The organism is Mesorhizobium sp. B2-8-1 (assembly GCF_006440955.1).
Lineage (GTDB): Bacteria > Pseudomonadota > Alphaproteobacteria > Rhizobiales > Rhizobiaceae > Mesorhizobium.
Genome location: NZ_VFTX01000014.1, coordinates 56801 through 114471 on the forward strand (window position 1 = coordinate 56801; position 57671 = coordinate 114471).

A 57671-nucleotide genomic window follows, 5' to 3' on the forward strand; every position below is an offset into this window, starting at 1 on the left:
CGGCACGCCTCCCGGCGAGGATGGCTCGGCCGATCTCAAATATGTGCTGGCGGTCGCCGAGACGATCGGCCGGGAAATGGATGCGCCCAAGATCGTCGTCGGCAAGTCGACCGTGCCGGTCGGCACCTGCGAGAAGATCAAGGCCAGGATCGCCGAAACGCTGAAGAAAAGAGGCCGCGAGGACCTGACCTTCGACGTCGCTTCCAATCCGGAATTCCTCAAGGAAGGGTCCGCCGTCGCCGATTGCATGAAGCCGGACCGGATTATCGTCGGCACATCGAGCGAGGGCACAGAGGCGGTGATGCGCGAGCTCTACGCGCCCTTCAACCGCAACCACGAGAAGATGATCGTGATGGACGTGCGCAGCGCCGAATTCACCAAATACGCGGCCAATTGCATGCTCGCCACCAAGATCAGCTTCATGAACGAAATGGCGAACCTGGCCGAACAGCTCGGCGCCGACATCGAGGAGGTGCGCAAGGGCATCGGCAGCGATCCGCGCATCGGCTACCACTTCATCTATCCGGGGCTCGGCTATGGCGGCTCCTGCTTTCCCAAGGACGTGCGCGCTCTCATCAAAACCGCCGAAGGCGTCAAGTTCGACGCCAAGCTGCTGCGCGCCGTCGAGGAGCGCAACAACGAGCAGAAATCCGTGCTGTTCGACAAGGTGAACCGCTATTTCAAGGGCAACCTCAAGGGCAAGACCTTCGCGCTCTGGGGCTTGGCTTTCAAACCCAACACGGACGACATGCGCGAGGCGCCTGCGCGTGTGCTGATGGAGGCGCTCTGGAACGCCGGCGCGACCGTGCAGGCCTATGATCCCGAGGCGATGCAGGAATGCCAGGCCATCTACGGGCTGCGCGACGATTTGCTTCTGTGCGGCACCAAGGAAGCGGCGCTGCGTGGCGCCGATGCGCTGCTGATCGCCACCGAGTGGAAGAGTTTTCGCGCGCCGTCCTTCGACGCGCTGAAAGACGCGCTGACCACGCCGATCATCTTCGACGGCCGCAACCTCTATGATCCCAAGGTCATCGCCCGCCACGGCATCGAATATCACTCGATCGGCAGGATGGCGGCATGAGACCGGGTTTGGGCAATCCAATGTGGGATCGCCGCGACCGGCCGGTTTGCTTGCGATGACGAACGCACAAGACCCGGAAAGGAGTTGCGGCTGATGGTGCTGGACGTAAAGCCGGAGCAGATCACCAGGGACCACTTTGACGTTGTCGCGATCGGTTCCGGTTTCGGTTCGGCCTTCTTCCTGCACGAATTCACGAAGCGGCGTAAGGCGCGCATCCTGCTCCTGGAATGGGGCCGGCACAACACGCATGAATGGCAGCTCAAGCAGAACGTCAACACCGACATCGAGGACGAGTCGACCTACAAGACCAATTCCGACAAGCCCTGGAACTACACGATCGGGCTGGGCGGCGGCACCAATTGCTGGTTCGCGCAGACGCCGAGATTCCATCCCAACGACTTCAGGCTGAAAAGCACTTACGGCATCGGCAATGACTGGCCGATCAGCTATGACGACGTCGAGCCGTTCTATTGCGACGCCGAAGACATCATGTCGATCTCGGGCGATCCCGACATGGCGGCGATGCTGCCGCGCTCGAAGCCCTTTCCGCAGCCGCCGCACCGCATGTCGACGCCCGACCGGATGATGAAGGCGGCGCAGCCAGGCCAGCATTTCGTTATGCCCACCGCGCGCGCCCGCGTGCCGACCGCGCAGCGCACCTCGTGCTGTGCCAACCTCAGATGCTGGCTATGCCCGGTCGACGCCAAGTTCACCGCCAACAATGGCCTGATGCATGTCTTCGAGCATCCCGACGTGTCGGTCTGCCTCGGTTCGGAAGTGCGCAGGCTCGATCATGTCGGCGGGACGGTCCGCTCGGTCACCTTCGTCCATGGCGGCAAGGAATATCAGGTCAGCGGCGACCTCTTCATTCTCGGCGCCAATGCCATCCAGAGCGCGGCGATCATGCTGCGGTCCGGCCTGGGAGGCGAATTCGTCGGCCGCGGCCTGCATGAATCCTATGGCTGGAATTTCGAGGTCTATCTCGACGGTGTCGACAATTTCGACGGCAGCACCATCACCACCGGCTTGAATTTCGGTCTCTATGACGGTCCGCACCGGTCCGAGCACGCCGCGGCGCTGGTCTATTTCGAGAACCGCTGGCAACACGGCATGCGCGCCGAGAAGGGGCGGTTGCGCCAGGCGCTGCCGCTCGTCGTGGTGACCGAGAACCTGCTCGACCATGAGAATTTCGTCACGCTCGACGAGGACGACAACGCCTTCGTCAGCTTCAAGGCGCCGTCGGACTACGCGGTCAAGGGCATGGCGCGGGCGCTGGAGAAACTGCCTGGGCTGCTCGCCCCGCTGCCGGTCGAACAGCTTTTCGATCGCGGCATCCGGCCAACCGAATCGCATGTCCAGGGTACGCTCCGGATGGGAACGGGCCCGGCCGATTCGGTGGTCGACAGCGGCATGATTCATCACCAGCTCAGGAACCTGGTCGTGGTCGGCACCAGCACATATCCGAGCTGTTCATGCGCCAATCCGAGCCTGACCGCGGCAGCGCTGTCCCTGCGGGCGGCGAGCCGGATGGCGTGAGAGGAGCAAACCAGATGATAGAGATCTCGCGACGCTCCGCACTGGCCGTCATGGCGGGCGGGGTGGTATCGACCGGCATTGCCTACGCGGCAGTGTCCTCGTTTTCGGATGAGGATCTGGTGCGCGTCACGCTCGAGAAATATTTCGGCAAGCTCAACATGCGCATCGAGCATTTGCAGCAGTTCGTCCTGGCGTTCCGCGACAGGAACCCATGGATATTCCCGAGCAAGAAACTCAGCGACGCCGTCACCTTGCTCGAGGAGACAAGGCTGGGCAAAGCCCGCGCTCTGCTGCCGGAGCAGAAGAAGCAGGACCTCCTGCATTTCGACCGCTGGCTGATCGCCGAATTCCACATGCTGACCGACTACGCCTGGCGCAGTTCGCCGGGCGATCCGATCCGGTTCACCGGATGGCAGCCATGCACCAATCCGTTCGCCAATCTCGAGCAACAGAGTGCCTGAGGCGGTGTCGGAGCAAGCTCTCGGGCCACATTGAACGAAACGCGAAAGAACCAGGAGCCAGGAACCATGAAAGTTCTTTTTGCAGGCGGCAACGGATACACGCCCGAATTCAGCGGCGGCGTCCAGTCGAGCACCCATCATCTGGCGGAACAGTTGATCGAGCACGGCCATGAGGCGGCCGTACTGGCCGCCCTGTTCGGCGACGGTGTCTTCGGCTTCAAGGCGCGCGCCAAGATGAAGCTGCTGCGTCAGCCGGCGGTCATCGACAGTTTTCCCGGTTATCCGGTGGTGCGGGCCTGGTTTCCCTGGAAGGCGGCCGATTTTGCCGTCCGCAGATTGAAGCCGGATGTGGCCGTCGTCCAATGCCACAAGTCGGTTCCGGTGGGCAAGGCGCTGCAGGCCGAAGGCGTGCCGCTGGTCGTCTATCTCAGGAACGTCGAGTTCCATGAGCTGGGCGGCGATCTGCGCGAGTTGCATTCGGCGCTCTACATCGCCAATTCGCAATTCACCGCGCGCGCCTATAAACAGAAGTTCGGCATCGATGCGGCGGTGCTGCCGCCGACCATCAATGCCGCCCTCTACAGCACGCCGACCACGGGCCAGTTCGTCACCTTGATCAATCCGTACGAGGAGAAAGGCTTCGAGCTCGCCGTGCGCATCGCCGGCGCCTGCCCCGAGATTCCGTTCCTGTTCGTGGAGAGCTGGAAGCTTGCCGACGATCATCGCGCCCGCATCGAGAAAACCATCGCCCCGTTCTCCAACATCAGGCTGGAGAACCGCACCGGCGACATGAAGACCGTCTATGGCCGCACCAGGATCCTGCTGGCGCCCAGCAAATGGGAAGAGGCCTGGGGCCGTGTGGCCTCGGAAGCCCATTGCAGCGGCATTCCCGTCATCGGCTCGCGGCGCGGCGGGCTGCCCGAAGCGATCGGCCCGGGCGGCGTGGTGCTGGATTACGATGCGCCGCTCGCCGACTGGATCGCGGCTGTCAGGCTGCTGTGGAACGACCGCCAGGAATATGACCGGCTCTCGGCCACGGCGCGCAGCTTCTCCGAGCGTCCGGAGCTCGATCCGGACCGCCAGTTCCTCACCTTCTTTTCCATACTGGACAAGGCCACACAGCAGCGTTCGCGACAGGCGGCGTAGCCAGGGCTCAGGCTGGCACCGGACCTGGCAGCCCTGTAATAGGAATTTTTTCTTGACAGGGTGAAGGCAGCTATGGTAGATTTTTGGTCATGGTGCTGAGTTGCGCCGGAAACCCGCCGCACAGGCGGGTTTTTCGTTTGATGCTTCTCGACCGGCACGCCGGCGAAACACTCCGAAGGAACCCGTTAATCTGGATTCGCAGCCTTGGCGGATCAGGCCAGGCGCTTGACCCGGCTTTTCAGCGTCTCGTAGCCGCGGGCGCCAAGCAGCGCGCGGGCAAGGGCCTTGGCGGCGCCCTTGCGGCCTTCCTGTGATTTGGCCTGTCGCAACCTGGCCGGCAGGTTGCGCGCCGCCTGGCCGAGCGCCGGGAGCGACAGCGCGTTGGGAAAGCTGACCATGTGCGTTTCGACGCACAGCACCGGTTTGCCCGACAGCTCGGTGATCCTCAGCGCCTGCTCGTGCTCGCTCTCGATGAACAGGATGGCATCGGATTTGCGGTAGAATTCGGCCTTGAAACTGCCATGCGCGCCAAGCCGCTGACGCTCCGCCTTGCTCGGCAGGTCGAGCATGATCAGATGATCGTACTTGATCTCGTGCTTGGCCAGCCATGCCTCGGTCAGCGCGCGGTATTTCTCCAGCCGGCTGGTCACCAGCCAGCCGATCTTGCGGGTCGCAGTGTGGAGCGGCCGCGCTTCGCTAAGGAATTTCTCGTAGGCCGGACCATCGTCGTTTTCCGCCTCGGTCGGATCGAGGCACAGCACCCCGTCTATGTCGACGCAGCATTGCGCCAGGAATTTATGATGCATGAAGTTCCACTGGAACATGCGCGGGTGCGGCACGACCTCGAAGACGACATCGGTCTCGGCATGCTGCGGCTCAAGCCCGAACACGGCGGCAAAGGTGTAGTCTGCCTCGATGCCGGCACCCTCTATGCGGGCGCGGGCGTCGCGCATGGCGTTGCCGCCGGAGACGCTGTCGTCGATCACCAGCACCTTGCGCATTTCCGCGACCTTGCGGTCGAGCACCGCACGGCGCTTGGTGATGCCCGATGTGTAGACGCGACCCTCGAGGAAGGAGTCCAGGTCGGTCATCGGTATGTTCGCCGCGAGACTGACCAGCGTCGCTGCCAGCACCCCGCTTCTGGGGACGCCGACCACCAGGTCGATGTCGCGCGGCAACCGGTGAAGGTTGCTCACGATCGCGTCGTTCATGTCTGAGATCGATCGGTAATGCATGGATCAGGCCTGATGCTCGGGTGAACGGTAAGGGTCGAAAGCGCCAAAATTATTGCGCCTCGCGCGGTGCTGCCGCCGGCGGCCTTGCCGGCAGCATTTTCAAGGCCTCGCGCAAGGCTTCACGGCCGGCTGCGAAGGCCAGCGCGATGACGATGGTGATGAGATAGGCAAGGATCGCGCCGCTGGCCAAGGCAATGACATGCTGCTGCGGCAGCAGCGGCTTGACCAACCAGACCACCGCCAGCGCCACATGCGCGCCGAGCACGAACGGCGTCGCCGCGCGAAGCACGTGGCTTGCCCGCAGCGGCCCGCTCCTGCCGACATAGAGCCACAGGAAAGGCGTGCGCAGATATTCGCTGACGGCATAGGCGATCGCCACGCCGAGCGCGCCATAAGGCAGGCCCAGCACGAAAGCGAGCACCGACGTCACCGCCGTGATGATGCCCCAGCGCATGAAGTCGCCGGAGCGGCCCTGGCTGACGAACAGCCATCCGGCCGGATTGTTGAGCGGCTGCAGCAGCCCGGCGAAGCCCAGCGCCAGGAAAATCGAGGCGCTTGCGCGCCATTGCTCACCGAGCACGAAGGGGATGAGTATGTCGGACATGGCGGTGGCGAAAGCGACGCCGGGAAGCGCCACCAGCAGGATCAGCGGCATGACGCGAAGATAGGCGCTGCGGTAGCGGTCGGGCTCGTCCTTCAGCCTGGAAAGAGCCGGCACCATCACCTTCGACAGCGGGTTCGTGATCTGGCTCAGCGGGAACAGGAGCAGCTTGTAGGCACGGTCATAGAGGCCGAGCTGCGCCTCGCCCCAGTATTTTCCGATCAGCACGTTGTCGAGATTGCGGGCGAAGAAATTGGCGAAGTTGAAGCCGGTTATGCCGGCGCCGAAATTGATCAGCTCGCTGATCCCGGCGACCTTGCGCGGCAGGCTGGGCCGCCAGCGCGAACTGGCCCAGTAGCACAGCGTCGGCAGCACGGCTCCGGTCAAGGTGCCGGCGAAAAGTGCCCAGTAGGAGCGGTCGATGAAGGTCCAGGCGATCGACACGGCAAGACCAGCCACGGCGCCTGCGACATCGATGATGGCCAGGCGGCCGAACTGCATGCGGCGGGTCAGGAGCGCCAGATGCTGCGCACCGAGGCCGTAGGCCATGATCTGCAGGCCCAGCGCCGCCACCAGGCCAGCCACACGCGGTTCGCCGTAGAAGGCGGCGACCAGCGGTGCCGCGCCGGCAAGCACGCAGGCCAGGATGGCGCTGACGGCGACATTGATCCAGAACAGGTAGTTCACCTCGTCGTGCCGTATGCCCGATTTCTGGATGGTCGCCTGGGTGAGGCCGAAATCCTGGAACAGCGCGATGAAGGCCAGCACCGGCGCGCACATCGCCACGACGCCGAAATCCTGCGGCAACAGGAGACGCGACAGCACGATGACGGAAATGATCTGCGTGGCGACCCGCACGGACTGCGACAAGGCCGTCACGACCGCGCCGCGCCCGACGGATTTGCGCAGCGAGCCTTCTGGCGGATCGAATGGATTGGCTTCCAAATTCAGGATTCCTGATTCTTGTGCAGGTTCCGACCAGGAACCCTGCAACCGCCGCCGCGGCCAAATTACGGCATTTATTTTGCAGTGCAACAAAAAACGTGGATTTTGCTACGCTGCACCAAAAATGTTGCGATGCAGCAAGACCTGTACTAGGTTCGCCGTGGGTGGGCCAACAGCGGTCGAGTTTTCATGCTGAATGTCTTGTACCTTGTGCATGACGTTTCCGACCCGGCAGTGCGCCGGCGGATTACAATGCTCAGGGCAGGTGGCGCCCAGGTCACGCTCGCAGGCTTCCGCCGCACGGCAAATCGCATTGCCGACGTCGAGGGTTTGCGGCCGCTGGATCTCGGCGCGACGCGTGACGGGCGATTCGCCCAGCGCCTGACGGCAGTCGCCAAGGCGGCGGTTTCGATCGGCACCAGGCTCCGCGGCATGCCGAGGCCCGATCTCATCATCGCGCGCAACCTGGAAATGCTGGCGCTCGCCCGCCGCGCCAACACGGCATTCGGCGCCGCGGTGCCGATCGTCTATGAATGCCTCGACATCCATCGCCTGATGCTTCGCAGCGATGCGGTCGGCAAGGCGCTGCGTGCCACGGAACGTTACCTTGCCAGGGACGTAAGGCTGCTGGTGACCAGCTCGCCCGCATTCACCGCCAATTATTTCGAGCCGTACGGCCAGGTGACGGCGCCGGTCGAACTGGTCGAAAACAAATATTTCGAGGCAGCGGCGATCCTGCCGGCCGAGCATGAGATGGCCGAGGCGCCTGTCGCGCCACCCTGGCGCATCGGCTGGTTCGGGGCATTGCGCTGCCGCCGCTCGCTCGAACTCCTGGCCGATTTCTCGCGCCGCGCCGACGGCCGGTTCGAGATCGTGCTGCGCGGCCGCCCGGCGTTGACCGAATTCCCGGATTTCCACGCCTTCGTCGAGGCGGAGCCCTGGCTTTCGTTTCGCGGACCCTACCGCAACCCGGAGGACATGGCGGCGATCTACCGGGACGTGCATTTCTCCTGGGCGATCGATTTCTTCGAGGCGGGCCAGAATTCCGAATGGCTGCTGCCCAATCGCCTCTATGAAGGCTGCCGATTCGGCGCGGTGCCGATCTCGATGGCCAACACGGAAACTGGGCGGTTCCTCGGCCGGCAAGGCATCGGCATTCTGTTGCCCGAAGCCTCACCCAACGCGCTCGAAGCCGCCATCGGCAAGATGGAGGAGCGCCGCTTCAGCACGTTGAAGGAGCGCGTTCTGTCGCGCAACCCCAGGATATGGAGCTATGATCGCAGCGATTGCCAGGCGCTGGTCGACAAGCTTCGCAGCCTGGCCGCCATGCGCCAACCCTTCGCGGCCGAGGCTTTGGCCTAGGATGGAGATCGCCCGATGATGCAAGCGCTCCCCTCCAGCCTGATCGTGATTCCCTGCCTCAACGAGGCAGCCCATATCGGTGTGCTGCTCGACCAGCTCAGCCCCGCGGCCGCGAGGCTCGGCGCCAGGATCGTCGTTGCCGATGGCGGCAGCACCGATGGTACCCCGGCCATTGTCGGCGAGCGTGCGAAGGAAGATCCCCGCATCATCCTGCTCCACAATGAAAAGCGCATCCAGAGCGCGGCGATCAATCTTGCCGTCGCCAGATTCGGCGATGGTGCCGAATATCTGATCCGCATCGATGCCCATGGCGGCTATCCCGCCGACTATTGCGACCGGCTGGTCGAGGAAGCGCTGGCCACGGGCGCCGATTCTGTCGTGGTCTCGATGCTGACCAGCGGCAGCGGCACCGTGCAGAAGGCGGCCGCGGCGGCACAGAATTCAAAGCTCGGCACCGGCGGTTCCAAGCACAGGCATCTGTCCGCCGGAGAATGGGTCGATCACGGCCATCACGCGCTGATGCGGATTTCTGCCTTCCGGGCCGTCGGCGGCTATGACGAGACGTTCAGCCATAATGAGGACGCCGAGCTCGACTACCGGCTGAGACAGGCCGGCTACAGGATCTGGATGAGCGGCAGGACGCAGATGGTCTACTATCCGCGCGCGTCGCTCAGCGGCCTCTATTTCCAGTATCTCGGCTACGGCCGCGGACGCGCCAAGAATGTCCTGAAGCACCGCGTCATCCCGAAGGTCCGGCAGATGGTGCCGCTGCTGGTGTTCCCGGTGGTGGTGCTCGCGGCCTTTTCCTTCGTGCACTGGCTGGCGGCGGTGCCGCTTTTGATCTGGGCATCCGTATGCCTCGGCTATGGCCTGTGGACGGCGGTAAGCCAGCGCAATGCCGACATCGCGCTTGCCGGCGTCTCGGCGATGGTCATGCATTTCGGCTGGTCCGTCGGTTTCTGGCTGCAGCTTCTCGGCCTTGGCAAACAGCGCGGGGTCGCGTGATGGCGGTTCCAGGCAAGAACCGCAGCATCGATATCGGCGTGTGCACGTTCCGCCGGCCGGAATTGGCCCACACGCTGCGCTCGCTCGACGCCATGGACAGGCTGGCCGGTTTCGATGTCCGTGTCATCGTCGCCGACAATGACGACACGCCGAGCGCCAGGGATCTGGTGACGACGCTGGCGCGCGAACTGACGCTGCCGATCAGCTATCACCACTGCCCGGCGCGCAACATCTCGATCGCCCGCAATGCCTGTCTTGACGCCAGCACGTCGGATTTCGTCGCCTTCATCGATGACGACGAGACGGCTTCGCCGCGTTGGCTTGCCGAGCTCGTCGCAACAGCCCAGGCAAGTCGCGCCGCCGCCGTGCTGGGCCCGGTCAAGGCGCGCTATGGGGCCGATGCGCCGGACTGGATGCGGCGTGGCGACTTCCATTCGACCTTGCCGGTCTGGGTGCGCGGCGAGATCCGCACCGGCTACACCTGCAACGTGCTGCTCGACATGGGGTCGGACAGCCTGCGCGGGCGCCGCTTCAGCCTGGCGCGTGGCCAGACCGGCGGCGAGGACACCGAATTCTTCGACCAGATGCACAAGACAGGCGGCACGATCGCGTTTTCTCCGGAGGCTTGGGTGGACGAGGTCGTGCCACGGACCAGGGCCGCGTTCGACTGGCTTGGCCGCCGCCGCTTCCGCGTCGGGCAGACGCATGGCCATCTCCTGGGGCGCAATGCGAGCGGCATTGGCCTGCTCAAACAGGTCGCCATTGCCTCGGCAAAGGCAGCCTATTGCTTCGCCGCGGCGTTTCCCTTCCTTGCCAGCCCCGTGCGGCGGAACCGCAGCGTGCTGCGCGGCATTATGCATGTCGGCGTCGTCAGCGGCCTTGTCGGCATCCGCGAGATTCGTCTCTACGGCCAGCCCTCGCCACAGGAAGGAGGCAAGCGTGCAGCCTGACGTCAGCTTCGTCCCGGACGTTTCCTTCGTCATTGCAGCCTACAACGCCGAGGCGACCCTCGACCGGGCGATCGCCAGCGCCATCGCGCAGAAGGGTGTCAGCGTCGAGGTCGTCGTCGTCGACGACAAGTCGCGCGACGCCACGCTCGACGTGGCAAGGGCCTATCCGCAGGACATCGTGCGCGTCGTGGCGCTCGCGCAGAACAGGGGCCCCGGCGGCGCCAGGAACGCCGGCCTCGAGGCTGCCCGCGGCCGCTGGGTCGCGGTCCTCGATTCCGACGATGCGGTCTATCCCGGCCGCATCGCCGCCATGATCGCGCGGGCCGGAAGGGCGGGCGCGCAAATCGCCGTCGACAACCTCCAGGTCGTCCGCGAGGACGGCGTGATCGAGGATGCGATGTTCCCGACGCGCTATCTGGAGGAATTGGGCGAGATCTCGCTGGCCAGCTATATCGCCGGCAACGTCGTCTTCGAATCGAAGTTCAATCTCGGCTATCTCAAGCCGATCTTCGAGCGCCGCTTCCTGGAAGAAAACGGACTTCGCTACGACGAGGACCTGATCATCGGCGAGGATTACATATTCCTGGCCAACGCCCTGGCCAAGGGCGGCAGGTGCGTGGTCGAGCCTGACATCGGCTATGCCTATCACATCCGCAGCGGCTCCATTTCGCGCGTGCTCGAGCCTCATCATGTCGAGGCGATGCGCAAGGCCGATGCAATTTTCGCTCAAAGCCATCAGATGGACGCGGCCGCGCAAGCGGCCTTCGCCCGGCGCAGCCGCAGCCTGCGCAAGGCAGCCTCGTTCCTGTCGATGGTCCAGCACATCAAGGCGCGGTCCCCGCTCAAGGCGATCCGGACGGCGCTCAGCGACCCGGCGGCGGTCAGGCATATGGGCATGCCGATCGCCGTGCGGTTGCGACGAGTAGCGGCACAATTTGCCGTGGGGGCGGGGAGGTGAAGATGCAGGCACATGGAGGGATTTTTCCTGGCCTGCGAATGGACTGAAGTCGATCTTCTCAGAAGGAATTTGCGATGAAGAAAATCAGGAAGGCCGTGATACCGGTGGCGGGGCTTGGAACGCGGTTCCTGCCGGCGACCAAGTCGATGCCGAAGGAAATGCTTCCCGTCGTCGACCGGCCGGTCGTGCAATACGCCGTCGATGAGGCCTTCGAGGCCGGCATCGAGCACATCGTGTTCGTGACCGGCCGCAACAAGGCGGTCATCGAGGATTATTTCGACCTGCATCCGGAATTGATCGGAACACTGGAGCAGAGCGGCAAGAAGGCGCAATTGCAGTCGTTGGAAAGCCTGCTGCCGGTGGCCGGCGCCACCAGCTTCATCCGCCAGCAATCCCCGCAAGGCCTTGGCCACGCCGTCTGGTGCGCGCGCGAGGTCATCGGCAACGAGCCCTTCGCCCTGCTTTTGCCTGATATGGTTTCGTTCGGCGGCCGCGGCTGCCTGGCCGAGGTCGCCGACCTCTATGCCGAGACCGGCGGCAACGTCATTGCGGTCGAGCGCTGTGACCCGACCGAGACCAACAAATACGGCATTGTCGGCCGCGGCGCCGACATTGGCGGCGGTTTCGAGGTGACGGCGATGGTCGAAAAGCCGGCGCCGGCCAATGCGCCGTCGAACTTCTACATCAACGGCCGCTATATCCTGCAGCCCGAGATCTTCGCCCTGCTCGGCAACCAGCAGCGCGGCGCGGGCAACGAGATCCAGCTGACCGACGCCATGGTCCGCCTGGCGCAGGAGCAGTCCTTCTTTGCCCAGCCTTTCAAGGGCCGCATGTTCGACTGCGGCTCGAAGGAGGGCTTCATCCAGGCCAACATCGCCTTCGCCTTGGCGCGCGACGACATGAAGGGTCCGGTTTTCGAGATGCTCCAGGAGTTCGTCCGGTCGCATGAACGACAGGAAGAAGCCGCATAATGCCCATGTTTCGGGAGCATTGTCGGACGGCTGACGGTGCGATGCGCGCAACGCCCTGTGGCGTCCGGCATGGAACTTGCGTCGCTTTTTGGCAATGCTCCCGATCTTCGACGTGCCTGGGGAGCCAAGGCATGATCCCGGAAAGCGCAAGGCGGTTTTCGGAAAAGATCATGTTCAAACAGTGAGATAGAGCCCATCCCGCTGATTGGGATGGACGGGCTCTGGAATTGGACCGAAGATGAACTATGCCAACTTTCCTCTCGACAAGAGGATGCCATTGCCGAATTCGGAAGCAGGAGACGGCGAAGACTTCATCGATGTCGAGCGGCTGCTTGGCATGGCAGCGCGGCAGGCCAAGGTGGTTGTCCTGGGCGCGGTCATTGGTCTTGTCCTGGGCCTGCTCTATCTGCAGACCACGCCGCCCAAATACCAATCGGTCTCGAGCGTGCTGATCGATGAGGGGCTGAACAAGATCGTCGACGACATTTCGGCGGCGTCGACGACCATGCAGACCGATTCGGCCATCCTGAGCCAGATCGAAATCCTGACCTCGACGCGGCTTGCCGCCGTGGTCGTCGACAAGCTGAAGCTCGACCGCAACGACGCGTTCATGAACCCGCCCCAGTCGGCGCTCGCCCAAGGCATCGGCCTGATCCGTGGCCTGATCCAGTATGTTCGCCCCAGTCCTCCCATGCCGGGCGTCGGCGACGTCACCAAGCTCGACCCCGCCACCCGCGATGCGCTGATCGCGACCTCACGTCGCGACTACGCGATCCTCAAATTGCAGAACGAGGTGCAGGCGGAGCGCGTCGGGCGAAGCTATGTCATCGCGCTCGGCTACCAGGCGACGGACCCGGCACTGGCGACCGCGATCACCAAGGCCTATGCCGATGCTTATCTCGCCGACCAGCTCGACGCCTCCTTCGATGCCACCGAGCGCGCAGCGGTCTGGCTGCAGGGCCGGCTGACGGAACTGCGCGAAAGCTCGCAGGCGGCATCGCTCGCGGTCGAGAAATTCAGGGCCGAGCACGGCCTGTCCGCCAACAGCGACGGCCAGCTGATGAGCGCCAAGCAGCTAGCCGACCTCAACGCCCAGCTTATCGTGGCGCAGGCCGATACGGCCCGGGCCAGCGCCCGCTACCAGCAATACAAGTCCATCGTTGAAAGCGGTTCGGAGAACGCCTTCAAGGATGCCGCCATATCGAGCGACCAGCCGAGCAGCTCGGTAATCGCGGCGCTCAAGACGCGCTATCTCGCCGTCGCCAAGCGGCAGCAGGATGTCGAGGCCAATTTTGGGCCGCAGCATCCGCAGGCGGTGGCGCTCGCCAAGGAGAAGGCCGACATATCGGCGCAGATATTCGGCGAGCTGAAGCAGCTGACCGAAAGCTATCGCAATGAATATGAAGTGGCGCTGGCGCGCGAGACCGCGCTCAGGGCCAATGTCGCCGCGGCGCAAGGCAAGAGCGCCATCGACAACCAGTCGCAGGTCAAGCTGCGTGAACTCGACCAGAAGGCGACGGCGCTCTCCACGCTCTACCAGACATTCCTCGGCCGCTACGAGGAAGCCGCCCAGCAGCAATCCTTCCCGGTCGGCAAGATCCGCATCATCTCGGATGCATCGACGCCGCTCAGCGCCTCCAGCCCGCGCACGGTGGTTGTGCTGGCGCTCTCGCTTGTGCTGGGCACGTTGATGGGTGCCGGGCTCGGCGGCCTGAACGAATTCAACGAGCGTTTCTTCAGGACCGGCGAGGATGTCCGCGACCGCGTCGGCCTCAAATTCCTCGGTTATCTGCCTGTCATCGGCGGCAAGACCGCCAGGGAGGAAAAGCCGGCCGACCCGGATCTCAAAACCGCCAAATCGCCGGCCGCCGCCGAAAAGCGCGCGCGCATGCGCGTCAGCGTCGATGCTCCGGCGTCGATGTTCTCCGAGACGCTGCGCAGCGCAAAGATCGCCTTCGACGTCGTCATGGAAGGGCAAGGCAGCCGCGTCATCGGCGTCATCTCGGTCCTTCCCGGCGAAGGCAAGTCGACGGTCGCGGCCAATCTGGCCGGACTGCTCGCCGCCAACGGCGCCAGGACGCTGCTGATCGACGGCGACCTGCGCAATCCGGGCTTGAGCCGCAGCCTCGGCATGGAGGCCGAGCAGGGACTGATGGAAGCGGTGGTGAGCGGCCAGACCTGGCAGTCGGTCGGCAAGATCGACCGGCAGACCAAGCTGGCGATCATTCCGGCCGTGCTGCGCGGCAATTTCTCGCATACCAGCGAGCTTCTCTCCTCGGCCGGCATGCGGCGCTTCATCGACAACGCCAAGGAGACCTTCGAATACATCGTCGTCGATCTGCCGCCGCTGGGGCCGGTGGTCGACGCCAAGGCCTTCGCGCCGCTTGTCGACGGCTTCGTGCTGGTCACCGAATGGGGCCGCACGCCGCGCGCGATGGTGAGATCGATGCTCGAATCCGAACCCTATGTCGCCAACAAGATCGTCGGCGCGGTGCTGAACAAGGTCGATCTCAAGAAGCTCGCCAAATACGGCTCGTTCGGAGCGTCCGAAAAATTCTTCGGCCAGTACTCGAGCTATTATCTCGACAAGACCGAAGTGCGCAGCAAGACAACGGTCTGAGTTCAACCGTGGCGATTTCCGTGCCTGAGTGACGAGGCAGGTCATCGCCTATGTGGCCGCGGCGGGCTACAATGGGAGTCTAAACCCGGGCATCATCCGGCAGGCAATGTCAGCTTACGCGGCCAATAGCGGCTCGCCACCAAAAGACTGAGATGGACGACAACTATTCCGAGGATGCCTGCCAAAGCCTTCAGTGAGCCGTCCGAAAGGCGCGCATGCCGACCGGGTTCGAGGAGCTGCATCAGCTCCAGCACAGTGGCTACGACGACAACTATAGTGACAGTTCCAGCCAAGCGGTTTGGAAAGCCGAGCCCCATTGCCACGCCGAACAGAACGTAGGCGAGGGCGCGTTCGAAATCTGGATCACCCAGGTGGGGCCGCATCTGGATTGGCGACAGCGTCGCGAACACAATGACGGCGAGCAAAGCAAGAGCGGCAATGCGAGAGATAAGGGTCATTGCCGTTCGTAAAGCGAACAAGCCGGCGAAACAAGTACGGGCATCTTCAAGGGTCGAATTTATAACAAGGTAGCTTCCGAACTGCTTGGCGATTCAAGCAGCCCCGCCCGATCCAAAGACGCCATGCTAGCCCGTGACGCCCGGTTTCTTGGCTGATTGGCGATGTCTATGAAATGACATCCGGAGCAATATCGGATTGTGCGGAATCGACGCGCTTTGAGGTTGGCGACATGGATTGGAAGCAGGTCGGCCCCAGAGCAGATCAGTCTATTTCGCTTGCCAGCGATTTCGACGGCAGGTCGGTCGTCCGCTCTGGATGGACGGCGGTGTCGATCCAAGCCCTGGTCAGTTTGAGTTCTGACCGGGTTTCGCAGACAGCGCGATCGGGTCGGTTTCGATAAGCCGAAGCGACCGCACCATGCTCGCCGTTTGCGTCTTGTACTTGAGAAAATGCGGTGTGGTCAGATGGGCTTCGTACGCCGTCTGATCGGCGTAGCATTCGATCACGCGCACCTTTTCAGGCGCACCTTTTTCCGACACGGCATGAAGGAAAAGCACGCCCGGCTCGATTCGCACGGAGGCCTCGATCTCTTCGGCAATCAGGGCCTTGTAGCTGTCGATCTGGTCAGGATCGATTTCCAGTTCGGCTATCCTGACGATCCGCATCGATTGGTCCCTAACTTTGTACAGGGCCGCGACTCCCTATCCAGGCCTCGGAACCCTGCGGCTGGACAGTGCGCTCCTGCGAGGAAGGCACCGAGGTGCCCCTTGGTCAATCCTCATTGGTCAACAAGATCGCGACTACGCGGCCCTGAGCCGGTAGCGGAACACCGTGTGGTCGAGCAGCAGCCGGATGCGCGGTTCGGCTTCGGTCGCCACCAGCCAGCTTGCCGCGATCATGGTCGCTCCGACCGTTGCCATGGACAACAGATAAGGCAGCCCGGCGCGGACCATCGCGCCGAGCACCGCCGCGCCGATGACGTCGTGGATCAGATAGAGCGGGTAGGTCATCAAGCCGATCCGGCGCCAGCCGCTCCAGCTGAGGTCGAGCCGCAGCGACCATGCCATCAGGGCGATGGCGACCAGGAAGACAAGGATCGGCGGCGCATAGGGCATCGCGGCACCGACCTTAATGCTGTGGACGTCGACCGAGCTGGCGATTTGCAGCACGCCCCCGCCCAGGAACAGCAGGCAGAAGGCTAGGCGCGAGGCCGTCACCGCCTTGAACCGCATCAGCCAGATGAGCACGCCGACGGCGAAAAAAGAGCCATGGTGCACCAGGACGAGCTGCAGCCAGCGTGTCTCGGCGAGGTCGGACCAGCCGAGCGGATAATAGAGGCACCAGAACAGCGTGCTGACGAGGCCGATCACGACTGCCACCGTCTCCATCAGGTGGAAGCGGCCAAGCCGCAACAGGATCCAGACGACAGCGTAGAAGGCGATCTCGATGCCGAGCGTCCAGTAGACGCTGTCCACCCAAGGGCCGTAGGGCGCGAAAAGGCCGGTGCGAACGAGCCTGATCACGGCATCGGTTGGCCAGCTCAGACCGGTGAGCAGCAGCACCGCCGCGGTCACCGGCGCGCAGATCCAGACCGCCGGCGCCAGCCTTTTCACCCTTGCCTCGAAAAACCGCAGCGGCGTCGAATTCTCGGCGCTGAAGGCGATGACGAAACCGCTGATGACGAAGAATATCTGCACGCCGACCCAGCCGGAGCCGACCAAGGCCATTTCGGGATGGGGCGGGATGCCGCCGGTCGCGCGCGCCGAAACCCCGTCAGGGAATGCCCATACCCAGAAGCCATAGTGATAGAACATCACCATGACGGCGGCCAGGAAACGCAATATGTCGACGCCGCCGAATGTCGCCTTGTGCTGAGCCATGCCGTGCCTTTGGAATGGCCCCCCAAGCCAAACCCTAGGGTCTGTTGTTGCATTGCACAACAAAAGATTGGCCAGATGTGACAGTTGGCGCCGACCTTCACCCGCGAACGACGGGGAGTGGGGGAAGTCGGCACTGGAGTACGTCGCTACCGTCCTTCATGGGGAGAAGGTGCGGGCAGGCGGATGGGGGGGCGGCGCCGACCGCTCAATAAACGGAAGGATCGTGTCTGCTGCGCCCGATCATCTAGACCCCGATGCCGCGCTCCTTCAGCACGGCCGTGATCTCGTCGAGGATGACCGGGTCGTCGATCGTCGCCGGCATGGTCCAGTCTTCCTTGTCGGCGATCTTCTGCATGGTCCCGCGCAGGATCTTTCCCGACCGCGTTTTCGGCAGCCGCTTGATCGTCACCACCGTCCTGAAGGCGGCGACCGGGCCGATGCGCTCGCGCACCAGCCCCACCACTTCGCTCTCGATGAGGCCGATCTCGCGCGAGACACCAGCGTTGAGCACGACGAAGCCGAGCGGAACCTGGCCCTTCATCGAATCGGCGATGCCGACGACGGCGCATTCCGCGACATCGGGATGCGTTGCCAGCACCTCTTCCATGGCGCCGGTCGACAGCCGGTGGCCGGCGACATTGATGATGTCGTCGGTGCGGGCCATCACGTAGAGGTAGCCGTCCTCGTCGATCATGCCGGCATCGGCCGTCTTGTAGAAGCCGGGGAACTCGTCGAGATAGGCCTGGCGGAAACGGGCGTCGGCGTTCCACAGCGTCGGCAGGCAGCCCGCCGGCAGCGGCAGCTTGACCACGACATTGCCGAGCGTGCCGCGCGGCACCTCGTGGCCGGCATCGTCGAGCACGCGGATGTCGTAGCCGGGCATCGGCACGCCGGGTGAGCCGTATTTTACCGGCAGCAGGCCAAGGCCTGCGGGGTTGATGGTCATTGGCGAGCCGGTCTCGGTCTGCCACCAATGGTCGATGACCGGCACGTTCAGTTTTTGCTCCGCCCATTTGATGGTTTCGGGATCGGCGCGCTCGCCGGCGAGGAACAGCGTTCGGAATTTCGACAGGTCGTATCTGGCGACGAATTCGCCCCTGGGATCCTGCCCCTTGATGGCGCGGAACGCCGTCGGCGCGGTGAACAGGGCGACCACGCCATGCTGCGCGATCACCCGCCAGTAGGTGCCGGCATCGGGCGTGCCGACCGGCTTGCCTTCGAACAGGATGCTGGTGCAGCCATGCAGCAGCGGCCCGTAGACGATGTAGGAATGGCCGACCACCCAGCCGACGTCGGACGCCGCCCAGAACACTTCGCCGGGCTTGACGCCGAACTCGTTTTCCATCGTCCATTCGAGCGCCACCATGTGGCCGCCATTGTCGCGAACGATGCCCTTGGGCTGGCCGGTCGTGCCTGACGTGTAGATGATATAGAGCGGGTCGGTGGCAAGCACTGGAACGCAGTCGACATTGGCGCCGGCCGCCCGCTCGCGCGCGACCGCGTCCGCATAGTCGATGTCGTAATTGTCCCTGAGCTCGCAGCGCAGCTGGTCGCGCTGCAGGATCAGGCAGGCGTCCGGCTTGTGGCGGGATATCTCGATCGCCTTGTCGAGCAGCGGCTTGTAGGCGACGACGCGGCCGGGCTCCAGGCCGCAGGAGGCCGAAATGATCACCTTCGGCCTGGCGTCGTCGATGCGGGTGGCGAGCTCATGCGAGGCAAAACCGCCGAAGACGACCGAATGCACGGCGCCGATGCGGGCGCAGGCAAGCATGGCGATGGCCGCTTCCGCCACCATCGGCATGTAGATGATGACGCGATCACCCTTGCCGACGCCGCGGTTCTTCAGCACCGAGGTCAGCGCCACCACTTCGCGTTTGAGCTCGGCATAGGTGAATGTCTTCACGGTGCCGGTGATGGCGCTGTCATGGATCAGCGCGATCTGGTCGGCACGCCCGCCGGCGACATGCCGGTCGAGGGCATTGTAGCAGGTGTTGCAGGTGGCGCCGGTAAACCAGCGGCCATAAACGCCGGCTTCCGCATCGAACACCTTGTCGTAAGGCGTGTACCAATCGATGGCGTTCGCCGCATCCGCCCAGAACTTTTCCGGGTCGCGTTTCCAGCTGTCATAGACCTCGTGATAGCGTGAAGCCATCCGTTTCCTCCCCAGGAAGATTTGCCGTCTTGGCAATAGCCTATGCTGTTTTTTCCGGCGATGTCTTCCCTCAATTCGTCTGATCCGGTCCGGTCCTGGTCGCAAAGGTGCGACATCGTGGCCCTCCGGGAAGAAAAGCAACGGTCCGGCCCGGGCGTTCCCATGTGGCCGTGTGCACCGGCGCGTCGGCCGGTGGTCTCGTCGTCGGGCATGGTCACCGCGATCGAGCAGCCGTCTTCCGGGTCAGTCGATCCTTTTTGTGCTCACCATCACCGGCCGGATCGGCGGCGCCGGCGGCAGCAGGTCGCGAATGTCGGCGAAGGGAAACATCGGCTCGAAGCGGAAGGCTTCGGCCTGCGATCCCGGCGCGCCGTTGCACTGGCCGGCGCGAAAAAAATTCTGCGTCCGGGCGATGTCGACGAAGCGCTCCGGATCCTGCGACTGGTGCAGGCGGATCGCCTTGGCCTTGATCTCGGCCTGGGCTGATATCTCGACATAGTGGGTCGGGGAGAATCCGGTGCCGCCCATCGTGTCGGCATGCAGCACCGGTACGGCGAACGACGCCGCGATGCGCACGGCGTCCGACAGCGCGCGGTGGTCGGCGTGATAGTCGTTTGGCGCATGGGTAATCACCAGATCCGGTCCGGTTTCGCCAATCAGCGTCTTCAGCGCGCCGATCAACGCGTTATCCGCCACCAGCCTGCCGTCGGGAAAGTCGAGGAAGCGCGGCGCCGCCCCGAGCAGCGCGGCCGCGGCCGTTGCCTCCTCGCGACGGACACGGGCGAGAACCGTGGGATCGCTCTTGCCGCCCCTGGCACCATCCGTGGCTATGGCAAAAGTCAGTTCTGCGCCTTGCGCCGCATAGGCCGCCATCGTACCGAACATGAATATCTCGATGTCGTCAGGATGCGCGCCGAGCGCCAGTATTTTCAACGCTTCTCTCCCCGGAAATGGAAAAACGTGACGAACGGAATCCTGCTCGCCCTGATCGCCTATGCAAGCTATTCGGGCAGCGATGCCGTTGTCAAAAGCCTGGGTGGGCAGTTCACGGTGTTCGAGATCGGTTTCTTCTCGATATTGTTTGCCGGCTGCTTTCTCTTCTTCACCCGGCCGGCGGACGAGCGTTGGCGTGATTTCTGGCGCACCAAACGGCCTTGGGCGGTGCAGGCGCGCGCCTGGGCCGGCATCGCCTCGGGCGTGCTCAGCGTCTATGCCTTCACCACCATTCCACTGGCCGAAGTCTACGCGCTCGTCTTCCTGGCGCCGCTCTGCGTCACCATCCTCTCCACGGTCGTCCTCAAGGAAAAGGTGGGTCCATGGCGCTGGCTGGCGGTGGTCGCCGGCTTTGCCGGCGTCATGCTGGTGGTGAGACCGGGTTTTCGCGAACTCAATCTTGGACACCTCGCCGCCTTTGGCGTGGCCTTTCTGGCAGCCGCCAGCGTCATCCTGATGCGCTCGCTGGCAAAGCAGGAAAAGCGCACGACCATGCTCGGCGTGCTGATCGGCTACGGCCTGTTGTTCAACGGCATCGGCATCGCCGCTACCTCGTTCACGCTTCCCGACGCAAGGCAGCTTGCATGGCTGATAATGGCCGGCGCCTTCACCGCATGCGGACAATTGCTGCAGCTGCTGGCCGTCAAATACGCGCCCGCCAACCGGATCGCGCCGACGCATTACTCGCAGATGGTCTGGGCGGTCACCCTCGGTGCGCTGTTCTTCCGGGAATATCCCGACTGGCTGTCGCTGGTCGGCCTCGCGGTCGTCGGTGGGTCCGGCCTGCTCACCATGGTGCGCGAGGAAGTACGGTTGGGCACGGTGCGCTGGAACCCGTTTTCGCGCACCCGGCTTTGATCTGGCGCCGGTTGCATGGCGACCACGAGCGCTGATATGCGGGCGCGATGACGACAAAAGTCTTGCCGGAGCTTCCGGTATCCGCCGTGCTGCCGGCGCTGGGCCATGCGCTCGGCTCCGGCAACGGCGCCGTGCTTGTGGCGCCGCCCGGCGCCGGCAAGACGACGCTGGTGCCGCTGGCGCTGCTCGCTGCGCCATGGCTGGGCACGGGCAAGATCGTGCTGCTGGAGCCGCGCCGGCTCGCCGCCCGCGCCGCCGCCCGCCGCATGGCCGAATTGCTTGATGAGGAGCCCGGCGCCACCGTCGGCTATGCCATGCGCATGGAGAACCGCACTTCGGCCCGGACAAAAATACTGGTCGTCACAGAAGGTGTGCTGGCGCGGATGATCCTTGACGATCCCGAACTGCCCGGAATCTCGGCCGTGATCTTCGACGAATTCCACGAGCGCTCGCTCGACGGCGATTTCGGCCTCGCTTTGGCGCTCGACGTGCAAGGCGCGCTGCGGCCGGACCTGCGCGTCTTGGTGATGTCGGCGACGCTGGACGGCGCCCGTGTCGCGAGGCTGTTGTCGGGCGCGCCGGTGATCGAAAGCGAAGGCCGTGCCTTTCCCGTCGACATCCGCTACGACGAACGGCCGGCCGGCATCGCAATCGAAGATGCCATGGCCAAGGCGATCCGCTCCGCTCTTGCCGACGAGAGCGGCAGCGTGCTTGCCTTCCTGCCCGGCCAGCGCGAGATCGAGCGCACCGCCGAGCGGCTTGCCGGCAAGGTCGGCGCCGACACCGATATCGTGCCGCTCTACGGCATGCTCGATGGCAAGGCGCAGGACGCGGCGATCAGGCCGGCGCCGGCGGGCCGCCGCAAGGTGGTGCTGGCTACGTCGATCGCCGAGACCTCCATCACCATCGACGGCGTGCGGGTCGTCATCGATTCCGGCCTGTCGCGGCTGCCGCGCTACGAGCCGGCCAGCGGCCTGACGCGGCTGGAGACGGTGCGCGCCAGCAAGGCCTCCGCCGACCAGCGCGCCGGCCGTGCCGGACGCACGCAGGCCGGCGTCGCCATCCGACTGTGGCGCGCCGAACAGACGGCGTCGCTTCCAGCCTTCACCCCGCCGGAAATCCTCGAGGCCGACCTTTCCGGCCTGCTGCTTGACTGCGCCGCCTTCGGCGTCGCCGATCCGACGAGCCTCGCCTTCCTCGATCCGCCGCCGGCCCCGGCGCTCAACGAGGCAAGGGCGCTGCTGCGCGCGCTTGATGCCATCGACGAGGCGGGGCGGCTGACGGAAGCGGGCGCCGCGATGCGCAAGCTCGCTCTACCGGTGCGGCTGGCGCATATGGTCGCCGAGGCGGCCCGCGGCGGCCATGCCGGCGAGGCGGCCATGCTCGCGGTGCTGCTGACCGAGCGCGGGTTGGGCGGTGACGGCGCCGATCTCGAACGCCGGCTGATGCGCTTTCGCCAGGAAAGATCGCCGCGCGCCACCGCCGCGCGGCAACTCGCCGAACGCCTGGCGAGGCAGGCCTCTTCACCCTCCCCCTTATGGGGGTCCGAAGGACGGGCGAGACCCGTGGCTCGCCCCGGAACGTCGATCCGCGAAGCGGAGCGGGGCGGGGGGCTTTGGCGCCGCACCCCCACCCCGGCGCTACGCGCCGACCCTCCCCACAAGGGGGAGGGTGGCAGCGCTGGTCCTCTCCTCATCCATGCCTGGCCCGACCGCGTCGCCAAGGCGCGCGGCGAGCGCGGGCGTTTCGTGCTGGCCAACGGCTCCGGTGCCATGCTCGATGCTGCCGATCCGCTTGCCGGCGAGGCGTTTCTGGTTGTCGCCGACCTGCAGGGCAAGGCGCAGAATGCGCGCATCACGGCGGCGGCGGCGATCAGCGAGGACGATATTCGTTCAGCACTGGCGGAAAGGATCGAAACCCGCAGGCAAACGAGCTTCGATCGCGAGCGCCGCGCCGTGCGCGTGCGCGAAACCGTACGCCTCGGCGCTATCACGCTGGCCGAGCGCATGCTGCCTCCGCCAACCGGCAATGAGGCCGACCGCGCCATGCTTGACGCCTTGCGCGAACATGGACTTTCGCTGCTGAGCTGGAGCAAGGAGGCCGAGACGCTGCGCCAGCGCCTGTCCTGGCTGCATCGCGGCCTTGGGGCGCCGTGGCCCGATATGTCCGACACGGCACTTATCGATCGCCTCGACGACTGGCTGCTGCCGTTCCTGTCGGGTGCCGCATCCTTCTCGGCCATCGATCCGGGTGTCGTCCCGGCCGGGCTGACGGCGCTTGTGCCGCACGATTTGCAGCGCCGGATCGACGCACTTGCGCCGACCCATTTCGACGTGCCGTCCGGCAGTCGCGTGCCGATCCGCTATGACGGCGAGTGGCCCATTTTGGCGGTTCGTGTCCAGGAACTGTTCGGTCTCGACCGGCACCCCGCAATCGCAGGCGGCACCGTGCCGCTGACGCTCGAACTGCTGTCGCCCGCGCACCGGCCGATCCAGACGACGCGCGACCTGCCCGGCTTCTGGCGCGGCTCCTGGGCCGATGTGCGCGCCGACATGCGCGGTCGCTATCCCAAGCACGTGTGGCCGGAAAATCCGCTGCTCGCCGCCGCCACCAGCCGCGCCAAGCCGCGCGGGACGTAGTTGCTTGGCGATTGGCGCAAACGCCATCGCTTCGTCATCCACCTAGCGCTCGCCGCTTCGCGGCTGTATTTCATGGCCATGATCAACGTATTGCGTTCTCCCGACTTCCAGCAGAGCCAGCGACTGCGCCTCAACACGCTGATCCGGCTGCGCTGGCTTGCCATTGTCGGCCAGAGCGTGACGGTGCTTTTCGTCGCCTATGGCCTGAAATTCCCACTGCCGGTCAGCCTGTGCTTTGCCCTGATCGCCTGTTCGGCCTGGATGAACCTGCTCCTTGCCTTTCGGTTCCCGGCCGCGCACCGGCTCACGCCGTTCGCGGCCTTCGGCATCCTGATCTTCGACAGCCTCCAGCTTGCCGGCCTGCTCTACATGACCGGCGGCCTTACCAATCCGTTCTCGCTGCTGATGACGGTGCCCGTGGTCATTTCGGCGACGTCGCTGCCCTTGCGCCTGACCGCGGTGCTTGGGGGGCTGGTGATGACGGCGGCGACCTTGCTGGTCTTTTTCCACTTGCCATTGCCCTGGCATGAAGGCGCGCCGCTGGCGATGCCCTTCATCTATGTTGCCGGCATGTGGATGGCGGTGCTGTCATCGATCGCCTTCACCGCTATTTACGCCTTCCGCGTGGCCGCGGAAGCCCGCCTGCTGGCCAATGCGCTCGCCGCCACCGAACTGGTGCTCCAGCGCGAGCAGCATCTGTCGGCGCTCGACGGGTTAGCCGCCGCCGCCGCGCATGAGCTCGGCACGCCGCTCGCCACCATCACGCTGGTCGCCAAGGAGATGGAAAAGGCGCTCGGCAAGGACGCGAAATACGGGGAGGATGTGACGCTGCTGCGCTCCCAGAGCGAGCGTTGCCGCGAGATACTCAAGCGCCTGACCAGCCTGTCGTCCGAGGGAGAGGCGCATTTGTCCCGCCTGCCTTTGACCTCGCTGGTCGAGGAGGTCACCGCGCCGCACCGCGACTTCGGCATCTCGATCAAGCTCAGGCCCGGCGAGCGCAGCGGCCCCGAGCCGGTCGGGCGCCGCAATCCCGGCGTCATCTACGGCCTTGGCAATTTGGTGGAGAACGCCGTCGATTTCGCCCGCGAGAGCGTCACCGTGCGCTGGAGCTGGGACGAGGCCACCGTCACCTTCTCGATCATCGATGACGGTCCCGGCTTTCCGCCCGAGATCATCGACCGCATCGGCGAGCCCTATATGTCGACACGCCAGGGCACGGAGGCCGGCGGCGGGCTGGGGCTGGGCCTTTTCATCGCCAAGACATTGCTCGAGCGATCGGGCGCCACGCTCGACTTTCGCAATTCGAGCGGACTGGGCGAGGGCGCCATGGTACGGATTTCATGGCCCAGAAATGTTTTCCTGAACCCGGAATCGGCGCCCGCGACGATGTTTGACACCGCGTAAATTGGACAATCGCCACGCAAAACTATATCTGCGTAAAATTAAGGCAGCAGGAATTTCAAGACGATGACAGGCGATGAAAACAATGGCGCAATGGTTGAGGGCGAGGACACCTCGCTTCTGATCGTCGACGACGACAAACCGTTCCTGACCCGTCTGGCCCGCGCCATGGAAACCAGGGGGTTCGTGGTCGAAACGGCCGAGAGCGTCGAGGAGGCGGTCGGCAAGGCACGCGCCAATCCGCCCGCCTACGCGGTGGTCGATATGCGGCTTGGCGACGGCAACGGCCTCGACGTCGTGGCCGCCATCCGTGAGAAGCGCGAGGATTCCCGCGCGATCATCCTGACCGGCTACGGCAACATCGCCACCGCGGTGACGGCGGTGAAGCTCGGCGCCGTCGACTATCTGTCGAAGCCGGCCGACGCCGACGACGTCTTTGCCGCGCTAACCCGCACGGCCGGCGAGCGCGCCGCGCCCCCGGAAAATCCGATGTCGGCCGACCGCGTGCGATGGGAGCACATCCAGCGTGTCTACGAAATGTGCGAGCGCAACGTCTCCGAGACCGCGCGCCGCCTCAACATGCATCGCCGCACCCTGCAGCGCATCCTGGCCAAGCGCGCGCCGCGCTAGGAGCGCGATGCGCTGAGCATTCCTTCGGACCGGTTTCTGCTTACGGGGAAGCATCCAATTGTCGAACTCGGCGCCGCCCCTCACCTGCCTGCCGGCATCCTCTCCCCGTATAGTGACGGGGAGAGGGGCGCTGTCATCGCCGATTTCGCTAACCACCAGCGTTGCAAAGAGGCGCCGACGCTGCGGCCAGCCTCTTTCTCCCCGTCACTATACGGGGAGAAATGCCCGGGAGGGCAATGAGGGGCGGCGCCGGCCTCGACAATAAGGCCTGCCGGACAGGGCGGCATAACGGAGGGTGAAATGCGGGACTTGAAACAGCGGCCGGTTTCCGTCTTGCGCGAATTTCTCGACAGCGAGGCGGCCGGCGGCATCATGCTGATGGTGGCGGCGGCATTGGCCTTGATCGTCGCCAACTCACCGCTCTCCGGAACCTATTTTGCCGTCCTCCACGCCTATCTCGGCCCGCTCAGCGTGTCGCATTGGGTCAATGATGGACTGATGGCGGTGTTCTTCCTGCTCGTCGGCCTGGAGATCAAGCGCGAGATGCTGGACGGCCAGCTCTCGACTTGGCCGCGCAGGGTGCTGCCCGGCATCGCGGCGGCCGGCGGCATGGTGGTGCCGGCGCTGGCCTACGTCGCCATCAACCGTGACAATGCGGGCGCGCTGTCCGGCTGGGCGATCCCGACCGCCACCGACATCGCCTTCGCGCTCGGCGTGCTGTCGCTGCTCGGCAGCCGCGTACCGGCCTCGCTCAAGATATTCCTCACCGCCCTTGCCATCATCGACGATCTAGGCGCGGTCATCATCATCGCGATCTTCTACACCAGCGGTCTGTCGCTTGCCTATTTGGGCGCCGCCTTCGCGGTGATCGCCGCGCTTGTCGTGCTCAACCGCATGCGGGTGATGAGCCTCGTGCCTTACCTCGTGCTCGGTGCGATCCTGTGGGTGCTGGTGCTGAAGTCGGGCGTGCATGCCACGCTTGCCGGCGTGGCGCTGGCCCTGACCATTCCGCTCGAACGCACCGCCGGCATCGAACGCGATCTCGATCATTCGCCGCTGCACCGGCTCGAGCACGGCCTGCACGCAATAGTGCCCTTCGTCGTCATCCCCATCTTCGGCTTCGCCAATGCCGGCGTTTCGCTGGCGGGCCTCAGCGTCGGCGCGCTGTTCGAGCCGCTGACGCTCGGCGTCGCCGCCGGCCTCGTCGTCGGCAAGCTGGTCGGCGTGTTCGGTTCCTCCGCGCTCGCCATCCGCTTCGGTCTCGCCGACCTGCCGGCCCATGCAGGCTGGCTGCACATGATCGGCATCTCGCTGCTGTGCGGCATCGGCTTCACCATGAGCCTGTTCATCGGCCTGCTCGCCTTCGCCAGCGACACGGCGCTGCAGGACGCGGTCAAGGTCGGCATTCTCTCCGGCTCCCTGGTCGCAGCGCTGCTCGGCGCGGCCGTCCTGCTGATGGCGCCGGCGGCGAGCGGGGCGGATGAAGGCGAGGAGTAGAGGTCCACAAGCGCAGGTTCTGCGAGGCAGCCTACTCGCTCTCCCCCTCCAGCGCCGGCACGGCCACTCCGGCGAGTTCCGCCGCCAAAAGCCGCGCGGCACCGGCCCGCGCGATGCGCAGCATCAGCGCCTTGCGCGTAGCCGCCGCCATGCGGTGCTCGGGCGCCTCGCGCAAAATCTCCGCGCCATAGCCGTCGGAGAGGATGAAGCCGCATTCTTCGGGAAAAATCTCCGCCGGCACGCCGGGATGGGTGGCGAAGAAGAAGCGATCCGAGTGCAGCCGGTAGTCGGGCCATTTGCGGTCGACGCGAAAATCCTCGACCGAGGACTTGATCTCGATGATCCAGATGTCGCCGTGGCGGGTCAACGCGACAAGGTCGGCGCGGCGGCCGGTCGCCAGGGACAGTTCGGGCAGCACATGCGCGCCCATTTCGCGAAGCAGCCGCTGCACCCCGCGCCGCACCAGCATGGCGCGTTCGGACTGGCGACCATCGATGAGCGGGTTCAGGGGAATCGGTGAGATGATTGGCATGACGGGACCATGCCAGATTTTGTTCATGGTTTGAACCCGTTATGAGCGGCCAGGCCCCGTCGTTTCGATCGTAACCGGCACGCCCTGGCACAACGAGTTGCTGACCGTGGAAACCACGCTTGCACGGTCAATGATCCTTTGGGGATCGGACCCGTCCAAGGTCTCGCAGGAAACCGTCATCCTTGCCGCGGTCGCCAGCAGGGGCTTGCCGTCGAGGTCAAGCCTCACCGAGACGGCGATCCTGCCGAGTTTCACGCCGATCTCGTCGGCGACATAGCGAAGGTCGTTGCAGAAGCAGCCGCCGATCGCCAGCGCCAGCAGCTGGCCGCCATTGAAGCCCAGGCCCATGCCGCCGGCCTTGCCCTCGGGCCGGTCGACGACGATCGTGTGGCCGCCGGCCCAGCCCATGGCGGCTTCGGTGCCTTCGACATTGTGCAGTTCGACAGTCATCGAGGCCATCGGCATCCTCCCTCCGTAGCCGAGAGGCGTCGGGCCTGGCCGGCACGGATCTATGCGACCGTGACGGCTTTATCGCCGAGCGGCGCGGTTCCCGCAATGTCATCGATGATCGGGCAGTCCGGCCGGTCGTCGCCATGGCAGGCCTGGACGAGCTTCTGCAGGGTCGATCGCATCGACTGCAGCTCGCGCACCTTCTCCTCGATCGCCCTGACATGGGCGGTGGCGATCTCGCGCACGTCGTGGCTGGCGCGGCTGCGGTCCTGGTAAAGCGCCATCAACTGGCGGCAATCGTCGATGGAAAAGCCCAGGTTGCGGGCACGGCGCAGGAAGGTCAGCCGATGGATGTCGTCGCCCGAATAGTCGCGATAGCCGTTGCCGGCACGCGCAGGCGCGATCAGGCCGATTTCCTCATAGTAGCGGATGGTCTTGGCTGGCAGACCGGAACGCTGGGCGGCGTCGCCGACATTCATGGTTGTTCCTCGATTCCTGCTGGCCCGAGAGTCATGGCCATTGAATTTCCTTCACAATCCGGTGAAGGCTGTTGCCGAAATGCCGCAGTTGCTGGCTTACCGGCAGGTGAGGTCTTGCATATAGGCATCGCGTACTTGGCAAGCAAAGCAAATGCCAGCATGAATGATGGCAAGAAAGCGGCCGACTCGTGCCGCGGATGTTTGGCGGGGCACGGATCACCTCATGCGCATGAAGTCGCTTGCAGTAATTGCCGCACTGGCGCTGTCCACCGCACTCGCCGGTTGCAGCACCATTGGCGGGCAGATATTCTCCAACGACTATGGCGCGGTGACCGACGCCGGCTACCAGCTGCCGCGCATCCCGATCGAAAAGGTGCCCGCGAAGTATCACCGGCAGGAGGTGAACTACGACACCAAGGAAAAGCCGGGCACCATCATCGTCGATACGCAGAACAAGTTCCTCTATTTCGTCGAGGGTGACGGCCGGGCAATTCGCTACGGCATCGGCGTCGGCCGCGAGGGCTTCGAGTGGCATGGCACCGCCCATGTCGCCATCAAGCGCGAATGGCCGACCTGGACGCCGCCGTCGCAGATGATCAAGCGCCAGCCGGAACTCGCCAAGTTCGCCGGCGGCATGGAGCCGGGCCTGAAGAACCCGCTCGGCGCGCGCGCGCTGTACCTGTTCAACAAGGGCGGCGACATGGGCTATCGCCTGCATGGCAGCCCGGAATGGAACTCGATCGGCAAGGCGATGTCGTCGGGCTGCATCCGGCTGATGAACCAGGACATCATCGACCTTTACGATCGCGCCGAGGTCGGCGCCAAGGTCATCGTTCTCTGACCGTGACCGCGAGGTTCATGGTCAAAACCGTTCGTACGCGGACCGTCTAGGCAACAACGGACGTCCCCAACAAAAAACCGGGCAATTCGGCCCGGTTTTTTGTTGCTTGCATTTGAGAAACGTCGCCGCGCTCGGCGAAGGCGAGCGGTCAGGCGACCTGTTCGACCTGCTGGACCTCGGGAACGAAGTGGCGGAGCAGGTTCTGGATGCCGTGCTTCAGCGTCGCCGTCGATGACGGGCAGCCGGCGCAGGCGCCCTTCATGTGCAGGAACACAGTGCCGTTCTCGAAGCCGCGGAAGGTGATGTCGCCGCCATCCTGGGCCACTGCCGGGCGCACCCGTGTGTCGAGCAGCTCCTTGATGGTGATGACGAGTTCCTCGTCGGCCTTGTCATAGAACTCGCCGGTCTGGCTGGTCTCCGCGGCCGGGCCGGCATTGGCCATGACAGGCGCGCCGGACATGAAATGCTCCATGATGGCGCCCAGAATCGCTGGCTTCAGATGCTGCCAGTCGGGCCCGTCCTTGGTCACGGTGATGAAGTCGTAGCCGAAGAAGACGCCGGTGACGCCCGGTATTTCGAACAGCCGGCCGGCCAGCGGCGAGGCCGTCGCCGCACTGTCGGCATCACGGAAATCGGCGGTACCTTCCAAAAGCACTTCCTTGCCGGGCAGGAATTTCAGCGTCGCCGGGTTTGGCGTCGATTCGGTCTGGATGAACATGGCCGTCTCCGTGCCCGTCTCGGGCAGATAGTTTGGAATAATTCTAAATAAGCTCTATCGGCTGGACATTCAAGCGAAACGCATCGCCCGAATGGCTGGCTGGCGGAATGTTTTTGCGACTCCTGCCAAGCATTATGAAGTGCGCCGAGATTCGGGTCAGGCCGAGTCGAAAATGGTGGTTTCCGAGAACCGGAGCGGAGCGTACTTGAAGTACGTGAGCACCGGAAGCGCAGGAACCCGGCATTTGCAGGCCGGCATCACCCGGATACCGATACACTTCAGGCGAGGCTGTCGATCTCCTCGTCCGACAGGTTTTGCGGCACCACGGTCACCGGGATAGGGAAGGCGGCGCCCTTGCCTGCCACCGCGCCGACCAGCGGCCCGGGCCCTTCCTTGCCGGCGCCGGCCGCCAGCACCAGGATGGCGATATCCTGGTCTTCCTCGATCAGCTTGTGGATCTCTTCGGTGGGCTTGCCCTCGCGCACCACCATCTCCGGTTCGATGCCGAGCTTCTGGCGCACCTTGTTGGCATAGCTGTCGAGCGCGGTGCGTGCGGTGGCGGTCGCCTCCTCGCGCATGATCTTCTCGACGCCCAGCCAGTGCTGGAAATCGTCCGGTTCGATGACATAGAGCAGCACCAGCACGCCGCTGGTGCTCAGCGCCCGCTTCGAGGCGTAGGCGACGGCGCGCTCGCATTCGGGCGTATCGTCGATGATCGCCAGGAACTTCCGGCGATGTCCGGCTTCGCGGCTGAGGCGTTTGGAGACCATGTCTATTTACTCGATGTCATTTCGGCCGCAATCTGCCACTGCGGCTGACCGGCGGCAAGCCGCCGGTCTTTGGCCGGTATGGTGCGGGGCATAAGGATGCGGATCAGTCCTGCAGCAGCCCGATGATGTCGCGCACCGTCTTCATCGTCGCTTCGGCCAGCACGCCGGCGCGCTCGCCGCCGTCCCGCAGTACCGCGTCGACATAGGCGCGGTCATCGGAAATGCGGCGCATTTCGGCGGCGACGGGAGCCAGTTTTTCGACTGCCAGGTCGGCCAGTGCCGGCTTGAACACCGAAAACTGCTGGCCGCCGAACTCCTTCAGCACCGCCTCTTTCGATATGTCGGCAAGACCGGCATAAATGCCGACCAGGTTTTCCGCTTCCGGCCGGGCGGCGAGGCCGTCCACTTCGCTCGGCAAGGCTTCCGGATCGGTCTTGGCCTTGCGGATCTTCTTGGAGATGGCGTCGGCATCGTCGGTCAGATTGATGCGCGACAGATCCGACGGGTCCGACTTCGACATCTTCTTGGAGCCGTCGCGCAACGACATGATGCGCGCCGCCGGCCCGCCGATGACCGGCTCGGTGATCGGAAAGTAGCCGTTCACAATTTCCTCTCCGACCTGCATCTCGACGCCGACGCCAAGACCGGCGATGCGGTCCGAAAAGTCGTTGTTGAATTTCTGGGCGATGTCGCGCGTCAGTTCCAGATGCTGCTTCTGGTCCTCGCCGACCGGCACATGGGTGGCGCGGTAGAGCAGGATGTCGGCTGCCATCAGCGAGGGATAGGCAAGCAGGCCGAGCGAGGCGTTCTCGCGGTCCTTGCCGGCCTTGTCCTTGAACTGCGTCATCTTGTTCATCCAGCCGATGCGCGCCACGCAGTTGAAAATCCAGGCGAGCTCGGCGTGCTGCATCACCCGCGACTGGTTGAACACGATGTGCTTCTTCGGATCGATGCCGGAGGCCAGGAATGCCGCGGTGATGGAGCGCGTCTGGTCCTTGAGGTCGTCATAAACCAGCTGGGCCGTCAGCGAATGCAGGTCGACGACGCAGTAGATGCAGTCGGACGTCTCTTGCAGGGCGACGAATTTCTTGATGGCGCCGAGATAATTGCCAAGATGCAGATTGCCGGTTGGCTGGACGCCGGAGAAGACGAGTGGCTTGAAGGCGGACATGGTTTCCTCGTGGCTTGTGGAGGGCCGTATAAGCGTGATTCCGAAAAGTTGCAGACTTTTCGGAGCCAATCACGCGGCTGGAAACCGCGTGCGGCGAAAGTCTTGCGACGGCGCGCTTATGGACGAACATGACGCTGCGATCAAGACTGCTATTGCAGTCGGACTGCCCGGCCTACTCGTCCAGCTCGGCGTTTACGGCTGGTGGTGTCGCCTTGCCTGAGCCGCGCTTCACATTGCGGCGGATCATGCCGAAATCGGCGCCGCCGCTGGCAAAGGCCGTGACGAAGTAGAGCAGCGCCCCGCCGGCCACCAGCCCCAGCAGCGTCGTAGCCTTGACGACCAGCGGCGAGCCGGAGCCGAGGCTGGCGCTCAGCCAGTGTTCGGCGAAATAGAGGGCGACGCCCATCACCGCCGCCGAGAGCACCAGACGCGGAATGCGCTTCAGAAGCGGCACGTCGCGGCCCCAATGGCCGCGCCGGATCAGCACCCCGAGCAGCATCAGCGCGTTGACCCAGCCGGCTACCGCCGAGGCCACGGCGATGCCGGGCGCGCCCATCCTCGGAAACAGCGTCAGCGCGGTGGCGACGTTCACCGCCACCGAGATGGCGGCGAAGATCATCGGCGTGCGTGTGTCCTCGCGGGCGAAATAGCCCGGGGTGAACGCCTTGATCAGCACGAAGGCCGGCAGGCCGAGCCCGAAGATCGCCAGGATCGCCGCCACGACAGGCGTCGAATGGTTGGCGGCGAACGCGCCGCGCTCATAGACCAGCCGCACGATCGGCTCAGACATGACCCAGAGCGCCACCGCAGCCGGCAAGGTCATGAACAAGGTGAATTCGACCGAGCGGTTTTGCAGATTGGCCGCCTCGATCAGATTGCCCGACTTCAGCGCCCGCGACAGTTCCGGCAACAGCACGATCGCAACGGCGACGCCGACCACGCCAAGTGGCAGCTGGTAGACGCGGTCGGCATAGGCGAGCGAGGAGACGGCGCTGTCCTGCGCCGAGGCGATGGCGGTGCCTATCAGCTGGTTGATCTGGGTGATGCCGCCGGTGATCGCCGCCGGCAACGCCAGGATCAGGAGCCGCTTCACGTTCGGCGTCATCTTCGGCCGGCGGAAACCGATCGAGATGCCGGCGTTGCGAACCGCCACCCAGACGATGGCGAGCTGCACGAGGCCCGCCGCCAGAACGCCCCAGGACAGGCTGAAGCCGACGGCATGCGCATCCAGCCCATGATACCAGGCATAGCCAAGCACGCTGATCAGGATGATGTTGAGAAAGGCAGGCGCGATCGCCGCGGCGAAATAGCGGCGTAGCGAATTCAGCATGCCCGCCATCATGGCGGCCAGCGACATGCAGATGAGATAGGGGAACATGATCGTCGCCAGAGTGACGGTCGTCTCGAACTTGCCCGGCGTGTCGGCGAAACCCGGCGCCACCAGGTAGCGCACGATCAGCGGCATCGCCAGTTCCATGGCGATGGTCAGCGCCAGCAGCGCCGTGAACAGCACCCCGAACACTTCCTCTGAAAAGCGCTTGGCGCCGTCGGTGCCGTGCGTCTCGATCTCCTTGGCGAACAACGGCACGAAGGCGGCATTGAAGGCGCCTTCGGCGAACAGCCGGCGAAAGGTGTTGGGAAACTGGAAGGCGGCGTTGAAGGCGTCGGCCACCGGTCCGGTGCCCAGTGCTGCCGCCATCAGCATCTCGCGGCCGAAACCGAGCGCGCGGCTCATCAGCGTGCCGGAAGCGACCGTAGCGAATTTCTTGACGAGGCTCATGCGTTTGGAGACTGCCTGCGCGATTGGGACAAAGTGATGGTGGCGCTCACTCGGCGGCGGCCCTGGTCCTGCTGCCGCGTTCGGAGGCCGTGCCCTCGAGCGTCGCCGTCAGCCGGTTGCGGATGGTGGTGGTGCGTGACGGGCTGTCGATCTTCTGGCCGGTGAGATCGGTGACATAGAACGTATCGATCACCTTTTCGCCGAAGGTGGTGATGTGGGCCGACGCGATGTCGAGCGACAGGTCGGACAGCGTTCCGGTGATCTCCGACAACAGGCCCGGCCGGTCCAGCCCCTCGACCTCGATCACCGAAAATCGGTTCGACAGCGTGTTGCGGATTTCGGCGCGCGGCGCGATCCGGAAGACCTTGGCGCCGCGCTTGGGCTTGGTGCGCTTCTCGATCATCTCCGGCAGCCAGCTTTTGCCCGACAGCACGTCCTCGATCAGCCGCCCGACGCGCTCGGCACGCCGGCGCTCGTCCTCGTCGCGATCGAACTCCCTCGAGATCAGGATCGTGTCCAGCGCGCGGCCGTCCGAGGTGGTGAAGATCTGCGCGTCGACGATGTTGCCGCCGGCCGCCGCACAGGCGCCGGCGATCACCGACAGCAGGCGCGGATGGTCCTGCGCCAAAACGGTGATCTCGGTCACCGCCTCGAACTGGTGCGTCTTGACCATGGTGGCGAGCTTGTTGCCGGACGCATCCGCCTCGCGGATGAATTCGGCGTGGCGAAGCTGGTCCGGCAGGTCGACGGTCAGCAGGTAATTCTCATAGTGCAGGCCGACATAGCGTTTGCGGATCTTGTCGGGCCAGCCGGCGAGCGCTTCGGCCAGGCACTCGCGCGCCGCCGCCGTGCGCTGGGCGCGCGACACTTCCGAGAAGCCGCCGGTGAGCAGCAGTTCGGTCTCGTAGTACAGCGTGCGCAGCAACTGGCCCTTCCAACCGTTCCAGACGCCCGGTCCGACGCCCCTGATGTCGCAGACGGTGAGGATGAGAAGCAGCTTCAGCCGCTCGACGGACTGCACGATCGAGGCGAAGTCCTCGATCGTCTTGCGATCGTTGAGATCGCGCGTCTGCGCCGTCATCGACATGACCAGATGGTTCTCGACCAGCCAGGCCACCGTTTCGGTGTCGGCGGTCGAAAGTCCCATATGCGGGCAGATGCGCCGGGCGATCCGCGCGCCAGCTTCCGAATGGTCCTCCGGCCTCCCCTTGGCGATGTCGTGCAGCAGCACGGCGACGTAGAGCGCTTCGCGGCTCTTTCTCAGTCCCGGCATCAGCGAATGCGACAGCGGATGCACCTTCTCGCCGTCGCCGCGCTCGATCTCGGCCAGCACGCCGATGCAGCGGATCAGATGCTCGTCGACCGTGTAGTGGTGGTACATCGAGAACTGCATCATGGCGACGATCTTGCCGAAATCGGGGATCAGCCGGCCCAGCAGCCCCGCCTCGTTCATGCGGCGCAGGTTGAGCTCGGCATTGCGGTCCGAGGTCAGGATGTCGAGGAACAGCCGGTTGGCCTCCTCGTCGCGCCGCAGCGACTTGTTGACCAGGCCGAGCGAGCGGGTGAGCAGCTTCAGCGCGTCGGGATGGAATTCCAGCCCGTGCTTGTCGGCGAACCAGAACAGCCTGAGCAGATTGACCGGATCGCGCTCGAACACCTGGTCGTCGGCGATGTTGATGCGGTGGTTGTCGACGATGAAATCCGACGTGCCGGCAAGCTTGCGCTTGCGGCGCTGGAAGGTGAGGAAGATGCGGTTGAAGCCCGGCACATGCTTGGCCTGCTCCTCTTCGAGCGCGGCGCAGAAGATGCGGGTCAGGTCGCCGACATCCTTGGCGACGAGGAAATAGTGTTTCATGAAGCGCTCGACCGCCGACAGGCCGGGATGCGTGGTGTAGCCCAGCCGCTCCGCGATCTCGCGCTGGATGTCGAAATGCAGCCGCTCCTCGGCCTTGCCGGTGAGGAAATGCATGTGGCAGCGCACGGCCCACAGGAAATCCTCGGCCTTCTGGAATTCGCGGTATTCGGCCTGCGTGAAGACGCCCTTCTCGACCAACTCCTCGCCGGTGCGCACCCGGTAGAAATATTTGCCGATCCAGAACAGCGTCTGCAGGTCGCGCAGGCCGCCCTTGCCGTCCTTGACGTTGGGCTCGACCAGATAGCGGCTTTCGCCGGCCTTGGCATGGCGCTCGTCGCGTTCGGCGAGCTTGGCCTGCACATATTCCGGTCCGGTGGTGCGCACCACCTCATGGTCGAAGCGCAGCATCAGTTCGTCGTAGAGCTTCTGCTCACCCCACAGGAAGCGCGCTTCCAGGATCGAGGTGCGGATGGTGATGTCGGTGCGCGACAGCCGCAGGCATTCCTCGATGTTGCGGGTCGCGTGGCCGACCTTCAGCCCGAGGTCCCACAGCATGTAGAGCATGTATTCGACTGTCTGTTCGCCCCACGGCGTCTGCTTGTAGGGTAGCAGGAACAGGAGGTCGATGTCGGATCCCGGCGCCAGCGTGCCGCGCCCATAGCCGCCGACCGCGACGACGGCCATGCGTTCGGCCACCGACCGGTTCTTTACCCGGTAGACATGGGTCGCGACAAAATCGTAGAGCGCCCGGATCAGCTCATCCATCAGATGCGACAGCCGCTCGGCGCAGGCATTGCCGCCGCCATCCTGTTTCAGCATGGCCTCGGCTGTTTTGCGCCCCGCGGCGAGCCGGCCCTTGAGAAGCTGGAGAACCCCGGCGCGGGCGGCCGATCCGGAGCCGTCCCCGGTCGTGGCCGCCGTCAGCGCGGTCATCTCGCGGCGCAAGGCGTCGCCGTCGATCAGTTCGTCGAGCTTCAGGGAGATTTTCGCCATGGTACCGGTTGGCCTTGCCTTTTGGGCGGCGTCTATAGCGCGTTTCCGCGGCGCTGGGTATGGGGGCGGGTTGACGCGTTTCCATGGTGCGGGACACCCGCGACAATAAAATTCAAGCCAGTCCTTGACCTTCCAGTTACTGGAAGGACTACCTCCGGCTCGAAGCAGTTCGATAGAGGCATTCGAAATGACGCATTCAGATCACGATCATCACGCGCATGGTGGTTGCTGCGCGGCAAAAGGTGCGGCCGTGGATGCGGGCGCCGTCACACGCGATCCGGTCTGCGGCATGACCGTCGATCCAGCCGCCGGCAAGCCGACATCGCAGCATGCTGGCCGTCTCTATCATTTCTGCAGCGAAAGCTGCCGTTCGAAATTCCGGGCCAAGCCGGAAACATACCTGACCGCCACCGACCCCGTCTGCGGCATGAGCGTGGACCGCGCCACGGCAAAGCATTTTCTGCGCCATGACGGCCAGGGCTTCTATTTCTGCTCCGCCGGCTGCAAGTCGAAATTCGAGGCGGCGCCGCAAACCTATCTCGGCGACAGACCGGCGCCGGAAGCGATGCCGAAGGGCACGCAATACACTTGCCCGATGCATCCCGAGATCATCCGTGACAAGCCCGGCTCCTGCCCGATCTGCGGCATGGCTCTCGAGCCGATGGGCGTTCCGACCGGTGACGAGGGGCCAAATCCCGAACTGGTCGATTTCACCAGGCGGTTCTGGGTCAGTGCGGTGCTCTCGGTGCCCCTTCTCATCGTCGCCATGGCGCCGATGATCGGTCTGTCGCTCGAGAACCTGATAGATGACCGGACAAAGGTCTGGATCGAGCTGGCGCTCGCGAGCCCGGTCGTGCTTTGGGCCGCATTTCCGTTCTTTCATCGCGGCTGGGACTCGATCCGCAACCGCAGCCCGAACATGTGGACGCTGATTTCGCTCGGCGTCGGTGCGGCCTATCTCTACAGCGTCGTCGCGACGCTGTTCCCGGACATTTTTCCGCATCAGTTCCGCGGCCATGGCGGGGCGGTGCCGGTCTATTTCGAGGCCGCAGCCGTCATCGTCGCGCTGGTCTTTCTCGGCCAGGTGCTGGAACTGCGCGCCCGCGAAAAGACCGGCTCGGCGATCCGCGCCTTGCTTGATCTCGCGCCCAAGACCGCCCGCCGCATAGGAGAGGATGGTTCCGAGAGCGATGTGCCGCTGGACAGCGTCAAGGCCGGCGAGCGCCTGCGCATCCGGCCCGGCGATGCCGTGCCGGTCGACGGTACCGTACTTGAAGGCCGCTCTTCCATCGACGAATCGATGATCACCGGCGAACCGTTGCCGGTCGAGAAGGCCGAAGGTGATGTCCTCACCGGCGGCACGCTCAACAAGAATGGCTCGCTGATCATGCGCGCCGACCGGATCGGCGCCGAGACCACGCTCTCGCGCATCGTCGAGCTGGTCGCCAAGGCGCAGCGTTCGCGCGCCCCGATACAAGGGTTGGCCGACCGCGTTTCCTTCTACTTCGTCCCGGCTGTCGTTCTGGTCGCCATCGCCGCGTTCGTCGCCTGGGCGGTCTTCGGCCCCGAGCCCAGCCTGATCTTCGCCATCGTCTCGGCGGTCTCGGTGTTGATCATCGCCTGCCCCTGTGCTCTGGGCCTCGCCACGCCGATGTCGATCATGACCGCCACCGGACGCGGCGCGCATGCCGGCGTGCTGATCAAGGAGGCCGCCGCGCTCGAACGCTTCGCTTCCGTCGATACGTTGATCGTCGACAAGACGGGAACCCTCACCGAAGGCCGGCCGAAACTGACGGATGTCGTGGCCGCCGATGGGTTTTCGGAGGAGGAATTGCTGGGCCTCGCCGCGAGCCTGGAGAAGGGCTCGGAGCATCCCCTGGCCGAGGCTATTGTCGAAGGCGCCGCGACCCGCGGTGTAGGGGTCGCCGAAGCCAGCGGCTTCGAGGCGGTCACCGGCAAGGGTGTTTCCGGTGCCGTTTCGGGCAGGAATATCGCGCTCGGCAACGCCGCCATGATGCGCGATCTCGGCGTCGACGTGTCCACCGTTTCGACCTCGGCCGAGGCGCTACAAGGCGATGGCAAGACGGCGATGTTCGTCGTCGTGGACAGGAAATTGGCCGGCATCGTGGCCGTCGCCGATCCGGTCAAGGCGACCACCGCCGAGGCGATCAAGGCCCTGCACGACAGCGGCTTGAGGATCATCATGGCGACCGGCGACAATGAGCGCACGGCAAACGCGATCGCCAGGAGTCTCGGCATCGACGAAGTCCGCGCCGGCCTGTTGCCGGAACAGAAGGGCGCGCTGGTCGAGGAATTGCGCGACAAGGGCGCCGGCGTCGCCATGGCCGGCGACGGCGTCAACGACGCACCGGCCTTGGCCGCCGCCGATGTCGGTATCGCCATGGGCACCGGCGCCGATGTCGCCGTCGAAAGCGCCGGCATCACTTTGGTCAAGGGCGACCTCAACGGCATCGTGCGTGCCCGCACACTGGCCCAGGCGACCATCCGCAATATCAGGCAGAACCTGTTCTTCGCCTTCCTCTACAATGTGCTTGGCGTGCCGGTTGCGGCCGGCGTGCTCTATCCGCTGACCGGCACGCTGTTGTCGCCGATGCTGGCGGCGGCGGCGATGAGCCTGTCCTCGGTTTCAGTGATCGCCAATGCGTTGCGGCTGAGGACATTGAAACTTTGAGCCGATCCCCCAAATACGAAACCCGATCAACAGGAGACCATCAATGACCTTGGCCAAGAAAATCGTGCTGCTGCTGATGGCGGCTGGAATGCTGGTTGCCGTCTTCCTCGAAAGCGTTCCCGCACAGAGCGAAGAGATGAAGCACGACATGGCCGGCATGGCGACGGGGGCGGAAGGCCCGTCGACCGCAGGCTACAAGGCGGCTATGGACAAGATGCACGCCGACATGATGGCCTCCAAATACACCGGCGATGCCGACGTCGATTTCGTCCGCGGCATGATCCCGCACCACCAGGGCGCCATCGACATGGCCAAGGTCGAACTCGCCAACGGCAAGGACCCCGAGATCCGCAAGCTGGCCGAGGCGGTCATCGCGGCGCAGGAAGCCGAGATCAAGCAGATGCAGGACTGGCTCGCCGCCCACCCGGTGAAGTAAGCTTTCTGGGCTCGGCGAGAACGCCTCTGGATTTCTCGCCCGGCCTGTGATGCGATCCGATCTCAACGGGAGCCTGCCATGCCATCGAGCATCAGAACCACCACGCTGCCCTGCGGCGAAGCCATCCCCGTTCTCGGCCAGGGCACCTGGAAAATGGGCGAGGATTCGCGCCGCCGCGCGGAGGAGGTGAATGCCCTCAAGCTTGGTCTCGATCTCGGCGTCAAGCTGATCGACACCGCCGAAATGTACGCCAGCGGCGGCGCCGAGGAGGTGGTGGCCGAAGCCATTGCCGGGCAGCGTGCCGAGGTCTTCCTGGTCTCGAAGGTGCTGCCGTCCAACGCCTCGCGCGCCGGTGCGCAGCGCGCCTGCGAGAACAGCCTGAAGCGCCTCGCGACCGACCGCATCGATCTTTATCTGCTGCATTGGCCGGGCAGCGTGCCACTGGCGGAAACGGTCGAAGCCTTCGAGGCGCTGAAGAAAGCCGGCAAGATCCGCCACTGGGGCGTCAGCAATTTCGACACAGGGGAGATGGAAGAGCTGATCGGCCTGCCCGACGGCGGCAACGTCCAGACCAACCAGGTGCTCTACAATCTGGTCCGGCGCGGCCTTGAGTTCGATCTGGCGCCCTGGAGCCGGAAACGCGGAATTCCTTTGATGGCCTATTCGCCGGTCGAGCAGGGCGCCTTGGCGCGCAATGCCAGCTTAGACGCGGTCGCCGCCCGCCACGGTGCGACCGCGGCACAAATCGCACTGGCCTGGGTGATGCACCAGGATGGCGTCATCGCCATTCCCAAGGCCAGCAGCCAGGACCATGTCCGCCAGAATGTCGCGACACTCGACATCGAGCTTACGCGCGAAGACCTCGCCGACCTCGACCGCGCCTTCCCGCCGCCGAGCCGCAAACGCGGGCTGGAGATGATCTGAGCGTTGTCGGTGAAGCTGCCAATCTCCCCCCTCGAGGGGGAGATGCCCGGCAGGGCAGAGGGGGGCGCTGTCCCGCCAACATATTAATTTTTACAACGACGGCTTCCGCGCTGGCATGCTCCGGCGGGCATCGTCAGGGGGCAAGTTAATCAAGGCCGGCACTTTACGAGGCCCCCCTCTGTCCTGCCGGACATCTCCCCCTCAAGGGGGGAGATTGGCGGTTTCGGCGATACCGCCATGCCAGCAGGTTCAATTTACATCCCTGCCAGCCCCTTCAACCGATAAAGCGCTTCCAGTGCTTCCCTCGGTGTCATCTCATCGGGATTGATGTCACCGAGTGCGGCGCCCAGCGCATCACTCTTGACCGGCTTCTGCGCTTCCCGCTTCACCGCCACGGAAAACAGCGGCAGGTCGTCGACCAGCCGGTTGGTCTTGCCCGAAACCTCGCCTTCCTCGAGCTGGTGCAGCACTTCCTTGGCACGGTCCACCACCGCCTCCGGCAGGCCGGCCAGCCGCGCCACCTGGACGCCGTAGGAGCGGTCGGCCGCGCCCTTGCCGACCTCGTGCAGGAAGACGACGTCGTTCTCCCATTCCTTGACCCGCATGGTGACGTTGTGGAGCCGCGCCAGCTTGCCGGCAAGCGAGGTCATTTCGTGGAAATGCGTGGCGAAGATCGCCCGGCAGCGGTTCTTCTCGTGCAGATATTCCACCGCGGCCCAGGCGATCGACAGGCCGTCGAACGTGGCGGTGCCGCGGCCGATCTCGTCGAGGATTACCAGCGCCCGTTCGCCGGCCTGGTTGAGGATCGCCGCCGTCTCGACCATCTCGACCATGAAGGTCGATCGGCCGCGCGCCAGATCGTCCGAGGCGCCGACGCGGGAAAAGAGGCGGTCGACGACGCCGATATGGGCCGATGTCGCCGGGACGAAAGAGCCGGTCTGGGCCAGGATGGCGATCAGCGCGTTCTGCCGCAGGAATGTTGATTTACCGCCCATATTGGGGCCGGTCAGCAGCCAGATCGCGCCGTTCTTAGCGCTGCCCTCCGGCGACAGGTCGCAGTCATTGGCCACGAACGGCCCTTCGCCCGAGCGTCGCAGCGCCTGTTCGACCACGGGATGGCGCCCACCCGAAATCTCGAAGGCAAGGCTGGCATCGACCAGCGGCCGGCACCAGGCCTCGCTTTCCGACAAAAGCGCGAGCGCCGCCGACACGTCGAGCACGGCGAGCGCATCGGCCCCGGCGCGGATCTTCTCCGCTTCGCCGACCGCTTCCGCCGTCAGCGCATCGAAGGCGGCAAGCTCGATGCTCAGCGCCCGGTCGGCGGCATTGGCGATCTTCGTTTCAAGCTCAGCCAGCTCCGTCGTGGTGAAGCGCATGGCGTTGGCCATGGTCTGGCGGTGGATGAAGCGCGCCTTGGCGCCATCGCTGCCGGTCATCACCGCGTGATGGTTGGCGGTCACCTCGATGTAGTAGCCGAGCACATTGTTGTGCCGGATCTTCAGGGACCGAATGCCGGTCTCCTCGATCAGCGAACGCTCCAGCCCGGCGATCACTTTTCGCGACTCGTCGCGCAGCGCCCGCATCTCGTCGAGCTCGGCGTTGTAGCCGCCTCGGATGAAGCCGCCGTCGCGCTTCAGCAGCGGCAGTTCCTCGCCAAGTGCCTGCGTCAGATGCCCGGCAAGCGCGTGCGGCAGCGCCCGGATGGCGGCGAGCGCCGCCGCCAATTCCTGGGGCAGGGCGGTCGCGGCAAAGACCTCCGCGATCGCGCCGGCCGCCTCGAAGCCGGCGCGCAGCGCGCCGAGGTCGCGCGGGCCGCCGCGGTTGAGCGCCAGCCGCGACAGCGCGCGCGGCATGTCGGCGACGCTCTTCAGGCTCGCTCGCACCGCCTGGCAAAGCCGCGTCTCGGAACGGAAGAACGACACCGAATCCAGCCGCGCGGCAATTGCCGCCGGATCGGTCAGCGGCGCCATCAGCCGATCGGCGAGCAGCCTGGCGCCGCCACCGGTCACCGTGCGGTCGATCGCCTTGAACAATGAGCCTTCACGGCTGCCCGACAGCGTGCGCAGCAGTTCCAGGTTGCCGCGCGTCGCCGGGTCGATGAACAAAGTCGAGCCGGCCTCCTCGCGCTCGGGACGCGACAGCGGCGGCCGCTCTGCCTTCTGCGTCTTTTCGACATAGGCGATGGCGCCTGAGATCGCCGACAGCTCGGCACGCGAAAACGCGCCGAAACTGTCCGGCGTCGCCACCTCGAAAAAGCGGGCGATGCGCCCGGCGGCCGAAGCCGAATCGAATAGGCTCGGCGGCTGCGGGTTGGCGACGCGGCCGAGCACGTCGAATACCGATCGCAATTCGGGATCGTGGAACACCGGCTCGGCGACGATCAGCTCGCGCGGATCGACGCGGAAGATGTCGGCCAGCAGCCGGTCGGCGGTGGTGTCTGTGACCCGGAAAGCCCCGGTCGAAATGTCGATCCAGGCCAGGGCAAAGCTTCCTTGGGTCCCGGTCGCGCCGCCGCGCTCCCCACTTCTTGGATCGCCGCCGCCCTTCACTCGTCCCAGCGCCATCAGGAAACTCGATTCCGACGGCGCCAGCAATTTGTCCTCGGTGATGGTGCCAGGCGTCACCAGCCGCACCACATCGCGGCGCACCACCGATTTGGAGCCGCGCTTCTTGGCTTCGGCCGGATCCTCGATCTGCTCGCAGACGGCAACGCGGAAACCCTGCGCGATCAGTTTCTGCAGATAGTCGTCCGCCGCATGCACTGGCACGCCGCACATCGGGATGTCGTGTCCCTGATGCTTGCCGCGCTTGGTCAGCACGATGCCGAGCGCCCGGCTCGCCTTCTCCGCATCCTCGAAGAACAGCTCGTAGAAATCGCCCATCCGGTAGAACAGCAGCGAATCCGGGTTCGCCGCCTTGATCTCGATGAACTGCTCCATCATCGGCGTGACGCCGCCAGCGGCTGCCGGCGTGATCGCCTCGGGAGCGTCCGGTTCGTTTTGAATGTGCATGTTCATGCGCTCACGCTAGCAGATGTGGCGGCGGGGTTTAATGCCGGCCATTGGAAAAGCAGGGGAAGAACGGAGATCAACCACCATTGAACGCCATGCGTCCTTCCGACGCCAGTTCGGTAACGCTTGGCGGTTTACACGCGGCGGCGCGTAGTCTTAATTCGGAATCACACAAGGCACCCGCCTCAAGGAGGTGCCGCATGGCGAGGAAATCAAAAGCATCATGGCAAGGAAAACCGAAAACAGCGGTCCGTCCGTTAGCGCGCAGGAAGCGCTCGAATTCCACGCCATGGGGCGGCCCGGCAAGCTCGAGATCGTCGCCACCAAGCCGATGGCCACGCAGCGCGATTTGAGCCTCGCCTATTCGCCTGGCGTTGCCGTGCCGGTGCTGGCCATCGCGGAGGATCCCAGCCGCGCCTTCGACTACACGTCGCGCGGCAACATGGTCGCCGTCATCTCCAACGGCACCGCGATCCTGGGCTTGGGCAATCTCGGCGCGCTGGCCTCCAAGCCGGTCATGGAGGGAAAGGCGGTGCTGTTCAAGCGCTTCGCCGACGTCGATTCCATCGACCTCGAGGTCGACACCGAGGACGCCGACGAGTTCATCAACTGCGTGCGCTTCCTTGGGCCCTCCTTCGGCGGCATCAACCTGGAGGACATCAAGGCGCCGGAATGCTTCATCATCGAGCAGCGGTTGCGCGAGCTGATGGACATCCCGGTCTTCCACGACGACCAGCACGGCACCGCCATCATCTCGGCCGCCGGCCTGATCAACGCGCTGGAGATCACCGGCCGCGACATGAAGACCACCAGGATGGTCTGCAACGGCGCCGGTGCGGCCGGCATCGCCTGTATCGAGCTGATGAAGGCGATGGGCTTTGCGCCCGAAAACATCATCCTGTGCGACACCAAGGGCGTGGTCTTCCAGGGCCGCACCGAAGGCATGAACCAGTGGAAGTCGGCGCATGCGGTCAAAACCGACGCGCGGTCGCTGGCCGAGGCGCTGGACGGCGCCGACGTCTTCCTCGGCCTTTCCGCCAAGGGCGCGCTGACCACCGCCATGGTGCGTTCCATGGCCAAGAACCCGATCATCTTCGCCATGGCCAATCCCGATCCCGAGATCACGCCCGAGGAAGTGGCGGAGATCCGCACCGACGCCATCATGGCGACCGGGCGTTCGGATTATCCCAATCAGGTCAACAACGTGCTCGGCTTCCCCTATATTTTCCGCGGCGCGCTGGACGTGCGGGCCACCACCATCAATGACGACATGAAGATCGCCGCCGCGCGTGCGCTTGCCGACCTGGCACGCAAGGACGTGCCCGACGACGTCGCCGCAGCCTACCAGGGCAACCGGCCGAAATTCGGCCCCAACTACATCATCCCGGTGCCGTTCGATCCGCGCCTGATCTCGGCCATTCCGCTGGCCGTCGCCAGGGCGGCGATGGATTCTGGCGTCGCCCGCAAGCCGATCCTCGATCTCGACCGCTACGCGCAGGAGCTGTCGGCCCGCCGTGACCCGATCGCCTCGACCTTGCAGCGCATTTACGACCGTGTGCGCCGCCAGCCCAAGCGCATCGTCTTCGCCGAGGGCGAGGAGGAGCAAGTGATGCGCGCCGCCGTCTCCTATGTGAACCAGCGGCTCGGCACCGCCATCCTGCTCGGCCGCGACGACGTCATCAAGGAGAACGCCAGGCACGCCGGCATCGACCTCGACAAGCAGGGGCTGGAGATCATCAATGCGCGCCTGTCGCGCCGCAATTCGGTCTATACCGATTATCTCTACGAGCGCATGCAGCGCAAAGGTTTCCTGTTCCGCGACTGCCAGCGCCTGATCAACAACGACCGCAACCATTTCGCCGCCTGCATGGTGGCGCTGGGGGATGCCGACGGCATCGTCACCGGCGTCACCCGCAACTATTCCACCGCGCTCGACGATGTCAGGCGCGTCATCGACGCCAAGCCGGGCCATCGCGTCATCGGCGTGTCGATCGTTTTGGCGCGCGGCCGCACCGTGATCGTCGCCGACACCGCCGTGCACGACATGCCGAACGCCGAGCAGATCGCCGATATCGCGGAGGAAGCGGCAGGCTTTGCCCGCCGCATGGGCTATGAGCCGAGGCTCGCCATGCTCGCCTATTCCACCTTCGGCCATCCCCACGGCGAGCGCTCCGAGCGCATCCAGGAAGCCGTGCGCATCCTCGACAAGCGCCGCGTCGATTTCGAGTATGACGGCGAGATGGCCGCCGACGTCGCGCTCAACGCCCGTGCCATGGCGCAATACCCGTTCATGAGGCTGACCGGCCCGGCCAATGTGCTGATCATGCCGGCCTTCCACTCCGCCTCGATCTCCACCAAGATGCTGCAGGAGCTCGGCGGCTCGACGGTCATCGGCCCGCTGCTGGTCGGGCTGAACAAGCCGGTGCAGATCGTCTCGCTGAACGCCAAGGACAGCGATATCGTCAACATGGCGGCGATCGCGGCCTACACGGCGGGGACCTGAGGAAGGTCCGCGCGTCGGATGCGAAAGCTGCGGCGGATCTGGTCGCGCTTAATCCGCGGAAAACACCCGCGCCGCCTCGACGACCTCCTTGACCTGGTCTTGCCGCAGCAGGTCGATGGGAATGCGCTCGTCGAGCAGCGCCGAGGGGCGGGTCAGCCACAGCCATGCCAGCCTCGGATTGCCGATCAACGACAGCACGTCTCGAATGCCCGCCACCGGCCTGCCGTCCACGAACTGCGCCAGCGGGAAGACGTGCTTGCGGCCGCCCTTGCGCAAGGCGACCACCTCGCCCCGCCTTTGCCAGCGGTGCAGGGTCGAGCGGGCAATGCGCAGGTGTTCCTCCAGATAGGTCGAACCGGCGACCCGCCCGGCCCAGTCTTCGATCAGCATCGATTCGAGATCGTCGGACTGGGTGCGCGGAAGCGGGGAGGCGGGGCCGTCGAAACCCGCCGATGGATTTGTGGCGCCCGCGGTGCCGGCTTCGCTGCGGCGCGCGGCTTCCGCGGCCAGCGCACGCACGAATTTCGACGCCAGCCCCGGAAGGTCGGCATGGATGGCATCGATGGCGCGCTGATGCTTCGGCGGCAACAAGGTGAGGGCGGACGCTATGCTGCCAGCGATCTTGCCGACCGAGACCATGGTGGGTTTGTTGATGGCCTCGTCATAGTGGGCAAGCGCCCGCTCGACCTTCTCCGCGACCATGTCCGCGAAGTCGTCTGGTTTGGTTGTATGAAATCTGTTCATGCGTCTGTCTTCTGGCCGCGAGCGCTCCTCCCCGATCGCGGCCCGTTGCTGAATTTCTAATGTGGAAAGCGGAAATCGCGGCGGCAACAAATCCGGCGGCCCGACAGCTTGCTGTCTTGCATCTTGGCACCCCAACTGGCTGAGGGCGCCCAAATGTCAGTCAAGGACGCCCCGATTGCGTGTAGGTGCGATGTGTGACAGCCGCGCGACGGTGAAGCTGCCGATCTCCCCCCTCGTGGGGGAGATGCCCGGCAGGGGCGAGGGGGCGCGAAGGATCGCTAGGTTGCGGTGGTTCCCTTCCGCGTGCCCATACTCTTCGAACTGGCGCCCCGACATGACAGTACGCTCATGCCGTTCATTTCGGGCTTGGCGGCAGTGTAGAACCCTGGAGATGCCAGCGGGACAGCGCCCCCCTCTGGCCTGCCGGCCATCTCCCCCACGAGGGGGGAGATCGGCAGCTTCACCGCCCCCCTACAGCAGCCCCGCCAGTTCGGCCTCGCGACGCAGATTCTGCCTTGGCCTCGGCCCGATCTGCTGGATCACCAGGCCGGCCGCCAGTGAGCCGAGATCGCCGCAGGTCTTGAGGTCGCGGCCTTGCGTGTAGCCATGCAGGAAACCGGCAGCGTAGAGATCGCCGGCGCCTGTCGTGTCGACCAGCTCCTTGATGGCGGTCGCCTGGATGACGACGGTCTCGTCGCCGCGCGCGATGACGGAGCCTTTTTCCGAACGCGTCACGGCGGCGACTTTGCAGTCCTTGCGGATCTGGGCCAGCGCCTCGTCGAAGGACGAGGTCTGGTAGAGCGACTTGATCTCGTGGCTGTTGGCGAAGACGATGTCCACGGTGCCCGAGCGCATCAGGTCGAGGAACTCGTCGCGGTAGCGGTCGACGCAGAACGAATCCGACAAGGTCATCGACACTTCGCGGCCCGCCGCGTGCGCCAGCTTGGCCGTCTGCCGGATCGCCTCCTTGGCGCGCGGCGGATCCCACAGATAGCCCTCGAAATAGGTAATCTTGGCGCCCGACGCCTTGTCGGCCTCGACATCCTCCGGCCCGAGCTCGACGCAGGCGCCGAGATAGGTGTTCATAGAGCGCTCGCCGTCGGGGGTGACGAAAATCATCGAGCGCGCCGTCGGCGGCTCGCCCTGAAGCGGCTTGGTGTCGAAGGCGACGCCCTGGGCGTGGATGTCGTGGGCATAGATTTCGCCCAAAGCATCGTTGGAAACCTTGCCGAAGAAGGCGGCGCGGCCGCCGAAGGAGGCAACGCCGGCCGCCGTGTTGCCCGCGCTGCCACCGGACGCCTCGATCGCCGGGCCCATGCGGCTGTAGAGTAGCTCGGCGCGGTGCGTGTCGATGAGGTTCATCGCGCCCTTGATGATGCCATTGGTCTCCAGGAATTCCTCTTCGCACTGGGCGATGATGTCGACAATCGCATTGCCGATGCAAAGCACGTCATAGTCCGGCATCAATGTCTCCGCCAAAATCCGCGCCGGCTTCTTGCCATGCCGGCCGGGCGCGGGTCTAGCGATTTGCAACCGGTTTGCCTAGGCCATGTTCATATCGCGTGACGCCCAGGAGCTACGACAATTCGGTCGTGGCCGAAGCATTTCACCGCGGCTTTGCCTAAAAAGGGCCGTTCGATCCCGGCCCGAAGGCGGCAAGCCCATGCCTGAAAGAAACGACATGAACACCGATCTGGCGCTGCTCGCCCTCCTGGCGGTGCTTTGGGGCGCCTCCTACACCTTCATCAAGATCGGCGTCGAGACGATCCCGCCGGTGACGTTCATCGCCGCCCGCACCTTGATCGCGGGCGCGATCCTGTTCGCCATCATCCGCTGGCGCGGGCTCGCCATGCCGGCCGATGCGGCGAGCTGGCGTCGTTTCGCCTTCCAGGCGTGCCTCAACAGCGTCATCCCGTTCACCCTGATCGCCGCCGCCGAGCGCTCGGTGGATGCCGGCCTCGCCACCATCCTCAACGCGACGTCGCCTATCTTCACCTTCCTTCTGACGGCGCTCATCACCTGCCACGAACCGGTGACGCTGCGCAAACTGATCGGCGTCGGCGCCGGCATTGCCGGCATCTGCCTCATCGTGGGCACACAGGCGCTGGGCGGCCTCGGCCATGAACTCTGGGCGCAGCTTGCCATCGTCCTTGCAACAGTCTGCTATGCGGGGGCGGCGATCTTCGGCCGAGGCTTCAAGGGCCTCGATCCGATGCTGCCCGCCGCCGGCTCGATGCTTTGCGGCGCCGTTATCCTGGTGCCGCTCAGCCTTGCGGTCGACCAGCCCTGGACGCTCGCGCCGTCGACGGCGTCGATCCTGGCCTTGCTCGGCCTGTCGGTGTTTTCGACCGCGCTGGCCTTCGTCATCTATTTCCGCCTGATCCACACGCTGGGCTCGGTCGGCACGACGTCGCAAGCCTATCTACGCGTGCCGATCGGCGTCGGCATCGGCGCCGTCTTCCTCGGCGAAAGCCTGGGTTCGACGGCCTGGCTCGGCATGGCCTTCGTCGTCGCCGGTGTCGCGGCCATGACCATTCCCACCCGCAAGCCGGCGCTCGCACAATAGGCAGACAGGGCAATCGCCTCAGACCAAATGGCTCCGATTGTCGAGGTAGCGCCGCCCCTCATCCGCCTGCCGGCGTTCGTCACTCGAAAAGCCAAGCAGTTGGCTTTTCGTCCGCTTCGCGGACCGCTCCTCCAACTCCCCGTAAGTGACGGGGAGAAGGGCGCTGTCATCACTGATTTCGCCAATCACCACGTTGCGATGGAGGCACCGGGGTTGCCGCCAGCTCATCTCTCCCCGTTCTACGGGGAGAGATGTCCGGCAGGACAGTGAGGGGCGGCGCCGGCGCTCGCAAGAGGGGTGATGCGGAGAGTTCGAAACCTGAAACGACCGCCTTGACCCACGGCAGGCAATAGAGCTTGTGACCGGCGAACCTGCTGCCTATCCTCCCAGGGGCAATCCGTCGAAGCGAGGAAGCACCGTGATCTCCAGCGCCGCCCGCGCCGCCGCCGGCCAGTTGTTCTCGCCCGAATTGCGCGCCGTCTTCCTCAAGACGTTAGGCCTGACTGTGCTTGCTCTGGTCGGCCTGTGGTTCGGGCTGACCAGCCTCGTCGAGTGGCTGGCGCTGCCATGGCTGCACACACTCTTTCCCGGCCTGCCGTCCTGGGCCGGTTGGCTGGGCGGCATCATCGCGGCCATCGCGCTTGCCTTCGGCATGGCGCTGCTCGTCGCGCCGGTCACGGCTGTCGTCGCCGGGCTGTTCCTCGACGATGTCGCCGAAGTGGTGGAGCGTACCGACTATCCCGGCGATCCGCCCGGCCGCGCCATGCCGGCGCTGCGCTCGCTGGTGTTGGCGATAAAGTTCTTCGGCGTCGTCGTTTTGGGCAACATCGTTGCCCTGCTGCTCCTGCTGGTGCCGGGCATCAACATCGCCGCCTTTTTCATCGTCAACGGCTACCTGCTTGGGCGCGAGTTCTTCGAATTCGCCGCTATGCGCTTCCGTCCGGAAGAAGAGGCCAGGGCCTTGCGCCGGCACCATGCCGGGACGGTCTTTCTCGCCGGCCTGGTGATAGCGGCCTTCCTTGCCGTGCCGGTGCTCAACCTGGCGACGCCGCTCTTCGCCGCAGCCATGATGGTGCATCTGCACAAGGCGATCTCGGCCCGGCCCGATCGGGGGAGCAAGCCGTCCCGTTGATGCGCCAGTCCCTACCGCAGCAGAAAGCCGCGCCCCAGTTCGTCGTCGGGCTCGACGATGAATTCCGCCCGGCCGCAATAGTAGGCGCGGCCGCCGACGCGGGCGATGATCGCTTCATGCGGTCCGGCTTTCGCCGTCCGCGCCACCGCGCCGGAAAAGCGCGAGCCGGCGATGCTCTCGAAAGTGCGTGTCTGGCCTGTTGCGATCTCGCCCTTGGCATGCATCGCCGCCAGCCGGGCGGTGACGCCGGAGCCGGTCGGCGACCGGTCGACCTGCGCCTCGGCGAAGACGCAGACGTTTTTCGTCGGCTCACCCGAAAACGTATCCCGCCCGTCCGTCAAAATGGTGCCGTAGAGAAAGGCGAGGTCGGCATGGTCGGGGTGCGACAGGTGGAATTCCTGCTTCAGCCTTTCGGACAGCGCCGTCGCCGCATCGACGAAATCGCGCACCCGATCGTGGCCGAATTCCAATCCGAATTGGTGGCAGTCGGCCAGCGCGTAGAAGGCGCCGCCATAGGCGATGTCGAAGCCGATCGCGCCGTAGCCGGGCAGCTCGATCCTGCGGTCGCGTGCGAACAAGAAAGCCGGCACGCTTTCGAACGACACAGCACCTGCCTTGCCGTCGCGCACCTCGACCGAGGCAATCACCATGCCGCAGGGCGCCTCGATGTTGACCATCGTCACCGGTTCCTGCTTGGCCACCAGCCCTTCGTCCACGGCATAGCGGCCGAGCGCGACGATGGCGTGGCCGCACATGGTCGAATAGCCCTCATTGTGCATGAACAGCACGGCAAGGTCGGCGCCCGGCAAATCGGGCTCGACCAGCAGCGCGCCGTACATGTCGTAATGGCCGCGTGGCTCGAACATCAGGATTTTCCGGAGATGATCGAGTTGCTCGCGCACATGGGTGCGCTTTTCCAGGATCGTGCCCTTCGGGATATCGGGATAACCCCCGGTGACGATCCTCAGCGGCTCGCCGCCGGTGTGCATGTCGACGACGGTCAGCGTCATGTGTTCGGCCCGCTTATCCCGATTTGCCAAACAGCGCCTGCAACTTGCCGAAGGGCATGGCGGCGCGGGCGAAGCCGAACGTGCCGTCCTGCTGGATCTCGCGCGCCGCCGTTTCCAGCATGCCATAGGCGAAGTTGGTGAGCCACGGCCCAAGCGAAACGCGCTTTGCCCCGGCCGCGGTCAGATCGGCAACGGTGAAGTCGGGCCTTGCCATGACGTTGACCGGCTTGCTCACCGCCGAGCAGACCGTGCGCACCATCTCGACGTCGCCGATGCCCGGCGCGTAGAGCACGTCGGCGCCCGCCTTCTCGAATGCCTGCAGCCGCTTGATCGTGTCGTCGAGGTCGGACTTGCCCCAGAGGAAGTTCTCCGCCCGCGCGGTGAAGACGAAATCGCGTTTCAGCGCGCGGGCCGCTTCCGCCGCCGCCGCGACGCGCTCCACCGCGTGCGAAAAATCATAGATCGGCTTGTTCGGGTCGCCGGTGTGGTCCTCGATCGAGCAGCCGGCAAGGCCGGCGGCTTCAGCCGCGAAGATGGTTTCGGCGGCCTGCTCGGCGCTGTCGCCCTTGCCGCGTTCGAGGTCGGCCGAAACCGGCAGCTCGGTTGCCGCCGTCACCTCGCGGCAATGATGGATCATCTGGTCGAAGGTCACCGCGCCGTCCGGCAGGCCGCGCGAGAAGGCGAAACCGGCGCTGGTCGTCGCCAGCGCCTTGAAACCGAAGGATCCAAGCAGCTTCGTCGTGCCGACGTCCCAAGGGTTGGGCATTACGAAGGTCGAGGCATGCAGGTCGCGAAAGATCTTGCCCTTGTCCATGGAAGTTCCCCCATCGTGTTGAGTGCGATGGCGCGGATTTTAGCTTGCCCGCCTTGCCCGGGCAAACGAATGCGGTTGGCTCAGAAGCGTTTCGCGTTCTCTGCTGACAATTCGTCCGGCGCGTCCCTGCAACCCCGTCAAAACCGGCGCCGATCAGTGGATCGGCACCAGTCCGGCCAGTGTGCGCATGTCGTCGAACAGGATGCCGCCGGCTCGCATCAAGCCGTCACGGTCGCTGTAGGGATCGCCATGATAGGAAAATACCCGCATGCCGGCGGCGATGCCGGCCTGCGTGCCGGCGACGCTGTCCTCGATGACGATGCAGTCGGCAGGCGCAAAGCCCATCGTCTTGGCCGCATGCAGGAAGAGGTCCGGAAACGGCTTGCCGCGCGCGACCATGGTCGAGGAAAACATCGCATGTTCGAACAGCGGCAGCAGGCCGGTCTGGCCAAGCGTGATGTGCATTTTCGACACCCTGGCCGAGGTGGCGACGCAATAGGCGATGCCGGCCGCGCGGACAGCCTCGACGAACTCCCGGACATAGGGAATCGCCTCGACCCCATGGGCGAACAGGTCCGGCAGCCCTGCATTCCAGCGCTCGACGAAGTCTGCGCCGAGCCTGACGCTGGTCTCTTCTTCGATCTGCTTCTGCACCGAGACCATGCTGCGGCCGGAGAAGTTCTTGCGGCAATGTTCAAAGCTGGTGGGATACCCGGCTTCGCTCAGCCATTCGGCGAGACGCCGGTTGGCCAGGTTCTCGGTATCGACCAGAATTCCGTCGCAGTCGAAGATGACAAGTTTCGGTATGTTCATCAGGCCGTGCCGGTCGAGCCGAACCCGCCCGAACCGCGCGCCGTGCCGCCGGCCAGGGCGCGCTCTTCGACGCCCGCCTGCGTCACCGCGGCGAACACGATCTGGGCAATGCGCATGCCGCGCGTCACCGCAAAATCCTCGTCGCCGAGATTGACCAGCAGCACCTTCACCTCGCCGCGATAGTCGCTGTCGATCGTGCCCGGCGTGTTGAGGACGGTCAGCCCGTGTTTGAAGGCAAGGCCGGAGCGCGGCCGCACCTGGCCTTCCATGCCTTCGGGGATTTCCAGGATCAGTCCGGTCGGCACCAGCGCACGTTTTCCCGGCAGGATCAGCAGCGGCCGATCGTCGGGCACCGCCGCGCGCAGGTCCATGCCGGCGGCGCCGGGGCTTTCATAGGCAGGGAGGGGGAGTCCTTCCCCATGCGGCAACCTTACGAAGCCGACGGTCGGACCGATGACGGAGGAATTTTGGATGGCTGCGCGCATAAAATCGATCCTATCGGCGCGATTGCCGATTCGGTCAATTCGCCCTCGACCCTATCAACGGCTTTCTTTCGGGCATCACTATGGCCGGAGCCAATCCTTAGCGCACTTCCATCGGCACCACTGTGGTCTCCTTGATCTCCTCCATCACGAAGGACGCCGAAACGTCCGACAGCGCCACCTTGGCGATCAGCCGCTGGTAGAGCCGGTCATAGGCCTTCACGTCGGCGACGCGGGCGCGCAGGACATAGTCGAGGTCGCCGGACATCCGGTAGACTCCGGTGATCTCGGAAAATCCGGTCACCGCCGCCCGGAATTTCTGCAACCACTCGGGATCATGATTTGAGGTCCGGACCAGGATGAACACGGAGAGGCCGAGCCCGAGCTTCTCGGCATCGACCAACGCCACCCGGCCGGTGATGACGCCATCCTCCTCCAGCCGCTTGACGCGCCGCCAGCAGGCGTTGCGCGACAAGGCCACCCGCTCCGACAGCTGGTCGACCGACAACGTGCCGTCGCGTTGCAATTCGGCGAGCAATTTCCGATCGATTTCGTCGATTTCGATGGCCATGTGGGATGTTTGTCCCACGAACAAGCAAAATACAAGGACATTTTGAGACCGATGAACCGACGAACCGTGCCAGGATACCCCTATCGAGAACCTGAAGCGCTGAAGGGGAAGCAACATGTCGGTCGCACGGATTTTCACCTCCCATCCGGCCAAGGTCGGCGAAACCTATTTCGGTCACATGGCCTTTGCCGCCTGGTTTTCCTCGCGCCTGCTGACGGCCGCCGGGGCCGCCCTCGTTCACGCTTTCTTGCCATTTCTGTTCGAGACTACCGCCAGCCGAATCGTCCGCGAACTTTACGAGCGGACGCACAACAGAGGTTCGCACGCGGTCAAGGAGCCCAAGGCCCTTCCGGACCGCGCCTAGGAACGGACGAAGCGATGTGCCGGTGGGCGGCCTATCTCGGTGAAGCGGTCTTCCTCGAAGACATCCTCACGGCGCCCTGCCACTCGCTGATCGCCCAGAGCCATTGCGCCGAGGAAGCCAAGTCGCCGACCAATGGCGATGGTTTCGGCCTTGCCTGGTATGGCGACCGGCCCGAGCCCGGCCTCTACCGCGACATCCTGCCGGCCTGGTCCGATCCCAATCTGAAGAGCTTGTGCCGACAGATCAAATCCGGATTGTTTCTCGCCCATGTGCGCGCCTCGACCGGCGGCGCCACCAGCCGCATGAATTGCCATCCCTTCATCTCGGGCCCTTGGTCGTTCATGCACAACGGCCAGATCGGCGGCTTCGAGAAGATCCGCCGCGCGCTGGAAAATTCGCTGTCCGACGCCGTCTTCGACCAGCGCGAGGGCACCACCGATTCCGAGCTGTTTTTTCTCCTGATGATCGACGAAGGGTTGGCCGCCGATCCGCAAGGCGCCGTCGCCCGTGCCACCAGCCGCGTGCTGGAGGCTTCGCGGCGTGCCGGCATCGAGCCGGCGCTGAAGCTGACGGCCGCCTTTTCCGACGGGCAGGCCCTCCACGCGGTCCGCTACGCCACGGATGACCACGCGCCCACCCTCTATACCGCTGCCAAGGGCGGCGGCCGCTGCATCGTCTCCGAACCCTTCGACCGTGAAGGCGGCGACTGGCAGGCGATCCCGCCATCGAGCTTCGTCACCATGACCAGGGATGGCGTGAATATTCAGCCGTTTGCGCCGGCCCCGGCGAAGCTGGCGCTGGCCGGGTAGCCTCCTCGCGGCGCGAATTGCCGTAGAGAGCCGTCACCAAGCTATTGAGCGAACCGACCCAATCCATAGGGCGCCAGCAGCGGATCGCGCTCGCCGTCGAGGATTTCGCGCGCCGCGAACAAGCCGACCGCCGGCGCCAGCGTGATGCCGGAATGCGTGACCGCGATGTAGAGGCCGTCCATGCCCTCGGCGCGGCCGATGATCGGGAAGCCGTCGATCGGCGTCGGCCGGTAACCGACCGTATGGAAATCGAGTTCCAGGCCATCGCCGCCGCGCAGCATGGCTTGCACCGCCGCAAACAGTTCGCGCGCCGTCGCAGCCGCATCCATCCCGGGATCGGCACCGCCGAAGTCCGACCCGGCGATGATGCGGCCTTGCGCCGTCTGGCGCATGTGCAGCCGCTCGGCCAGCACCAGACCGTTGAGCAATTTTCTGTAAGGTCGCGAATGGACGATCAGGCCGGGCGGCATTTCGATCGGTAGCCTTATGCCGGCCGTCGCGGCAATCTCCGGCGAGCCGACGCCGGCCGCGATCACCACCTCGTCGGCTGCAAACAGCCCATGCGACGTGTCCACGCCCGTCGTCCTGCCGCCGGTTTGGACCAACGCCGTAACCGTGCTGGAGACGAAGCGCGCACCGCGCCGTTCGGCGTCGGCCAGCAGCGCGTTCGTCGCTGCGACCGGCTCGGCGACACCCTCCTCGGCGACATGCAAGGCGAAGTCGGAAAGCCCGGCGAGATTGGGCTCGATGCCGACCGCGCCGGCGCGGTCGACCCGCCTGATGCCATAACCCCAGGACGAATGCTCCGCCGCATAGGCCTCCAATTTGTCCGCCGGCAAGTCCCAGCACAGCCCGCCGCACCAGGCGAGCGGAAGGCCGGGCAGGTCCTGCGCCAGCCGCGACCATTCCGCCATGGAGCGGATGCGCAGCCGGAAATACGGTTCCGGATTGCCCCAGCTGGCATTTATCCAGGCAAACGAGTTCGGCGTCGCCACGCCGCCGGCAGCGCTGTCGGCAATGACCGTCACCTGCGCGCCCGCCTTGGCCAGGTGCCAGGCGATCGAGGCGCCGATGATGCCGGCGCCGATGACGATCACTTTCTTGCTCATGCAGGATCTCCATCGAACAGGTCTTCTGATGCCATCGCGTCGTCCCTATCTCAAGAGCCGGCGGACCGATCCGGGCAAATCTGTTCGACAGGCCGGGAAAGCGCTGCTAGAAGCCCGCGCCACAGACAGGATTCCATAAATTGGCTGAAGACATCGAACAGGCGGTATCGCGCCGCCGTACTTTCGCGATCATCGCCCACCCGGACGCCGGCAAGACGACGCTCACCGAAAAGCTGCTGCTGTTCGGTGGCGCCATCCAGCTTGCCGGCGAGGTCAAGGCCAAGAAGGACCGCATCCAGACCCGATCGGACTGGATGAAGATCGAGCGCGAACGCGGCATTTCGGTCGTCACCTCGGTGATGACGTTCGAGTATGAGGACAATGTCTTCAATCTGCTCGACACGCCCGGCCACGAGGATTTCGCCGACGACACCTACCGCACGCTGTCGGCGGTCGACTCAGCGGTCATGGTCATCGACGCCGCCAAGGGCATCGAGCCGCGCACGCTGAAGCTGTTCGAGGTCTGCCGGCTGCGCGACATCCCGATCATCACCTTCGTCAACAAGATGGACCGCGAGAGCCGCGATCCCTTCGAGATACTGGACGAAATCGAGCAGAAGCTGGCGCTCGATACCGCGCCCATCACCTGGCCGATCGGCCGCGGCAGGACGTTTTCGGGCACTTACCACCTGGCGCTGAACGCCGTGCGCAAGGGCGACGAC

General features: G+C 64.9%; 49 protein-coding genes (2 of these 49 running past the window's edge). 25 read left to right on the top strand and 24 right to left on the bottom strand.

The features are described from left to right. The 4 genes from FJ428_RS28160 to FJ428_RS28175 all read left to right on the top strand — a co-directional run. Positions 1-1081: the 3' portion of a UDP-glucose/GDP-mannose dehydrogenase family protein gene (locus FJ428_RS28160; protein ID WP_140880610.1), read on the top strand. 251 nt of this gene lie to the left of the window's left edge; 1081 of the gene's 1332 nt are visible here — the last part of the coding sequence; its start codon lies off the left edge, out of view; the stop codon is at positions 1079-1081. A gap of 93 nt (positions 1082-1174) precedes the next feature. Then, positions 1175-2617 carry a GMC family oxidoreductase gene (locus FJ428_RS28165; RefSeq protein ID WP_140880611.1) on the top strand — a complete coding sequence of 481 codons (1443 nt, stop codon included), beginning with the start codon at positions 1175-1177 and terminating at the stop codon, positions 2615-2617. A 14-nt stretch (positions 2618-2631) separates the two neighbouring features. Beyond that, positions 2632-3078: a hypothetical protein gene (locus FJ428_RS28170; RefSeq protein ID WP_140497175.1), complete on the top strand. Its 447-nt coding sequence runs from the start codon at positions 2632-2634 to the stop codon at positions 3076-3078. Between the two features lie 66 nt (positions 3079-3144). Continuing rightward, positions 3145-4224, top strand: a complete 1080-nt coding sequence (locus FJ428_RS28175) for a glycosyltransferase (RefSeq protein ID WP_140512933.1) — start codon at positions 3145-3147, stop codon at positions 4222-4224. Positions 4225-4436: 212 nt separating this feature from the next. On the opposite strand, the gene FJ428_RS28180 is transcribed toward FJ428_RS28175, so the two are convergent. Beyond that, positions 4437-5459, bottom strand: a complete 1023-nt coding sequence (locus FJ428_RS28180) for a phosphoribosyltransferase family protein (protein ID WP_140497171.1) — start codon at positions 5457-5459, stop codon at positions 4437-4439. A 49-nt stretch (positions 5460-5508) separates the two neighbouring features. Continuing rightward, positions 5509-7005 (bottom strand): lipopolysaccharide biosynthesis protein, encoded by a 1497-nt coding sequence (locus FJ428_RS28185; RefSeq protein WP_140497169.1) that lies wholly within the window; start codon positions 7003-7005, stop codon positions 5509-5511. Between the two features lie 189 nt (positions 7006-7194). Between FJ428_RS28185 and FJ428_RS28190 the strand changes: the two genes are divergently transcribed. From FJ428_RS28190 to FJ428_RS28215, 6 genes are all read left to right on the top strand, one after another. Next, positions 7195-8367, top strand: a complete 1173-nt coding sequence (locus tag FJ428_RS28190) for a glycosyltransferase family 4 protein (protein ID WP_140880612.1) — start codon at positions 7195-7197, stop codon at positions 8365-8367. Positions 8368-8382: 15 nt separating this feature from the next. Next, positions 8383-9372, top strand: coding sequence for a glycosyltransferase family 2 protein (locus FJ428_RS28195; RefSeq protein ID WP_140497165.1), 990 nt, complete (start codon positions 8383-8385; stop codon positions 9370-9372). Beyond that, on the top strand, positions 9372-10322 hold the full coding sequence (locus FJ428_RS28200) for a glycosyltransferase (RefSeq protein WP_140512939.1): 951 nt from the start codon (positions 9372-9374) through the stop codon (positions 10320-10322). The genes FJ428_RS28195 and FJ428_RS28200 overlap by 1 nt, the downstream gene beginning before the upstream one ends. Beyond that, entirely contained in the window at positions 10312-11280 is a 969-nt protein-coding gene (locus FJ428_RS28205) for a glycosyltransferase family 2 protein (RefSeq protein ID WP_140497161.1), read from the top strand. Before FJ428_RS28200 ends, FJ428_RS28205 begins: the two co-directional genes overlap by 11 nt. Positions 11281-11354: 74 nt before the next feature. Beyond that, positions 11355-12251 carry a UTP--glucose-1-phosphate uridylyltransferase gene (locus FJ428_RS28210; protein ID WP_140512943.1) on the top strand — a complete coding sequence of 299 codons (897 nt, stop codon included), beginning with the start codon at positions 11355-11357 and terminating at the stop codon, positions 12249-12251. Between the two features lie 238 nt (positions 12252-12489). Continuing rightward, entirely contained in the window at positions 12490-14871 is a 2382-nt protein-coding gene (locus FJ428_RS28215) for a polysaccharide biosynthesis tyrosine autokinase (RefSeq protein WP_140497157.1), read from the top strand. Between the two features lie 92 nt (positions 14872-14963). Here the strand turns inward: FJ428_RS28215 and FJ428_RS28220 are convergent, their stop codons facing one another. From FJ428_RS28220 to FJ428_RS28240, 5 genes are all read right to left on the bottom strand, one after another. Continuing rightward, the gene (locus FJ428_RS28220; protein WP_181167419.1) at positions 14964-15329 is read right to left on the bottom strand and encodes a hypothetical protein; all 366 of its coding nucleotides are present in this window, start codon (positions 15327-15329) and stop codon (positions 14964-14966) included. A gap of 345 nt (positions 15330-15674) precedes the next feature. Then, positions 15675-15995, bottom strand: coding sequence for a putative quinol monooxygenase (locus FJ428_RS28225; RefSeq protein ID WP_140880613.1), 321 nt, complete (start codon positions 15993-15995; stop codon positions 15675-15677). A gap of 135 nt (positions 15996-16130) precedes the next feature. Next, the gene (locus FJ428_RS28230; RefSeq protein ID WP_140559747.1) at positions 16131-17210 is read right to left on the bottom strand and encodes an acyltransferase; all 1080 of its coding nucleotides are present in this window, start codon (positions 17208-17210) and stop codon (positions 16131-16133) included. A gap of 244 nt (positions 17211-17454) precedes the next feature. Continuing rightward, on the bottom strand, positions 17455-19362 hold the full coding sequence (locus tag FJ428_RS28235) for a propionyl-CoA synthetase (RefSeq protein WP_140880614.1): 1908 nt from the start codon (positions 19360-19362) through the stop codon (positions 17455-17457). Between the two features lie 243 nt (positions 19363-19605). Beyond that, on the bottom strand, positions 19606-20295 hold the full coding sequence (locus FJ428_RS28240) for a PIG-L deacetylase family protein (protein WP_140880615.1): 690 nt from the start codon (positions 20293-20295) through the stop codon (positions 19606-19608). Positions 20296-20322: 27 nt separating this feature from the next. Here FJ428_RS28240 and FJ428_RS28245 point away from each other — a divergent pair, with 27 nt between their 5' ends. The 5 genes from FJ428_RS28245 (at position 20323) to nhaA (ending at position 27380) form a co-directional block, all read left to right on the top strand. Further along, positions 20323-21213: a DMT family transporter gene (locus FJ428_RS28245; RefSeq protein ID WP_140880616.1), complete on the top strand. Its 891-nt coding sequence runs from the start codon at positions 20323-20325 to the stop codon at positions 21211-21213. A 47-nt stretch (positions 21214-21260) separates the two neighbouring features. Further along, positions 21261-23852 (top strand): ATP-dependent helicase HrpB, encoded by a 2592-nt coding sequence (hrpB, locus tag FJ428_RS28250; protein ID WP_140880617.1) that lies wholly within the window; start codon positions 21261-21263, stop codon positions 23850-23852. Between the two features lie 72 nt (positions 23853-23924). Next, the gene (locus tag FJ428_RS28255; protein WP_140513548.1) at positions 23925-25256 is read left to right on the top strand and encodes an ActS/PrrB/RegB family redox-sensitive histidine kinase; all 1332 of its coding nucleotides are present in this window, start codon (positions 23925-23927) and stop codon (positions 25254-25256) included. Between the two features lie 63 nt (positions 25257-25319). Further along, entirely contained in the window at positions 25320-25883 is a 564-nt protein-coding gene (locus FJ428_RS28260) for an ActR/PrrA/RegA family redox response regulator transcription factor (RefSeq protein WP_140624884.1), read from the top strand. A gap of 300 nt (positions 25884-26183) precedes the next feature. Next, a complete protein-coding gene (gene nhaA / locus FJ428_RS28270) occupies positions 26184-27380 on the top strand; it encodes a Na+/H+ antiporter NhaA (RefSeq protein WP_140523596.1) in 1197 nt (398 codons plus the stop codon). 31 nt (positions 27381-27411) lie between these two features. Here nhaA and FJ428_RS28275 read toward each other — a convergent pair whose 3' ends face one another. From FJ428_RS28275 to cueR, 3 genes are read right to left on the bottom strand one after another with little or no spacing between them, the layout of a single operon-like run. Continuing rightward, positions 27412-27912, bottom strand: coding sequence for an MmcB family DNA repair protein (locus tag FJ428_RS28275; RefSeq protein WP_140559812.1), 501 nt, complete (start codon positions 27910-27912; stop codon positions 27412-27414). Positions 27913-27951: 39 nt separating this feature from the next. Then, positions 27952-28371, bottom strand: a complete 420-nt coding sequence (locus tag FJ428_RS28280) for an OsmC family protein (RefSeq protein WP_140880618.1) — start codon at positions 28369-28371, stop codon at positions 27952-27954. 50 nt (positions 28372-28421) lie between these two features. Then, positions 28422-28841 carry a Cu(I)-responsive transcriptional regulator gene (gene cueR / locus FJ428_RS28285; RefSeq protein WP_140497137.1) on the bottom strand — a complete coding sequence of 140 codons (420 nt, stop codon included), beginning with the start codon at positions 28839-28841 and terminating at the stop codon, positions 28422-28424. Between the two features lie 223 nt (positions 28842-29064). Between cueR and FJ428_RS28290 the strand changes: the two genes are divergently transcribed. Beyond that, on the top strand, positions 29065-29682 hold the full coding sequence (locus FJ428_RS28290) for a L,D-transpeptidase (protein ID WP_140497135.1): 618 nt from the start codon (positions 29065-29067) through the stop codon (positions 29680-29682). Between the two features lie 148 nt (positions 29683-29830). On the opposite strand, the gene FJ428_RS28295 is transcribed toward FJ428_RS28290, so the two are convergent. The 5 genes from FJ428_RS28295 to FJ428_RS28315 form a co-directional block, all read right to left on the bottom strand. Then, on the bottom strand, positions 29831-30400 hold the full coding sequence (locus FJ428_RS28295; protein ID WP_140497133.1) for a NifU family protein: 570 nt from the start codon (positions 30398-30400) through the stop codon (positions 29831-29833). A 278-nt stretch (positions 30401-30678) separates the two neighbouring features. Next, entirely contained in the window at positions 30679-31170 is a 492-nt protein-coding gene (locus FJ428_RS28300; RefSeq protein WP_140497131.1) for a universal stress protein, read from the bottom strand. A gap of 103 nt (positions 31171-31273) precedes the next feature. Further along, the gene (trpS, locus tag FJ428_RS28305; RefSeq protein ID WP_140880619.1) at positions 31274-32341 is read right to left on the bottom strand and encodes a tryptophan--tRNA ligase; all 1068 of its coding nucleotides are present in this window, start codon (positions 32339-32341) and stop codon (positions 31274-31276) included. Positions 32342-32513: 172 nt separating this feature from the next. Continuing rightward, positions 32514-34121 (bottom strand): murein biosynthesis integral membrane protein MurJ, encoded by a 1608-nt coding sequence (gene murJ / locus FJ428_RS28310; RefSeq protein ID WP_140880620.1) that lies wholly within the window; start codon positions 34119-34121, stop codon positions 32514-32516. 46 nt (positions 34122-34167) lie between these two features. Continuing rightward, positions 34168-36969: a [protein-PII] uridylyltransferase gene (locus FJ428_RS28315; protein ID WP_140559740.1), complete on the bottom strand. Its 2802-nt coding sequence runs from the start codon at positions 36967-36969 to the stop codon at positions 34168-34170. A gap of 187 nt (positions 36970-37156) precedes the next feature. Between FJ428_RS28315 and FJ428_RS28320 the strand changes: the two genes are divergently transcribed. From FJ428_RS28320 to FJ428_RS28330, 3 genes are all read left to right on the top strand, one after another. Next, positions 37157-39661 carry a heavy metal translocating P-type ATPase gene (locus FJ428_RS28320; protein ID WP_140880621.1) on the top strand — a complete coding sequence of 835 codons (2505 nt, stop codon included), beginning with the start codon at positions 37157-37159 and terminating at the stop codon, positions 39659-39661. Positions 39662-39704: 43 nt separating this feature from the next. Next, complete coding sequence (locus FJ428_RS28325) at positions 39705-40097, top strand: DUF305 domain-containing protein (RefSeq protein WP_140556843.1); 393 nt, start codon at positions 39705-39707, stop codon at positions 40095-40097. 78 nt (positions 40098-40175) lie between these two features. Next, positions 40176-41021 (top strand): aldo/keto reductase, encoded by an 846-nt coding sequence (locus FJ428_RS28330; RefSeq protein WP_140880622.1) that lies wholly within the window; start codon positions 40176-40178, stop codon positions 41019-41021. A 254-nt stretch (positions 41022-41275) separates the two neighbouring features. Here FJ428_RS28330 and mutS read toward each other — a convergent pair whose 3' ends face one another. After that, positions 41276-44038: a DNA mismatch repair protein MutS gene (gene mutS, locus FJ428_RS28340; protein WP_140880624.1), complete on the bottom strand. Its 2763-nt coding sequence runs from the start codon at positions 44036-44038 to the stop codon at positions 41276-41278. Between the two features lie 217 nt (positions 44039-44255). On the opposite strand from mutS, the gene FJ428_RS28345 reads away from it, so the two are divergent. Continuing rightward, entirely contained in the window at positions 44256-46535 is a 2280-nt protein-coding gene (locus tag FJ428_RS28345; RefSeq protein WP_140497115.1) for an NADP-dependent malic enzyme, read from the top strand. 48 nt (positions 46536-46583) lie between these two features. Here the strand turns inward: FJ428_RS28345 and FJ428_RS28350 are convergent, their stop codons facing one another. Together FJ428_RS28350 and FJ428_RS28355 are read right to left on the bottom strand one after the other, a co-directional pair. Further along, on the bottom strand, positions 46584-47279 hold the full coding sequence (locus FJ428_RS28350; protein WP_140880625.1) for a hypothetical protein: 696 nt from the start codon (positions 47277-47279) through the stop codon (positions 46584-46586). A gap of 471 nt (positions 47280-47750) precedes the next feature. Then, positions 47751-48743 (bottom strand): adenosine kinase, encoded by a 993-nt coding sequence (locus tag FJ428_RS28355; protein WP_140880626.1) that lies wholly within the window; start codon positions 48741-48743, stop codon positions 47751-47753. 199 nt (positions 48744-48942) lie between these two features. Between FJ428_RS28355 and FJ428_RS28360 the strand changes: the two genes are divergently transcribed. Beyond that, positions 48943-49845, top strand: coding sequence for an EamA family transporter (locus FJ428_RS28360; RefSeq protein WP_140880627.1), 903 nt, complete (start codon positions 48943-48945; stop codon positions 49843-49845). A 418-nt stretch (positions 49846-50263) separates the two neighbouring features. Then, positions 50264-50977, top strand: a complete 714-nt coding sequence (locus FJ428_RS28365) for a sulfate transporter family protein (protein ID WP_140497105.1) — start codon at positions 50264-50266, stop codon at positions 50975-50977. 11 nt (positions 50978-50988) lie between these two features. On the opposite strand, the gene FJ428_RS28370 is transcribed toward FJ428_RS28365, so the two are convergent. From FJ428_RS28370 to FJ428_RS28390, 5 genes are all read right to left on the bottom strand, one after another. Next, on the bottom strand, positions 50989-51987 hold the full coding sequence (locus FJ428_RS28370; RefSeq protein WP_140880628.1) for a proline racemase family protein: 999 nt from the start codon (positions 51985-51987) through the stop codon (positions 50989-50991). Between the two features lie 13 nt (positions 51988-52000). Further along, positions 52001-52801 carry an oxaloacetate decarboxylase gene (locus FJ428_RS28375; protein ID WP_140497101.1) on the bottom strand — a complete coding sequence of 267 codons (801 nt, stop codon included), beginning with the start codon at positions 52799-52801 and terminating at the stop codon, positions 52001-52003. A 153-nt stretch (positions 52802-52954) separates the two neighbouring features. Further along, positions 52955-53614, bottom strand: coding sequence for an HAD family phosphatase (locus FJ428_RS28380; protein ID WP_181165289.1), 660 nt, complete (start codon positions 53612-53614; stop codon positions 52955-52957). Then, complete coding sequence (gene dut, locus FJ428_RS28385) at positions 53614-54099, bottom strand: dUTP diphosphatase (protein ID WP_140649441.1); 486 nt, start codon at positions 54097-54099, stop codon at positions 53614-53616. The genes FJ428_RS28380 and dut overlap by 1 nt, the downstream gene beginning before the upstream one ends. A 97-nt stretch (positions 54100-54196) precedes the next feature. Next, a complete protein-coding gene (locus tag FJ428_RS28390; RefSeq protein ID WP_140497095.1) occupies positions 54197-54667 on the bottom strand; it encodes an Lrp/AsnC family transcriptional regulator in 471 nt (156 codons plus the stop codon). A 115-nt stretch (positions 54668-54782) separates the two neighbouring features. On the opposite strand from FJ428_RS28390, the gene FJ428_RS28395 reads away from it, so the two are divergent. Together FJ428_RS28395 and FJ428_RS28400 are read left to right on the top strand one after the other, a co-directional pair. Next, a complete protein-coding gene (locus FJ428_RS28395) occupies positions 54783-55031 on the top strand; it encodes a DUF6356 family protein (RefSeq protein ID WP_140512988.1) in 249 nt (82 codons plus the stop codon). Between the two features lie 14 nt (positions 55032-55045). Beyond that, positions 55046-55840, top strand: a complete 795-nt coding sequence (locus FJ428_RS28400; RefSeq protein WP_140880629.1) for a class II glutamine amidotransferase — start codon at positions 55046-55048, stop codon at positions 55838-55840. 41 nt (positions 55841-55881) lie between these two features. On the opposite strand, the gene FJ428_RS28405 is transcribed toward FJ428_RS28400, so the two are convergent. Continuing rightward, positions 55882-56949 (bottom strand): FAD-binding oxidoreductase, encoded by a 1068-nt coding sequence (locus tag FJ428_RS28405; protein ID WP_140880630.1) that lies wholly within the window; start codon positions 56947-56949, stop codon positions 55882-55884. Between the two features lie 140 nt (positions 56950-57089). Here FJ428_RS28405 and FJ428_RS28410 point away from each other — a divergent pair, with 140 nt between their 5' ends. After that, on the top strand, positions 57090-57671 hold the beginning of the coding sequence (locus tag FJ428_RS28410; protein ID WP_140550224.1) for a peptide chain release factor 3. 1011 nt of this gene lie beyond the right edge of the window; only the first 582 of its 1593 coding nucleotides appear in the window; its start codon is at positions 57090-57092; its stop codon lies beyond the right edge, outside the window.

Excerpts from the sequence above, each read along its gene's own strand:
- FJ428_RS28165 (WP_140880611.1), top strand. The coding sequence starts at position 1,175 with ATGGTGCTGGACGTAAAGCCGGAGCAGATCACCAGGGACCACTTTGAC.
- FJ428_RS28170 (WP_140497175.1), top strand. The coding sequence starts at position 2,632 with ATGATAGAGATCTCGCGACGCTCCGCACTGGCCGTCATGGCGGGCGGG.
- FJ428_RS28175 (WP_140512933.1), top strand. The coding sequence starts at position 3,145 with ATGAAAGTTCTTTTTGCAGGCGGCAACGGATACACGCCCGAATTCAGC.
- FJ428_RS28180 (WP_140497171.1), bottom strand. The coding sequence starts at position 5,459 with ATGCATTACCGATCGATCTCAGACATGAACGACGCGATCGTGAGCAAC.
- FJ428_RS28190 (WP_140880612.1), top strand. The coding sequence starts at position 7,195 with ATGCTGAATGTCTTGTACCTTGTGCATGACGTTTCCGACCCGGCAGTG.
- FJ428_RS28195 (WP_140497165.1), top strand. The coding sequence starts at position 8,383 with ATGATGCAAGCGCTCCCCTCCAGCCTGATCGTGATTCCCTGCCTCAAC.
- FJ428_RS28200 (WP_140512939.1), top strand. The coding sequence starts at position 9,372 with ATGGCGGTTCCAGGCAAGAACCGCAGCATCGATATCGGCGTGTGCACG.
- FJ428_RS28210 (WP_140512943.1), top strand. The coding sequence starts at position 11,355 with ATGAAGAAAATCAGGAAGGCCGTGATACCGGTGGCGGGGCTTGGAACG.
- FJ428_RS28215 (WP_140497157.1), top strand. The coding sequence starts at position 12,490 with ATGAACTATGCCAACTTTCCTCTCGACAAGAGGATGCCATTGCCGAAT.
- FJ428_RS28220 (WP_181167419.1), bottom strand. The coding sequence starts at position 15,329 with ATGACCCTTATCTCTCGCATTGCCGCTCTTGCTTTGCTCGCCGTCATT.
- FJ428_RS28225 (WP_140880613.1), bottom strand. The coding sequence starts at position 15,995 with ATGCGGATCGTCAGGATAGCCGAACTGGAAATCGATCCTGACCAGATC.
- FJ428_RS28230 (WP_140559747.1), bottom strand. The coding sequence starts at position 17,210 with ATGGCTCAGCACAAGGCGACATTCGGCGGCGTCGACATATTGCGTTTC.
- FJ428_RS28235 (WP_140880614.1), bottom strand. The coding sequence starts at position 19,362 with ATGGCTTCACGCTATCACGAGGTCTATGACAGCTGGAAACGCGACCCG.
- hrpB (WP_140880617.1), top strand. The coding sequence starts at position 21,261 with ATGACGACAAAAGTCTTGCCGGAGCTTCCGGTATCCGCCGTGCTGCCG.
- FJ428_RS28255 (WP_140513548.1), top strand. The coding sequence starts at position 23,925 with ATGGCCATGATCAACGTATTGCGTTCTCCCGACTTCCAGCAGAGCCAG.
- FJ428_RS28260 (WP_140624884.1), top strand. The coding sequence starts at position 25,320 with ATGACAGGCGATGAAAACAATGGCGCAATGGTTGAGGGCGAGGACACC.
- nhaA (WP_140523596.1), top strand. The coding sequence starts at position 26,184 with ATGCGGGACTTGAAACAGCGGCCGGTTTCCGTCTTGCGCGAATTTCTC.
- FJ428_RS28275 (WP_140559812.1), bottom strand. The coding sequence starts at position 27,912 with ATGCCAATCATCTCACCGATTCCCCTGAACCCGCTCATCGATGGTCGC.
- FJ428_RS28280 (WP_140880618.1), bottom strand. The coding sequence starts at position 28,371 with ATGGCCTCGATGACTGTCGAACTGCACAATGTCGAAGGCACCGAAGCC.
- cueR (WP_140497137.1), bottom strand. The coding sequence starts at position 28,841 with ATGAATGTCGGCGACGCCGCCCAGCGTTCCGGTCTGCCAGCCAAGACC.
- FJ428_RS28290 (WP_140497135.1), top strand. The coding sequence starts at position 29,065 with ATGCGCATGAAGTCGCTTGCAGTAATTGCCGCACTGGCGCTGTCCACC.
- FJ428_RS28295 (WP_140497133.1), bottom strand. The coding sequence starts at position 30,400 with ATGTTCATCCAGACCGAATCGACGCCAAACCCGGCGACGCTGAAATTC.
- FJ428_RS28300 (WP_140497131.1), bottom strand. The coding sequence starts at position 31,170 with ATGGTCTCCAAACGCCTCAGCCGCGAAGCCGGACATCGCCGGAAGTTC.
- trpS (WP_140880619.1), bottom strand. The coding sequence starts at position 32,341 with ATGTCCGCCTTCAAGCCACTCGTCTTCTCCGGCGTCCAGCCAACCGGC.
- murJ (WP_140880620.1), bottom strand. The coding sequence starts at position 34,121 with ATGAGCCTCGTCAAGAAATTCGCTACGGTCGCTTCCGGCACGCTGATG.
- FJ428_RS28315 (WP_140559740.1), bottom strand. The coding sequence starts at position 36,969 with ATGGCGAAAATCTCCCTGAAGCTCGACGAACTGATCGACGGCGACGCC.
- FJ428_RS28320 (WP_140880621.1), top strand. The coding sequence starts at position 37,157 with ATGACGCATTCAGATCACGATCATCACGCGCATGGTGGTTGCTGCGCG.
- FJ428_RS28325 (WP_140556843.1), top strand. The coding sequence starts at position 39,705 with ATGACCTTGGCCAAGAAAATCGTGCTGCTGCTGATGGCGGCTGGAATG.
- FJ428_RS28330 (WP_140880622.1), top strand. The coding sequence starts at position 40,176 with ATGCCATCGAGCATCAGAACCACCACGCTGCCCTGCGGCGAAGCCATC.
- mutS (WP_140880624.1), bottom strand. The coding sequence starts at position 44,038 with ATGAACATGCACATTCAAAACGAACCGGACGCTCCCGAGGCGATCACG.
- FJ428_RS28345 (WP_140497115.1), top strand. The coding sequence starts at position 44,256 with ATGGCAAGGAAAACCGAAAACAGCGGTCCGTCCGTTAGCGCGCAGGAA.
- FJ428_RS28350 (WP_140880625.1), bottom strand. The coding sequence starts at position 47,279 with ATGAACAGATTTCATACAACCAAACCAGACGACTTCGCGGACATGGTC.
- FJ428_RS28355 (WP_140880626.1), bottom strand. The coding sequence starts at position 48,743 with ATGCCGGACTATGACGTGCTTTGCATCGGCAATGCGATTGTCGACATC.
- FJ428_RS28360 (WP_140880627.1), top strand. The coding sequence starts at position 48,943 with ATGCCTGAAAGAAACGACATGAACACCGATCTGGCGCTGCTCGCCCTC.
- FJ428_RS28370 (WP_140880628.1), bottom strand. The coding sequence starts at position 51,987 with ATGACGCTGACCGTCGTCGACATGCACACCGGCGGCGAGCCGCTGAGG.
- FJ428_RS28375 (WP_140497101.1), bottom strand. The coding sequence starts at position 52,801 with ATGGACAAGGGCAAGATCTTTCGCGACCTGCATGCCTCGACCTTCGTA.
- FJ428_RS28380 (WP_181165289.1), bottom strand. The coding sequence starts at position 53,614 with ATGAACATACCGAAACTTGTCATCTTCGACTGCGACGGAATTCTGGTC.
- dut (WP_140649441.1), bottom strand. The coding sequence starts at position 54,099 with ATGCGCGCAGCCATCCAAAATTCCTCCGTCATCGGTCCGACCGTCGGC.
- FJ428_RS28390 (WP_140497095.1), bottom strand. The coding sequence starts at position 54,667 with ATGGCCATCGAAATCGACGAAATCGATCGGAAATTGCTCGCCGAATTG.
- FJ428_RS28395 (WP_140512988.1), top strand. The coding sequence starts at position 54,783 with ATGTCGGTCGCACGGATTTTCACCTCCCATCCGGCCAAGGTCGGCGAA.
- FJ428_RS28400 (WP_140880629.1), top strand. The coding sequence starts at position 55,046 with ATGTGCCGGTGGGCGGCCTATCTCGGTGAAGCGGTCTTCCTCGAAGAC.
- FJ428_RS28405 (WP_140880630.1), bottom strand. The coding sequence starts at position 56,949 with ATGAGCAAGAAAGTGATCGTCATCGGCGCCGGCATCATCGGCGCCTCG.